This window comes from Aquirufa rosea (assembly GCF_004118285.1).
GTDB lineage: Bacteria > Bacteroidota > Bacteroidia > Cytophagales > Spirosomataceae > Aquirufa > Aquirufa rosea.
Window position 1 is genome coordinate 115,343 of record NZ_SDHY01000002.1, and the last position, 57,671, is coordinate 173,013.

At 39.9% G+C, this 57,671-nt stretch carries 63 protein-coding genes (2 of these 63 running past the window's edge); 29 read left to right on the plus strand and 34 right to left on the minus strand.

Annotation, left to right across the window (positions count from 1 at the left end; all coding sequences use genetic code 11):
- Positions 1-182 carry the 5' portion of an NAD-dependent epimerase/dehydratase family protein gene (locus tag ESB04_RS03465; RefSeq protein ID WP_129026315.1) on the minus strand. The gene continues 754 nt to the left of window position 1, outside the view, so the window shows 182 of its 936 coding nt (coding positions 1-182); its start codon is at positions 180-182; the stop codon falls past the left edge of the window.
- Between the two features lie 108 nt (positions 183-290).
- Here ESB04_RS03465 and ESB04_RS03470 point away from each other — a divergent pair, with 108 nt between their 5' ends.
- Genes ESB04_RS03470 through ESB04_RS03505 form a run of 8 tightly spaced genes read left to right on the plus strand, consistent with a single transcriptional unit; the run spans position 291 to position 10,135 of the window.
- Complete coding sequence (locus tag ESB04_RS03470) at positions 291-1,394, plus strand: glycosyltransferase (protein ID WP_129026317.1); 1,104 nt, start codon at positions 291-293, stop codon at positions 1,392-1,394.
- Between the two features lie 60 nt (positions 1,395-1,454).
- Positions 1,455-2,951, plus strand: coding sequence for a lipopolysaccharide biosynthesis protein (locus ESB04_RS03475; protein WP_129026319.1), 1,497 nt, complete (start codon positions 1,455-1,457; stop codon positions 2,949-2,951).
- A complete protein-coding gene (locus ESB04_RS03480; RefSeq protein ID WP_129026321.1) occupies positions 2,948-4,168 on the plus strand; it encodes a glycosyltransferase in 1,221 nt (406 codons plus the stop codon). Before ESB04_RS03475 ends, ESB04_RS03480 begins: the two co-directional genes overlap by 4 nt.
- 35 nt (positions 4,169-4,203) lie before the next feature.
- Entirely contained in the window at positions 4,204-5,307 is a 1,104-nt protein-coding gene (gene wecB, locus ESB04_RS03485) for a non-hydrolyzing UDP-N-acetylglucosamine 2-epimerase (protein ID WP_129026323.1), read from the plus strand.
- Positions 5,304-6,575 carry a glycosyltransferase gene (locus ESB04_RS03490; RefSeq protein WP_129026325.1) on the plus strand — a complete coding sequence of 424 codons (1,272 nt, stop codon included), beginning with the start codon at positions 5,304-5,306 and terminating at the stop codon, positions 6,573-6,575. The genes wecB and ESB04_RS03490 overlap by 4 nt, the downstream gene beginning before the upstream one ends.
- 1 nt (position 6,576) lies before the next feature.
- Positions 6,577-7,341 (plus strand): glycosyltransferase family 2 protein, encoded by a 765-nt coding sequence (locus ESB04_RS03495; RefSeq protein WP_129026327.1) that lies wholly within the window; start codon positions 6,577-6,579, stop codon positions 7,339-7,341.
- A 23-nt stretch (positions 7,342-7,364) separates the two neighbouring features.
- Positions 7,365-8,126, plus strand: a complete 762-nt coding sequence (locus ESB04_RS03500) for a hypothetical protein (RefSeq protein WP_129026329.1) — start codon at positions 7,365-7,367, stop codon at positions 8,124-8,126.
- Positions 8,126-10,135, plus strand: coding sequence for a TonB-dependent receptor (locus ESB04_RS03505; RefSeq protein ID WP_129026331.1), 2,010 nt, complete (start codon positions 8,126-8,128; stop codon positions 10,133-10,135). Before ESB04_RS03500 ends, ESB04_RS03505 begins: the two co-directional genes overlap by 1 nt.
- On the opposite strand, the gene ESB04_RS03510 is transcribed toward ESB04_RS03505, so the two are convergent.
- Both ESB04_RS03510 and ESB04_RS03515 read right to left on the minus strand, forming a co-directional pair.
- The gene (locus tag ESB04_RS03510) at positions 10,136-10,885 is read right to left on the minus strand and encodes a LytR/AlgR family response regulator transcription factor (protein WP_129026333.1); all 750 of its coding nucleotides are present in this window, start codon (positions 10,883-10,885) and stop codon (positions 10,136-10,138) included. It abuts the gene before it with no gap.
- Between the two features lie 4 nt (positions 10,886-10,889).
- Positions 10,890-11,951 (minus strand): sensor histidine kinase, encoded by a 1,062-nt coding sequence (locus ESB04_RS03515; protein ID WP_129026335.1) that lies wholly within the window; start codon positions 11,949-11,951, stop codon positions 10,890-10,892.
- 233 nt (positions 11,952-12,184) lie between these two features.
- Here ESB04_RS03515 and ESB04_RS03520 point away from each other — a divergent pair, with 233 nt between their 5' ends.
- Positions 12,185-12,874: a hypothetical protein gene (locus ESB04_RS03520; protein ID WP_129026337.1), complete on the plus strand. Its 690-nt coding sequence runs from the start codon at positions 12,185-12,187 to the stop codon at positions 12,872-12,874.
- Positions 12,875-12,936: 62 nt separating this feature from the next.
- Here ESB04_RS03520 and ESB04_RS03525 read toward each other — a convergent pair whose 3' ends face one another.
- From ESB04_RS03525 to ESB04_RS03590, 14 genes are all read right to left on the minus strand, one after another.
- Entirely contained in the window at positions 12,937-13,452 is a 516-nt protein-coding gene (locus ESB04_RS03525) for an NADH-quinone oxidoreductase subunit J family protein (protein ID WP_129026339.1), read from the minus strand.
- Between the two features lie 8 nt (positions 13,453-13,460).
- On the minus strand, positions 13,461-13,979 hold the full coding sequence (locus ESB04_RS03530) for a NuoI/complex I 23 kDa subunit family protein (protein ID WP_129026341.1): 519 nt from the start codon (positions 13,977-13,979) through the stop codon (positions 13,461-13,463).
- A 4-nt stretch (positions 13,980-13,983) separates the two neighbouring features.
- A complete protein-coding gene (gene nuoH, locus ESB04_RS03535) occupies positions 13,984-15,108 on the minus strand; it encodes an NADH-quinone oxidoreductase subunit NuoH (RefSeq protein WP_129026343.1) in 1,125 nt (374 codons plus the stop codon).
- A 2-nt stretch (positions 15,109-15,110) separates the two neighbouring features.
- Entirely contained in the window at positions 15,111-16,142 is a 1,032-nt protein-coding gene (locus ESB04_RS03540) for a 2Fe-2S iron-sulfur cluster-binding protein (RefSeq protein WP_129026344.1), read from the minus strand.
- A gap of 33 nt (positions 16,143-16,175) precedes the next feature.
- On the minus strand, positions 16,176-17,336 hold the full coding sequence (locus tag ESB04_RS03545; RefSeq protein ID WP_129026345.1) for a glycosyltransferase: 1,161 nt from the start codon (positions 17,334-17,336) through the stop codon (positions 16,176-16,178).
- A 1-nt stretch (position 17,337) separates the two neighbouring features.
- A complete protein-coding gene (gene nuoF, locus ESB04_RS03550; protein WP_129026346.1) occupies positions 17,338-18,678 on the minus strand; it encodes an NADH-quinone oxidoreductase subunit NuoF in 1,341 nt (446 codons plus the stop codon).
- Between the two features lie 6 nt (positions 18,679-18,684).
- A complete protein-coding gene (locus ESB04_RS03555) occupies positions 18,685-19,179 on the minus strand; it encodes an NADH-quinone oxidoreductase subunit NuoE family protein (RefSeq protein WP_129026347.1) in 495 nt (164 codons plus the stop codon).
- A 3-nt stretch (positions 19,180-19,182) separates the two neighbouring features.
- Positions 19,183-20,418 carry an NADH-quinone oxidoreductase subunit D gene (locus ESB04_RS03560; RefSeq protein WP_129026348.1) on the minus strand — a complete coding sequence of 412 codons (1,236 nt, stop codon included), beginning with the start codon at positions 20,416-20,418 and terminating at the stop codon, positions 19,183-19,185.
- A 21-nt stretch (positions 20,419-20,439) separates the two neighbouring features.
- Entirely contained in the window at positions 20,440-20,949 is a 510-nt protein-coding gene (locus tag ESB04_RS03565; RefSeq protein WP_129026349.1) for an NADH-quinone oxidoreductase subunit C, read from the minus strand.
- A 9-nt stretch (positions 20,950-20,958) separates the two neighbouring features.
- The gene (locus ESB04_RS03570) at positions 20,959-21,507 is read right to left on the minus strand and encodes an NADH-quinone oxidoreductase subunit B (protein WP_129026350.1); all 549 of its coding nucleotides are present in this window, start codon (positions 21,505-21,507) and stop codon (positions 20,959-20,961) included.
- A 48-nt stretch (positions 21,508-21,555) separates the two neighbouring features.
- Positions 21,556-21,924, minus strand: coding sequence for an NADH-quinone oxidoreductase subunit A (locus ESB04_RS03575; protein ID WP_129026351.1), 369 nt, complete (start codon positions 21,922-21,924; stop codon positions 21,556-21,558).
- A 65-nt stretch (positions 21,925-21,989) separates the two neighbouring features.
- On the minus strand, positions 21,990-23,339 hold the full coding sequence (locus ESB04_RS03580; protein WP_129026352.1) for a Gfo/Idh/MocA family protein: 1,350 nt from the start codon (positions 23,337-23,339) through the stop codon (positions 21,990-21,992).
- A gap of 26 nt (positions 23,340-23,365) precedes the next feature.
- A complete protein-coding gene (locus ESB04_RS03585) occupies positions 23,366-24,328 on the minus strand; it encodes a formylglycine-generating enzyme family protein (protein WP_129026353.1) in 963 nt (320 codons plus the stop codon).
- 13 nt (positions 24,329-24,341) lie between these two features.
- Positions 24,342-25,343 (minus strand): FAD:protein FMN transferase, encoded by a 1,002-nt coding sequence (locus ESB04_RS03590; RefSeq protein ID WP_129026354.1) that lies wholly within the window; start codon positions 25,341-25,343, stop codon positions 24,342-24,344.
- 99 nt (positions 25,344-25,442) lie between these two features.
- Here ESB04_RS03590 and guaB point away from each other — a divergent pair, with 99 nt between their 5' ends.
- Positions 25,443-26,912, plus strand: a complete 1,470-nt coding sequence (gene guaB, locus ESB04_RS03595; protein WP_129026355.1) for an IMP dehydrogenase — start codon at positions 25,443-25,445, stop codon at positions 26,910-26,912.
- A gap of 149 nt (positions 26,913-27,061) precedes the next feature.
- Here guaB and hemE read toward each other — a convergent pair whose 3' ends face one another.
- Entirely contained in the window at positions 27,062-28,093 is a 1,032-nt protein-coding gene (hemE, locus tag ESB04_RS03600) for a uroporphyrinogen decarboxylase (protein WP_129026356.1), read from the minus strand.
- A 250-nt stretch (positions 28,094-28,343) separates the two neighbouring features.
- Here hemE and yihA point away from each other — a divergent pair, with 250 nt between their 5' ends.
- Together yihA and ESB04_RS03610 are read left to right on the plus strand one after the other, a co-directional pair.
- On the plus strand, positions 28,344-28,961 hold the full coding sequence (yihA, locus tag ESB04_RS03605; protein WP_129026357.1) for a ribosome biogenesis GTP-binding protein YihA/YsxC: 618 nt from the start codon (positions 28,344-28,346) through the stop codon (positions 28,959-28,961).
- Between the two features lie 29 nt (positions 28,962-28,990).
- A complete protein-coding gene (locus tag ESB04_RS03610; protein ID WP_164969585.1) occupies positions 28,991-29,500 on the plus strand; it encodes a DUF5606 family protein in 510 nt (169 codons plus the stop codon).
- A gap of 55 nt (positions 29,501-29,555) precedes the next feature.
- On the opposite strand, the gene ESB04_RS03615 is transcribed toward ESB04_RS03610, so the two are convergent.
- From ESB04_RS03615 to ESB04_RS03660, 10 genes are all read right to left on the minus strand, one after another.
- Positions 29,556-29,882, minus strand: a complete 327-nt coding sequence (locus ESB04_RS03615; protein WP_129026358.1) for a c-type cytochrome — start codon at positions 29,880-29,882, stop codon at positions 29,556-29,558.
- Positions 29,883-29,963: 81 nt separating this feature from the next.
- Complete coding sequence (murQ, locus tag ESB04_RS03620) at positions 29,964-30,794, minus strand: N-acetylmuramic acid 6-phosphate etherase (RefSeq protein ID WP_129026359.1); 831 nt, start codon at positions 30,792-30,794, stop codon at positions 29,964-29,966.
- Positions 30,794-32,167, minus strand: a complete 1,374-nt coding sequence (locus ESB04_RS03625; RefSeq protein WP_129026360.1) for a dipeptidase — start codon at positions 32,165-32,167, stop codon at positions 30,794-30,796. The genes murQ and ESB04_RS03625 overlap by 1 nt, the downstream gene beginning before the upstream one ends.
- A gap of 52 nt (positions 32,168-32,219) precedes the next feature.
- The gene (gene plsY, locus ESB04_RS03630; protein ID WP_129026361.1) at positions 32,220-32,864 is read right to left on the minus strand and encodes a glycerol-3-phosphate 1-O-acyltransferase PlsY; all 645 of its coding nucleotides are present in this window, start codon (positions 32,862-32,864) and stop codon (positions 32,220-32,222) included.
- A gap of 134 nt (positions 32,865-32,998) precedes the next feature.
- Entirely contained in the window at positions 32,999-35,521 is a 2,523-nt protein-coding gene (locus ESB04_RS03635; protein ID WP_129026362.1) for a DUF5686 and carboxypeptidase-like regulatory domain-containing protein, read from the minus strand.
- 74 nt (positions 35,522-35,595) lie between these two features.
- Positions 35,596-36,198 (minus strand): RdgB/HAM1 family non-canonical purine NTP pyrophosphatase, encoded by a 603-nt coding sequence (gene rdgB / locus ESB04_RS03640; protein WP_129026363.1) that lies wholly within the window; start codon positions 36,196-36,198, stop codon positions 35,596-35,598.
- Between the two features lie 4 nt (positions 36,199-36,202).
- Entirely contained in the window at positions 36,203-37,099 is an 897-nt protein-coding gene (locus ESB04_RS03645; RefSeq protein ID WP_129026364.1) for an FKBP-type peptidyl-prolyl cis-trans isomerase, read from the minus strand.
- A gap of 5 nt (positions 37,100-37,104) precedes the next feature.
- Positions 37,105-37,974 carry an FKBP-type peptidyl-prolyl cis-trans isomerase gene (locus ESB04_RS03650; protein ID WP_129026365.1) on the minus strand — a complete coding sequence of 290 codons (870 nt, stop codon included), beginning with the start codon at positions 37,972-37,974 and terminating at the stop codon, positions 37,105-37,107.
- Between the two features lie 98 nt (positions 37,975-38,072).
- Positions 38,073-38,936: an FKBP-type peptidyl-prolyl cis-trans isomerase gene (locus tag ESB04_RS03655; protein ID WP_129026366.1), complete on the minus strand. Its 864-nt coding sequence runs from the start codon at positions 38,934-38,936 to the stop codon at positions 38,073-38,075.
- A gap of 51 nt (positions 38,937-38,987) precedes the next feature.
- Positions 38,988-40,016 (minus strand): DHH family phosphoesterase, encoded by a 1,029-nt coding sequence (locus tag ESB04_RS03660; protein ID WP_129026367.1) that lies wholly within the window; start codon positions 40,014-40,016, stop codon positions 38,988-38,990.
- A 72-nt stretch (positions 40,017-40,088) separates the two neighbouring features.
- Here ESB04_RS03660 and ESB04_RS03665 point away from each other — a divergent pair, with 72 nt between their 5' ends.
- Positions 40,089-40,508 carry a nucleoside-diphosphate kinase gene (locus ESB04_RS03665; protein WP_129026368.1) on the plus strand — a complete coding sequence of 140 codons (420 nt, stop codon included), beginning with the start codon at positions 40,089-40,091 and terminating at the stop codon, positions 40,506-40,508.
- A 1-nt stretch (position 40,509) separates the two neighbouring features.
- Here ESB04_RS03665 and ESB04_RS03670 read toward each other — a convergent pair whose 3' ends face one another.
- Entirely contained in the window at positions 40,510-42,168 is a 1,659-nt protein-coding gene (locus ESB04_RS03670; protein WP_129026369.1) for an ArnT family glycosyltransferase, read from the minus strand.
- Positions 42,146-42,781 carry a phosphatase PAP2 family protein gene (locus ESB04_RS03675; RefSeq protein WP_129026370.1) on the minus strand — a complete coding sequence of 212 codons (636 nt, stop codon included), beginning with the start codon at positions 42,779-42,781 and terminating at the stop codon, positions 42,146-42,148. The genes ESB04_RS03670 and ESB04_RS03675 overlap by 23 nt, the downstream gene beginning before the upstream one ends.
- 62 nt (positions 42,782-42,843) lie before the next feature.
- On the opposite strand from ESB04_RS03675, the gene ESB04_RS03680 reads away from it, so the two are divergent.
- The 11 genes from ESB04_RS03680 to tsf all read left to right on the plus strand — a co-directional run bounded on the left by ESB04_RS03680 (position 42,844) and on the right by tsf (position 51,080).
- Positions 42,844-43,422: a YceD family protein gene (locus tag ESB04_RS03680; RefSeq protein ID WP_129026371.1), complete on the plus strand. Its 579-nt coding sequence runs from the start codon at positions 42,844-42,846 to the stop codon at positions 43,420-43,422.
- Between the two features lie 22 nt (positions 43,423-43,444).
- Complete coding sequence (gene rpmF / locus ESB04_RS03685; RefSeq protein WP_129026372.1) at positions 43,445-43,633, plus strand: 50S ribosomal protein L32; 189 nt, start codon at positions 43,445-43,447, stop codon at positions 43,631-43,633.
- 127 nt (positions 43,634-43,760) lie between these two features.
- On the plus strand, positions 43,761-44,705 hold the full coding sequence (gene plsX, locus ESB04_RS03690) for a phosphate acyltransferase PlsX (protein WP_129026373.1): 945 nt from the start codon (positions 43,761-43,763) through the stop codon (positions 44,703-44,705).
- A gap of 23 nt (positions 44,706-44,728) precedes the next feature.
- Positions 44,729-45,730, plus strand: coding sequence for a beta-ketoacyl-ACP synthase III (locus ESB04_RS03695; RefSeq protein WP_129026374.1), 1,002 nt, complete (start codon positions 44,729-44,731; stop codon positions 45,728-45,730).
- A 15-nt stretch (positions 45,731-45,745) separates the two neighbouring features.
- The gene (gene efp / locus ESB04_RS03700) at positions 45,746-46,309 is read left to right on the plus strand and encodes an elongation factor P (protein WP_129026375.1); all 564 of its coding nucleotides are present in this window, start codon (positions 45,746-45,748) and stop codon (positions 46,307-46,309) included.
- A gap of 66 nt (positions 46,310-46,375) precedes the next feature.
- Entirely contained in the window at positions 46,376-46,849 is a 474-nt protein-coding gene (gene accB, locus ESB04_RS03705) for an acetyl-CoA carboxylase biotin carboxyl carrier protein (protein WP_129026376.1), read from the plus strand.
- Positions 46,850-46,897: 48 nt separating this feature from the next.
- On the plus strand, positions 46,898-48,241 hold the full coding sequence (gene accC, locus ESB04_RS03710) for an acetyl-CoA carboxylase biotin carboxylase subunit (protein WP_129026377.1): 1,344 nt from the start codon (positions 46,898-46,900) through the stop codon (positions 48,239-48,241).
- Between the two features lie 228 nt (positions 48,242-48,469).
- Positions 48,470-48,913, plus strand: coding sequence for a 50S ribosomal protein L13 (rplM, locus tag ESB04_RS03715; protein ID WP_129026378.1), 444 nt, complete (start codon positions 48,470-48,472; stop codon positions 48,911-48,913).
- A 39-nt stretch (positions 48,914-48,952) separates the two neighbouring features.
- Positions 48,953-49,342: a 30S ribosomal protein S9 gene (gene rpsI / locus ESB04_RS03720; protein ID WP_129026379.1), complete on the plus strand. Its 390-nt coding sequence runs from the start codon at positions 48,953-48,955 to the stop codon at positions 49,340-49,342.
- Between the two features lie 81 nt (positions 49,343-49,423).
- Entirely contained in the window at positions 49,424-50,233 is an 810-nt protein-coding gene (gene rpsB / locus ESB04_RS03725; RefSeq protein ID WP_129026380.1) for a 30S ribosomal protein S2, read from the plus strand.
- Between the two features lie 13 nt (positions 50,234-50,246).
- Complete coding sequence (gene tsf / locus ESB04_RS03730; RefSeq protein WP_129026381.1) at positions 50,247-51,080, plus strand: translation elongation factor Ts; 834 nt, start codon at positions 50,247-50,249, stop codon at positions 51,078-51,080.
- A 149-nt stretch (positions 51,081-51,229) separates the two neighbouring features.
- Here the strand turns inward: tsf and ESB04_RS03735 are convergent, their stop codons facing one another.
- The 4 genes from ESB04_RS03735 to ESB04_RS12585 form a co-directional block, all read right to left on the minus strand.
- Positions 51,230-51,433 carry a hypothetical protein gene (locus ESB04_RS03735; protein WP_129026382.1) on the minus strand — a complete coding sequence of 68 codons (204 nt, stop codon included), beginning with the start codon at positions 51,431-51,433 and terminating at the stop codon, positions 51,230-51,232.
- A gap of 5 nt (positions 51,434-51,438) precedes the next feature.
- Positions 51,439-51,696 carry a hypothetical protein gene (locus ESB04_RS12575; protein ID WP_205749467.1) on the minus strand — a complete coding sequence of 86 codons (258 nt, stop codon included), beginning with the start codon at positions 51,694-51,696 and terminating at the stop codon, positions 51,439-51,441.
- A 71-nt stretch (positions 51,697-51,767) separates the two neighbouring features.
- The gene (locus tag ESB04_RS12580) at positions 51,768-52,052 is read right to left on the minus strand and encodes an SDH family Clp fold serine proteinase (protein ID WP_205749473.1); all 285 of its coding nucleotides are present in this window, start codon (positions 52,050-52,052) and stop codon (positions 51,768-51,770) included.
- Positions 52,049-52,264 carry a hypothetical protein gene (locus tag ESB04_RS12585; protein ID WP_205749468.1) on the minus strand — a complete coding sequence of 72 codons (216 nt, stop codon included), beginning with the start codon at positions 52,262-52,264 and terminating at the stop codon, positions 52,049-52,051. Before ESB04_RS12585 ends, ESB04_RS12580 begins: the two co-directional genes overlap by 4 nt.
- A 289-nt stretch (positions 52,265-52,553) precedes the next feature.
- On the opposite strand from ESB04_RS12585, the gene murD reads away from it, so the two are divergent.
- The 5 genes in view from murD to ESB04_RS03765 are tightly spaced (at most 12 nt apart) and all read left to right on the plus strand, a layout consistent with a single transcriptional unit that may run on beyond the window.
- Positions 52,554-53,888, plus strand: a complete 1,335-nt coding sequence (gene murD / locus ESB04_RS03745) for a UDP-N-acetylmuramoyl-L-alanine--D-glutamate ligase (RefSeq protein ID WP_129026383.1) — start codon at positions 52,554-52,556, stop codon at positions 53,886-53,888.
- The gene (locus tag ESB04_RS03750) at positions 53,878-55,053 is read left to right on the plus strand and encodes an FtsW/RodA/SpoVE family cell cycle protein (RefSeq protein ID WP_129026384.1); all 1,176 of its coding nucleotides are present in this window, start codon (positions 53,878-53,880) and stop codon (positions 55,051-55,053) included. The genes murD and ESB04_RS03750 overlap by 11 nt, the downstream gene beginning before the upstream one ends.
- The gene (murG, locus tag ESB04_RS03755) at positions 55,053-56,165 is read left to right on the plus strand and encodes an undecaprenyldiphospho-muramoylpentapeptide beta-N-acetylglucosaminyltransferase (RefSeq protein WP_129026385.1); all 1,113 of its coding nucleotides are present in this window, start codon (positions 55,053-55,055) and stop codon (positions 56,163-56,165) included. Before ESB04_RS03750 ends, murG begins: the two co-directional genes overlap by 1 nt.
- Positions 56,155-57,531 (plus strand): UDP-N-acetylmuramate--L-alanine ligase, encoded by a 1,377-nt coding sequence (murC, locus tag ESB04_RS03760; protein WP_129026386.1) that lies wholly within the window; start codon positions 56,155-56,157, stop codon positions 57,529-57,531. The genes murG and murC overlap by 11 nt, the downstream gene beginning before the upstream one ends.
- A gap of 12 nt (positions 57,532-57,543) precedes the next feature.
- Positions 57,544-57,671: the 5' end (the start) of a cell division protein FtsQ/DivIB gene (locus ESB04_RS03765; RefSeq protein ID WP_129026387.1), read on the plus strand. 664 nt of this gene lie beyond the right edge of the window; the window shows 128 of its 792 coding nt (coding positions 1-128); it begins with the start codon at positions 57,544-57,546; the stop codon falls past the right edge of the window.

Genomic DNA, 57,671 nt, shown 5'->3' on the forward strand with positions numbered 1-57,671 from the left:
AAATCGAGGTCCCCATAATCCCCTAATACCCAATTTACCTGTGGAAAATTTTCTTTTTCCTCTGGAAAATGCCGGGATAAAACTGTTAATTCTACCGCTGAACGTACCGATTGCTTTTCCAGATATTGAATCCAATTCAATCCTAAAAAACCTGCTCCCCCAATGAGTAAAATTTTTTCCATACGTTTTAATGACCTGCAAAAATAGAGCTAAGATTTGATTAACCTAGTCGGGAAGCCTTGAAAATAATTTTGTATTTTCGTTCATTCATTCACTTTGAACCCCATTAAATGAAGCTAGTTATTGCTCGTTCGAATTACTTTTCTTATTCCGAAACTTTCATCGATGAGCAAATCAAGCAAATGCAACCTTTCGCGGTACTCTACGAGGGCTGGCAGCCCAGTAGATTATACCAAGGTGGCTCCATTTATCCCTTTCCGTTCAATCAATTGCTAGTTCGCGGGAGTCTTCGCCGACTTTTACCTAGCTTTTATCAAAAGATTTACACGCATTTTCTTCGCAAATACCTCAGAGAATATCAAATAAATGCCCTTTTAGCCAATTATGGCCCTTTGGGAACACATATTGCTGAGGCATGTCAGGCGGAAAATATACCCTTTGGCATCGTATTTCTAGGTTTTGATGCCAATGAAACCAAAACATTAGAGAATTACGGAAAGCGCTATGCGGAAGTTTTACCCAAGGCCAAGGCCATCATTGCCGTTGCCTCAGCCATGAAATCTACTTTAGAGAAAATCTGTGGGCCTTTACCAAACCTACACATCATTCCTTGTGGCGTAGATTTACAGCAATTTTATCCGGCCAAAGAAAAGAAAAAAGGTGGACCATTTCAGCTCATATCTGTGGCTAGGTTTGCGGCTAAAAAGGGCTCATTGTTGAGTATTCAATCCTTTGAAATCCTACTAAAAGAATTTCCAAATGCCCAATTTAACATGGTGGGGGATGGTCCACTTTGGCAAGAGGCCAAAGACTATGTTCAAGCCAAGGGCTTAGAAAAACATATACATTTTTTAGGAGCTAAATCTCCTACGGAGTATTTACCTCTATTGCAGGAGGCTGATGCCTTCATACAACATTCCATTGTCACGCCCTCAGGTGATTCAGAGGGAACGCCTGTAGCGATATTAGAGGCATCAGCCACAGGCTTGGCCATTGTTTCTACTCGCCATGCCGGCATTCCCGAAGCAGTAATCGAAGAAGAAACCGGAATTTTAGTGAATGAACATGATGTGGCTTCTATGGGTCAAGCTCTTATCCGTTTGGCAGCTAATCCCGCCTTATGTCAACAAATGGGGATGGCAGCCAGAAAACATATGGCAGAACATTATGAAGTGGGACGCTTAAGTCAAAAGATTAAACAGTTATTGAGCTAAGTTGAAGTGCCTACAATACAGGCAAATGTGTAAATTTGTTGATTATTCTAAAGAAAACGCATGGGGATCGTCATCCGACAAAGTTTAAAAGGCTCTATTGTTACCTATTTGGGTACGGCCATCGGGACGTTCAATGTGATTTTCTTGTACAATAAATTTCTCAGCCAAGCAGAAGTTGGTTTAATCGCGGGAGCCTTGGTGAGCATTCCATTAATATTTTCTTCTTTTACCCATTTTGGAATACCGCACATTGCTGTTCGATTTTTTCCCCATTTTGATAATCCAGAAAACAAGCACGGAGGGTTTTTCACCTTCTTGCTCTTATCCCCTCTAGTGGGACTGAGCTTATTCACCATTGGATATGTAGCCTTGAAAGGAGTCTTTAACCAGTTTTATGCAGAAAACTCTCCGCTCCTTCCCACTTATTTCTATTACATTATCCCCTTAACGGCCAGCTTTCTATACATGAGTGTATTGGAAGCTTATGCCAGGGTTCACCTGCGCATCGTGGTTCCAGCCATCATTCGGGAACTTTATTTGCGGATTTCTAATGCGCTACTGATTGTCGCCTATGGTTGGGGATACCTAAATTTTCATCAATTGGTACAAGGAATTACCATTTCTTACCTATTAGCTGTGGTGGCACTTTTACTATATATCAAACAGTTAAAGCGCTTTTATACCCGAATGGATTTCTCCTTTTTGAAAAAACCCATCTTCAAAGAAATGTTGGGTTATGGAGCATGGGTGATTCTAGCGGGAGCCAGTTTTACGCTCATTCAGCATGTAGAAAAAATCATGCTTCCAGCCTATGCAGGTGGCCTGAGCACTACGGCCATTTTTGATATTAATTCACGAATGGCGCTGATGATTGCCATTCCAAGAAATGTGATAGCGGCTATTTCCACCCCTTTATTAGCCCAAGCTTGGAAGAGAAATGACACGAGTCAGATTGAGGAAATTTACAAGAAATCCTCCCTCAACTTATTGCTCGTGGGCTGTTTCTTATTCCTGTTAGTTTGGATTAATTTGGACCAAATCTATCAAATCATTCCGCGAAGCGAGGTCTATGAAACAGGAAAATGGGTGGTTTTAATGGTAGGAATCAGTAAAATCATTGACATGGGTACCGGCTTGAATTCCGAGATTCTGATTAACTCCAAGTTTTACCGTTACGACCTACTTTTTTATATCATTTTGGCAAGTATTGTGGTGGTAGGGAATCTGATTTTTATACCATTGTATTCCTTCAATGGGGCGGCATTTGCTAGCTTATTGGCCTTGCTTATCTATAACGCCATTAAATTTATATTTATTTGGGCCAAAATGGGCCTTCAACCCTTTGAAAAAAGAACTGCAGGTATTTTAATTTTAAGTCTAGTGATTTTTTTGATTTGTCATCAACTGCCTGTAGTGGGTGGTGAAAAATGGCTCAGTTGGTTTTTAACGATTAGCCTAAAAACCATTAGTGTCAGTATCTTATTTTTTCTAGCTGCCTGGAAATTCAATTTGTCACCAGACCTAAATCAACTGATTAAAAATTATTTGAATAAATGAAATTAATGTCCCTGGCCGGAGGCCTACCTCATTATTACAATTTGGTGCTGAACAAAATGCAGCATGAATTTGGCGTAGAGGTGGTAGTAGTGGTACCCGCTGGGAATGGAGCTACTTTGGGGGCTGGGGTTTTTGAAAGTAAAAGTGGTATCGAATTTAAGGTGATATATACCGAAGAATACACGACCTATTATGGTAAAAAATTCTTTAAAGGACTCAAGGAGCTGATTCTCCAAGAAAAACCCGATATCCTGATGGTGAATTGGCCCTACCAATTAGCCTATGTATTTTATCCTTCTTGGTACCGCTTTTTGCGTGAACAAAATGTTGCCTTAATTTCCAAGGAAATTCCTTTTCAAGTACCAACCTACCAACAGGCCATGAACTATTACCTGCGAGGAGGAGGTATCACAGAAAATAATCAGAATCACCAAAAGAGTTCTTCCCCTTTGGCCTACATTAAATATTGGTTGGTTAGAGAAAGTAGAAAACGATTTGTCAATCTGGTGGATGCCCACATCAACTACCTGGATGAAGCCAAAGATATTCATGCTAGCTATGGAGTTCCGCCAGAGCGAGTTTTTGTCACGGCGAATTCTCCAGATACGGATTACATTGCCCAGCAATATGCTGAGATTAAAAAAGAAGAAATTCCAGAGTCAAATCCCTTCCGACTTTTACATGTAGGCAGATTGGTCAAGTGGAAACAGGTTGACTTATTGATTCAGGCCACGGTTCAGTTAAAATCACAATTTCCATTGACAGAATTACATGTGGTGGGTGATGGCCCAGAATTAGCCTCATTAAAAACACTGGTTGAGAGTCTAGGGGCCCATGATTACATTCACTTTTGGGGAGGAATATATGACATGAAAGAATTAGGAAAGATTACCTTGGCTTCTGGAATTTATGTCTTAGCGGGGATGGGTGGACTATCCATCAATGAAGCCATGTGTTTCGGCAAGCCTGTTATTTGTTCTGTAGCGGATGGAACGGAGAAAAAATTGGTAAAAGAAGGAATTAATGGCCATTATTTTGAATCGGGTTCCTTATCGAGCTTGGTGGAAGTCATCTCTCGTTTGTTTCAACAGCCTGACCAAATTAAGAAGATGGGGCAAGCCTCTAAAAAAATCATTGAACAAGAAATTAACATTCATTCGGTTTTGAATAATTATATGGAAGCCTTTCGCTTTGCAATCAAACATCAGGCCAAATAAATTATCATCCAAGCAATTATATCGATTAGCCTCTTATGAAAGTAATACAAATAGTGGGTGCTCGCCCCAATTTCATGAAAGTAGCTCCTCTCCACCGTGCCATTCAAGCCATGGAAGGATGGGAATCTAAAATAGTTCATACGGGGCAGCATTTTGATGCTAAAATGAGTGATATATTCTTCACTCAGCTAGAACTGCCGAAGCCCGACTATTTTTTAGGAATTGGTGGGGGTACTCAATCTGAGGTGACGGCTAAAATCATGTTAGCATTTGAGCCCATAGTCTTGGATGAAAAGCCGGATTTAATTGTGGTGGTGGGAGATGTTACTTCTACCTTAGCCTGCACTCTAGTGGCCATCAAATTAAACATTCCTTTAGCTCATGTGGAGGCAGGATTGCGCTCTGGAGACAGGAAAATGCCGGAGGAAATCAATCGAATCTTGACGGATTCTGTGGCTGATTACCTATTCGTGACGGAAGAAAGTGGGATGCAACATTTAAGTCGAGAGGGCGTAGCTCCAGAAAAAGTATTTTTTGTCGGCAATGTAATGATCGACTCCCTAGAGAGATACCGAGAAAAAGCCCAGCAAAGTAGTATCTTGACGGATTTAAAAGTAAATACCCACGAATTCATTTTGGTTACTATGCATCGCCCAGCCAATGTTGATACGGAAAAGGGGCTGATTTCCATCTTGGAATTATTGGAATTGAGTAGTTCCAAAACCCAGGTAATTTTCCCGATTCACCCAAGAACCCGGGCCAATATGGATAAATTCCATTTGACAGAAAGGCTAAATCAAATTCCTAACTTGATTATTACCGAACCATTGGGCTACATTGAATTCATTCAATTGATGTCAAATGCTTCCGCCATTTTAACCGATTCTGGAGGTATTCAGGAAGAAACAACTTATTTAGGGGTTCCATGTTTGACATTTCGGGATAGTACAGAAAGACCGATTACCGTAAGCCTGGGAACGAATCAGCTTTTATCTGATTTGGATCCTAAAAAGACCTTTACTACACTAAGCAAAGTCCTGCAAGGAGAAGTGAAAAAAGGAGAAATCCCACCCCTTTGGGATGGACATGCCGCAGAAAGAATAGCTGCCATCATACATCAACTATTTCCTCATTCATGAAACCTGAAAGGCCCTTGAAAATCGTATTACTCTCCTACCATGATCAAAATGGTGGTGCGGCGATTGCTTGTGGACGTTTGCATGAAGCCTTAACCCAGGCGGGGCATGATGTAAAAACATTAGTCCAAAAAAAAGGAGGAATTGGGCCTAGTCAATCCTTAGAAACAAGCATCTGGAAAAAATGGATGACTTGGGTTCGATTTGTATCAGAAAGGCTTTATTTTCTACTTTTTGAAAAGGACAAATCGATTCGCTTCCATTTCAATCCAGGTATTTTTGGACAAGACATCAGTCGGCACCCTGCCCTCTTAGAGGCAGATATCATTCATTTACATTGGATCAATTTCGGTTTTTTGTCCATCGATTCCATTGAAAAAATACTTCAACTCAATAAGCCCGTATTCTGGACCCTGCATGATATGTGGGCATTTACAGGGGGGTGTCACCATAGTGGAGATTGTCTACATTTCGAGTTGCATTGTGGTAAATGTAAATTTTTAGCCTGTCCGAAAAGTGAAGATATATCTCATCGATTATGGGCTGCCAAGCAACAAAAATTTCAATACCCCAATTTACATATCATCACCTGTTCCGAATGGCTTGGTCAACGGGCAGAATCTAGTAGCATCCTGAAAGGAAGGACCATACAAACGATAGCTAACCCTATCGATGTAGGACTGTTTAAAATGGGAGATAAAACGGAGGCAAAAAAATCTTTAGGTTTAGATCCTGCCAAGCAATATTTGTTATTTGTAGCCATGCGTGTCAACGCTCCAGCCAAAGGATTTCACTATCTAAAAAAGGCCTTGGACCTATGGGTTGAAAAATATCCGGAACAAGCCTCGTCTACAGAGTTGTTGGTCGTGGGTGAAATTTCTGACCTACCCACCATACAATCACTCCCTTTGGCATTGCGTTGTTTGGGCATTGTCCATGATCCAAACATCATGATGAAGGCTTATCAAGCCGCAGAAATGTTTATCACCCCTTCACTGGAGGAGAATTTACCCAATACCATCATGGAAGCCATGGCCTGCGGTACTCCTTGTTTAGGATTTCAAATAGGTGGAATACCCGAAATGATTGAGCACCAAATAAATGGATATGTGGCACAATTTCAAAATGCCAAAGACCTTAGTGAGGGCATAGCCTATATTTTTCCAAAATCAAAGGAATTAGGATTGGCAGCAAGAAAAAAGGTAGAATCTCATTACGAAGCCTCTATCATTGCCGAAAAGCATATTCAATATTACCAAACTTGCCTATAGTATGTCGAAAACCCTGAGCATTATCACTGTAACTTACCAGGCAGAAGCGTTTATTGACCAAACATTACGGAGTATTTTTTCTCAAGGAGAAGAGGACTTTGAGCTCATCATCATGGATGGAGGTTCCAAGGACCGCACCCTGGAATTAGTACAGTCCTATGCTTCCCACATTGCCCACATCGTATCGGAACCTGATCAGGGAATTTATGATGCGATGAATAAAGGAATGAAGCTAGCTCAAGGTAAATATATTTATTTTTTAAATGCAGGAGATACCTTAGCAGGGCCTGACACCTTGGGTCATATGCTAGCTGATCTAAGAAAAAACCCTGACGTATTGTATGGAGATGCTATATTCGTGAACTCAGCTGGAAAGGCCATTGGGCTTCGCTCAGAGGTAAGTCCGCATCCACTCCCAGCACATTTAAGTTGGAAAGATTTCAAAAGAGGAATGGTCGTATGTCACCAATCATTTATTGCCAAAAGAGAGATATCACCCGCTTTTTCTATGGATTACCGGATGAGTTCAGATATTGATTGGGAAATTAATTGCTTAAAAAATGCCCAAAATATCTTAAAAACTGATTATCCAATATGTAGGTATTTGATGGGAGGGGCTTCTGTCAAAAATCTTCAAACTACTTGGAAAGAACGTTTTTTGATCCTCAGTAAGCATTTTGGCTTTTTCACCACTTGTTTCAACCACCTCATCATCATCGCTAGAGGAGTTCTTTTTACTTGGAAGAAAAGAGGTAAATACTGGTAATCTTTTTTAAATTTACAGGTAATATGAAAAATCTGGGCTATTTAGTACTATTCTTATTTGCGTCCATTCCTCTAACTTGGGGACAAAAATTTAAGTTGGAAACAAGTGTAGGTAGTAGCCATATTTTATGGTATGAAAACCAACAAACGATTGACTTTGCTACCCAGATAACTTTTCAAAAACCCCAATCCAAAAAGCTTTTCTTCTTGCGTTTAAAAACGTATGGAAATATTCATCAGGCTCCCGTAGATTTAGCTACCTATTCCTTCATAGAGCCCCAAAATGCTCCTAGTAATTTAAATCATTTAGAATCTGCCTATCGTGGAGGTGAAGCTGAACTTGGAATTAAATGGCAATACAAAGCCCAAAAGGTTGATCCATTTTTTTATCCATTACTGAGTTTATACAGTAAATCCTTGGCAAGAAGAATTTCAACCCCATCTTATAAATATATTGAGGAAGAAAAATACAGCTTGCACGGAGTTACGGCGGGTTTTGGAATTAAAATACCTGGTAAAAATGATTTTGCTTTTACAGCCCAAGTATTCGAACCTGTTATCCGTGAAGTAACATTATTTGGAAGATACGTGGGTGTTCCCTTCCAAACCTTAAGTACGGCCAATGACTTCTCTTTTAAAGGTAAGATTGAGTACAAACGCCAACAAATCGGGGCAACATTCATGTATGAATTGCTTAATTTAGGTGCGTCCTCGAATCCTAATTCCAAATCAATTCCAGCTTCGAGTGTACATTTTCTTTCGGGCTATCTTACTTATTATTTTTAATGAAATTATTAAGAATTTCTATCATACGGATTTGTACCTTTCTACTTATCCCTGCACTTGTTTGGGGGCAAGCTAAAGATGAATTTAGCAACAAAACCTTAGCGGGTGTCGAAGTACAAGCATTTGAGAAAAAGAGAAATCCATTAAAATCTCCCGATGCCATCGTCGTCTTAGATTCCAGCAAATTACAAATTGGCAATGCACTCAGTTTCTTACCTGCCCTCAATACCCAAGCAGGTATTCGTATGGAGGAAAGATCCCCAGGTAGCTACCGTTTAGCCATAAGAGGTAGTTCACTTCGTGCACCATTTGGTGTCCGTAATGTGAAAATCTATTGGAATCAAATGGCTTTCACTGATGCGGGAAACAACTCCTATTTTGCTCTTCTAGATCCAGATCAATTCCAACAAATGGTGGTTTCCAAAGGTCCCAGTGGAGGACTTTACGGAGCAGGAACAGGTGGCGTTATTTTGCTTTCCAGCCAGGCATATCAAGCACCCTCCGTACACCATCAAGAACTTTTCCATTCCTTAGGTGGCTACAAACAATCTTGGGATATTCGCCTGGGAAATGTAAGTAATGCACACCGCTTTTATGCCTCATTTTGGCAACAGCAAGGATATCGGGAACAGTCAGCCATGAAAAAACAATGGTTCTCCTATGAGTGGAACAAGAGCTTTAGTACTTCTGGGGCCATCAATGTATTGGCTTACTATGGAGACTTAGCCTACCAAACACCGGGTGGACTAACCTTGAAGCAATACCAAGAAAATCCGACACAAGCCAGACCTGCGGCTGGGGCCATTCGAGGTGCTGTGGAACAAATGGCAACCTTTAAGTTAAAAAGCTATTTAGTAGGTGCCCATGTCTCCAATGCTTGGAATGCTCGCTGGGCTTGGGATGCCATGCATGCTTTACAAGTGAATCAAGTGGAAAACCCAACCATTCGAAATTATGAACTTAGAAATGAGCCTAATGTCAATAACCGTGGGGTAATTCATTATAAACAAGCAGCAGGCCAGGGCCAATTCACTTGGGATATCGGTTATGAATTTCAATCTGGACAATTTGATAGCCGAACTTATGGTAACCGCAAAGGGATAAAAGACACCCTACAATTTGAGCAAAATACTCGTGTACAGCAAGGGGGTATTTTCACACAGATGGAATACAATGGCCTAAAAAACTGGGCCTTTACCCTGGCTGGAAGCTACAATAAACTTTGGACCGAATTCCAATCAAGCGAGGGAATCTTCTCTCCTAGGTTAGCCATCGTACGCCAACTAAGTCCATATCAATATTTGGTGGGGAAAATAGCGCATGGTTTTTCTCCTCCCAGCATAGCGGAGATACGTCCATCGACCAATGTCATCAATCGTACTTTGAGAGCTGAAAAAGGTTGGAATTATGAATTGAGTTATCGAGGTTTACTACCCAAAGCTAATTTAACTTGGGATTTAAGTTTGTACCAGTTCAATTTAGATGAAACTATTGTACTGAGAAGAGCTGCTGACGGTGCTGACTTTTACGATAATGTGGGGAAAACTACCCAACAAGGTATGGAATTAAGTGTACAATGGACGGCCACGCCCTTCGTACAAATCCTGTCGGCCACCACCTGGCAGAATTTCCGATTTACCGATTATAATTCAGCTGGAAGGAATTATTCAGGAAACTTCCTGACAGGAACCAGCCCATTCCAACAATCCCTATTATTGGTGTGGAATTTATTACCTGGCTTAAAATGGAATCAGCAACTCCTCATGACAGATTATATTTACCTGAATGATGCCAATACGGACATTTTGCCTTCTAGCCGATTATGGAACTCTAAAATTTCTTATCAGAAACGACAGGCAAAATACAGCTGGGAGCTTTGGTTTGCTATGGACAATTTATTCAATGAAAAATACAGCGCTGGCCCTGACTTGAATGCCGTGGGCGCCAGGTATTATAATGCCTCACCAGGAAGGAATTTTTCGGGTGGACTGAAAATTGGCTTCTTTTGATTAGGAAGGTCTAGTAAAATTAAGCTTTTCCATTAATTCGCTTGCATGCGAATCACTCACAGGAATATCAAAATTCCCAATTTTGATTCTTTGTTGCTTGATAGACTCAATTTTCCTCATGTTGACAATGAAGGATTTATGCACACGCATGAATAAATGACTACTTACTTTTGCTTCTATGGACTTCATGGTCAGCTTCGTTAAAATTGGCCTTTTCTCTCCTTCCAAATAAATTTTCACATAATCCTTCAGGCCCTCAATATGTGTGATTTGAGGAATTGAAATTTTCACCAAGGAATATTCCACATTCACAAAGAAGAAATCTTCTTGGGGTGCAGCTTCTGGGGTGGTTGTTTTAGAATTAGTCCCCAACTTATTCTTTTTAAGTTGGAATAATTCCAAGGCTTTATGTGCAGCCAGACTAAAACGTTCAATGCTTACAGGCTTCATTAAATAATCCACAACATCTAGCTCATAGCTGCTTTCTACCGCATAATGGTCATAAGCAGTCACCAAAATGGTCAATGGCTTCTCTTTCAAGGTTTGTAAAAATTGTGTCCCTAACATACCGGGCATTTGAATATCCAAAAAAATCAAATCGACCGATTGTTTCTGTAGAACTTCCATGGCGTCGAAGGCATTCTTGCAAGATGCAACTAATTCTAAGAAGGGAATTTGTCTTACATTCTCTTCTAATAATTTCCGCCCCATATTTTCATCGTCCACCACGATACATTGTAGCTTTTCCATATGCTTAAATTTTATGCAATTTTAATCGCAATACTACTTTAAAATCTCTTTCTAAATCTTGGATTTCCAATACATGCCGGCCCGTATACAATAATTCCAGTCTTCGACGAACATTTTTCAAACCTATACCTGAGCTTTCATCCTTGACCATCGGATCCCTGTCCCCTTTTTTATTTTCCACCTGAAAATTCAAAATCCCCTCTTCCACGACAAATCTTATTTTAATAATGGGATCCACCACGAATCCAACACCATGTTTAAATGCATTTTCTACAAATGGAATCAAAAGCATAGGTTCAATCACACTATTAAGCAATGTTCCCACTTGTTCAAACTCAATTTTCACATCATCCTCAAAACGCATTTTCTGTAAATCAATATAATTTTTCAAATATTCCAATTCCTTACTCAATGGAATCATAGCTTGATCAGAATCATAGAGCATATAACGCATCAAATTAGAAAGCCGAATTGTCACATCCTCCGCTTGTTTATCTGCTTGGGTACGGATCAAATACACGATGCTGTTCAATACATTGAAAATAAAATGCGGTGAAATTTGGGAACGTAAAAAAGAGAGCTCTGATTTCATTTGCTCATTTTTTGATTCCTCATTTCTGGCTTCAATAGTAATAAACTCAAGTAATAAGCCATAAGTAGAGGCTATTCCCGTAATCATGATCAAGGGAAAAAACCCATTGAGTGTAGGCCATTCCATCGACTGCTCATCGAAGGGCAGCACATAGGCCATTAGGAAATATTGGATGAACCAAAAGGAAATAACCAATAAAATGACGGCTACGATGTATTGAAGTACGCCTCCTTTTCTAAAAACAATGGGAATTAATACCAATGTAATGGTGTAAAACAGAGGCACTACTGTGCAAATTTCCAACCAAATATGCTCAGTAAATTCTGGATTTTGGTGTGGATGCGGATGTTCATTGGAGTGCGATTGATGCACAGGACTTAATAGAGGTAATCCTATCCACAATCCCCATAAAATAAGATTGAATAGGATCTTAAACGTTCGTTGAGATTTAGGTTGTAATAAGGCTTTCCACATACACGCAATATTCTATAACAAAGCTAGCCAAACATCATCAAATTAGAAATCCAGTCTACAGGAGCGGTAATTGCATCGACCAATGAGAAAATTCAGCCAACCAATAATTTAAACCATTCTTATCGACAAAATAAGCTCATACATCCTCCTTTGAACTAGGCTAATCGAATATAAAAAAATTCTAGAGAAATGCTACCTACCTTAGTCGAACCAAAAAGAAAAACCAACCTTGTATGAAACTTTATTCAATCCGCCTTATCATTTTCTCCTATTTATCCGTTTTCCTATTTCATGCTGCTATAGCACAAAATTCCCAATCTGCCCAAGATAGGAAAGAAAGTCCAAATACAAGTGAGCCCAAGACCTTATTCAAGGTCAATTCGTCTAACAAATTAAAAAGTTATGGTTTATCATTTTCTCCCATATTTCAGTTTGGTCAACTTGGCCCTCAAGAAGGCGGCATATTAGCCTTACACCTGAATAATAAATGGGAGATTGGTGGTAGTTTTATAGGAAGCATGCGTCATAGAAATGAACTCTATTCCAATGATTTAAGACAAAGCTTCGCCGCATTATCTGTGGCCTACACACCCAAAGCTAATAACCTAGTTCACATTAGCTTTCCCCTGATGATTGGTGCAATTCGATACAACGACGGTCTAGAGCCAAGATTAGTTAATTCTACTGCCATGCCGGGTCCTGGACGTTCAGGGGATTATTACTGGAGATACAGTCGAAGTGCTTTTGGTTTACAGCCTGGAGTTAATGCAGAATTAAATGTGCACAAATACATTCGGTTTTTTGTAGGAGCCAACTACCGCCTAGCCATTGGGAATGATGAATTACCTGAATTATCAGGTCTTTCCGGACAGATAGGCTTAAAAGTCGGCTTCTTTAATCACCAATTACCTAGTAAAAAATAATCTACTTTCAGTGTATAAAAAAAGGCGAACTGTTTGGTTCGCCTTTTCTATGTTTTCTATACTTAGAAATTCCTTTCTCCTGCTTCTCTCTTACCTAAAAGAACTGCACCTACCATTGCAACAAAGAACAAGATAGAAACTAATTCAAATGGTAGTAAAAACTCTCCATAGAGAACTTGTCCTAGGTTTTCAACCATACCCGTCTGTGAATTAAACTTCTCCAAAGCTGGTCCAGGAATGGCATTTTTACGCACAATGGCAATCAAGACCACCAAGAGTGAGCCAGCCACAATGGATCCCGCTAATTTGGTCATGGAGCTCTTGGCTTCAGGTGTATTTTTCTTCAAATCAAACATCATGATGACGAACAAAAACAATACCATGATGGCTCCGGCATACACAATGATATTCACAGCCATCAAAAACTGTGCATTTAACAACACATAGTGTGCCGAAATGCAAAAAAAGGTAAACACCAAATACAAGACACTGTGGATGGGATTTTTAGACAAAATCACCATCAAGGCGCTCAATAAAGTTAATGCCGATAAAAAATACCAAATATTAGAGATTTCCATACATTCAATTATTTCCAACCATCGCGTAAATAGCGCTGATCCATTTTTTCAACTAATTTATCTTTCCCCCAAATAACCTCATCTCTTTCATGGAAGACAGGCACCATTTTATCATGCTGTAAATAGATGGCTTGTTTAGGACAAGCCTCCTCACACAATCCGCAGAAAATGCAACGAAGCATATTGATTTCGTAGACCTTAGCATATTTCTCTTCACGGTACAATGCTTCCTCTCCTGGTTTTCTTTCTTCAGCTACCATGGAAATAGCCTCTGCAGGACAAGCCACAGCGCATAAGCCACAGGCAGTACAACGCTCAGCACCTGCCTCATCACGCTTTAATATGTGCTGTCCACGATACACAGGACCCAAATAGCGTTTTTGCTCTGGGTAACGAATCGTTACAGGCTTTGAAAAGAAGTGTTTTAAGGTAGTGGCCATACCGCCTACAATGGCAGGCAAATATAAACGCTCCGCTAGGGTCATTTCCCCTTGTTCCAATACCTTGGTTTTATTGCTCAATTTCATATACCTAAGCTATTTTTTTCTTAACGGTTAATTGATCATACACAAACAATGCGGCAATTAAAAGAATAAGACCTGCCACAGATACCATAAAAGGTTTACCAAGTAATATACCTAGTCCAGTGATTACCACATTGTACATGGCCAAAGGAATTAATCCTGTCCATCCCAAGTTCATTAATTGATCATAACGAAATCTTGGAATCGTCCAGCGAACCCACATAAATACAAATACGAAAGCTAAAGATTTACCCAACAAAGCTCCTACACCTACAAAACTAGCTACATTGCTACCGAACTGTTGTGTCACAAAATCTATACCTGGATAGTCATAACCTCCAAAATAAAGAGTCGCCATAACTGCACCAGAAATAAACATGTTGATGTATTCTGCAAATAGGTAAAAACCTAATTTCATAGATGAGTACTCCGTATGGTATCCACCAATCAATTCCGTTTCACATTCCGGCAAGTCGAATGGAGTACGATTACACTCGGCAAAAGCACAAATAATAAAAATAATGAAGCCTAGTGGTTGGTAAAATATATTCCAATGACCGTTTTGTTGCACCTCTACAATTTCCTTCGTAGACAATGAACCAGTAATCATTAAAATGGTAATGATGGCCATACCCATGGCCAACTCATAAGAAATATTTTGAGAAGCAGCACGAATGGCTCCTAACAAAGCAAATTTATTATTGGAAGCCCATCCACCAATCATGATGCCATAAACGCCCAATGAAACGATACCAAACACCCATAAAATTCCGATGTTCACATCAATTCCTTGTAGGTCAAAACTTACACCATCAATAGTCACCGTATCCCCAAATGGAACTACGGCTGAAGTCATGAGCGCTGTTAGCATAGAAATACATGGACCTGCAATAAACAACCATTTATTAGAGTTAGCTGGAATAAAATCTTCTTTCATGAACATTTTAACCGCATCCGCCAAAGGCTGTAATATACCAAAGGGTCCCGCACGATCAGGACCTACTCGGTCTTGCATAAAAGCAGCAATCTTTCGTTCAAAATAAGTGGAGTAGGCTGCTACCCCTAAGGTAATCGCAAATACGACTCCTACAATGATGGCTTTAGCTATAAATACACTAGTAAGTAATTCCATAATTATTTCTTTTCTGAACTGGGAAGACTCTTTTTAGCAGGTAAAAAACTACGATCACGATTATCATCAATCGGCTTATAAGCCAGCGCCGCTTGCTTGATTGGGAAGGATGGCTTAATCAAATTAGCCCCGTACTTATTGGCTGAAATCACCGAATGACGAGCTATTTTGGTTGGACCTTCAATCACCCAATCCGAAGTCTTCTTGCGCTCAAAGCGACAAGTATTACAAATGAAATCTTTTACCTCTCCCCACTCATTCTTACGCGCTGTAACACGAATAACTTCTTCTCCACGATACCACAAAGTTACCTTACCCGAGCATTTTTCACACTCACAATGAGCATCTTCTGGCTTAGAAAACCATACACGACTCTTAAAACGATACGTTCTGTCAGTCAGTGCCCCCACAGGACAAACGTCAATCACGTTTCCTGAGAAATCATTATCTATAGCCTTTTCAATGTAGGTACTAATCTCCGCATGATCGCCTCGGTGCATTACCCCATGAACACGTCCTTCTGTCAACTGATCCGCTGCATACACACAACGGTAACATAAAATACAACGATTCATGTTGAGCTTGATGTATGGGCCTAAATCCACAGGCTCAAACGTATTTCTCTCCTCTACAGTACGAGTAGAAGAAACCCCATGCTCAAATGAAAAATCTTGAAGGTGACATTCTCCAGCTTGATCACAGACAGGACAATCTAATGGGTGATTTAACAATAAAAACTCAACAATACCTTTTCTAGTCTCTAATACTTGCTCATTGATGGTATTTTCAACAATCATACCATCTTGAACTGCTGTAATACAAGATGGCACTAGCTTAGGCATGGGTCTAGGATCTTTTTCTGAACCAGCTGTCACCTTAACCAAGCAGCCGCGGCATTTCCCGCCTGTTCCTTTCAAGGGCTCGTAATAACACATTGCAGGCGGAGCAATCTCCGGACCTATCATCCTAGCTGCCTGCATAATGGTAGTACCTGGTTCTACCTCTAGCGTGATGTTATCAATTGTTACTTTCATTTTCTATGTTTCCGGGTTGAAACCCTTGTTCTTTTAAAGCTCTTTTTCTAATTCTGCCCAACGCGCCATAAACGCTTCCACAGTGTACTGGGTTGACCTCAATTGTAATTCTTCTCCTATCTTTTCACGATTGGCGGCTGGGCTATCTAACCAATGAATGATTAATTCTGTCATTTGACCTTCATCCAGATAGTCGACCAACAAACCCTCTAAACCTCGGGTAAAATCAGCAATTCCACCACTTTCTTTAAAACCTAACACAGGCTTTGCTTGGTATCCCGCTTCCAACATAACCAATGGAAAGGGATCTTCACGAGAAGATAAGAAAAACAAATCCATCGCTTCAAAATAAGCTTTAGTATCTGCTTTAGCTGGGATTAAATGCACTTGCGCACTTACATCCCATTTTTCTTTTTCCTCCATTAACTCCGCTGAGTACAGATTATCCCCCATGCCTAACCAGATGAAATGCACATCAGGCCGCAAACGAATAACCTGCCTAGCTACCCGAATAAATACATCCGTACCTTTACGCCATTCAGCCAATCCACACCCCAAAACGATTGGACTGGAAGCTGGGATATTCAAGTGCTCTCTAACTTGTTCCGTGGTACTGGATTTAGCTTTGGCTAATTCCGCCACCGGAGGTAATAAAGCTAATTTATCCTCACTAATCTCATATTTATCCTTCAGCAATAAACTTACCTGCTCAGAAACCGCATATACCTTTTTAACCTTTTGAGCTAGAAACTGCATATCTTTTTCCGAAGCATAAGTCTCGCAGGAGAACTTCAATTCATGAACATAAGCTCCAAATGCAATTTTCAAAGGACTTAACTGTTGCATCAATGACAATGAAGCCACAGTGTTTCCTAAGATTAAATCAAACTTTTGCTGGCGAAACTCTCTCAACATCGTCTGAATTTCTGCCTTATTAGGTTCCCGATCTGGTGAACTTTCCTCTCTTTTGAGAAAAGGTATTTTTTTAAAAAAATTTCTCGACTTACTATGCTCCCTTCTCCAAACCCATACCTCTGCATATTTACGATAGGTAGCTAATAAATCACCACCTTTCTCCAATAACAAAAATCCTTTTTGTCCATTCGCCGCATTTTCCTTCAACCAATGCAACAAGACCAATTGCGCTCCTGCCCTATTGGCATCATGTCCTACAAAAAGAATCTTTGCCGCCATCTTAATTGGACCAGCTGGCCCCAGGACGCATGTACACAGCGCCAGGTTGAGTTGCTAATTCCGGATGTTCAATATGCCATTCAAACTCATCTCTAAAATGACGAATAGCCGCCGCCACTGGCCAAGCTGCTGCGTCACCAAGTGGGCAAATGGTATTCCCCTCGATCTTTTTAGCCACATCCACCAATAAATCAATGTCTTCCTTACGCCCTTGACCCATTTCAATGCGCTTGATCACTTTGTCCATCCAGCCTGTACCTTCCCGACAAGGAGAGCATTGACCACAGGATTCATGATGATAAAAACGAGCAAAAGTCAGGGTATTATGTACGATACAGGTCGTCTCATCCATCACAATAAAACCTCCTGAACCTAACATGGTTCCGGTAGCAAAACCACCATCTGACAAAGACTCATAGGTCATTAAACGCTTTTCTCCGGCTGCGGTGGTTAATATCAATTCAGCAGGTAGGATAGGCACGGATGAACCTCCAGCCACCACGGCTTTTAATTTATGACCATCGCGAATACCGCCACACCATTCATCCGAATAAATGAAATCTTCTACTGTTATACCTAATGGAATTTCATAAACCCCTGGCTTACGGATATGTCCAGAAGCCGAAATTAATTTCGTACCTGTACTTCTACCTACCCCTATTTGAGCATAAGCATCACCTCCATTATTCACAATCCATGAAGTAGCTGAAATAGACTCAACGTTATTAACCACTGTAGGGCATTGCCATAAACCTTTCACTGCTGGAAATGGAGGTTTGTTTCGAGGATTACCACGCTTTCCTTCCAATGACTCTAGCAAGGCAGTTTCTTCTCCACAGATATAGGCTCCACCTCCTGATTGCACATATAGATCTAAATCATATCCAGATCCTAAAATATTTTTACCTAATAAACCCTTATCGTAGGCCTCTTGAATAGCTTTTTCTAGGATATAAATCACATACATCAACTCTCCACGTACGTAGATATAAGAAGTATTTGCCCCTAAAGCATAACTGGAAACGATCATTCCCTCGATCAAAGTATGTGGGGATTTCCACATCAAATAATGATCCTTAAATGTTCCTGGCTCTGATTCATCGGCGTTACAAACCAAATAGCGGGGTACTCCCTCAGGTTTAGCCAAAAATGACCATTTCATGCCCACCGGGAAACCAGCTCCTCCTCGTCCACGTAAACCAGATTTTTTCACTTCTTCAGTGACCTCATCGGGTGTCATTTTTTTCAAAGCTTTTTCTACCGCTTGGTACCCACCATGCTTACGATAAACGTCAATCGTCTCAATTCCAGGTACCTCAATATGTTCGGTTAATATCTTCATCCTCGCTTATTTTCCTAATTCATCTATGATTTGATCTACCTTCTCTTTCGTCAAGTGCATATAAAACTTCTCACGAATCTGAAACACAGGTCCCCAGCCACAAGCCGCCAAACATTCTACTTCTTTCACGGTAAATTTCCCGTCAGCCGTAGTTCCACCCGTTTCAACGCCTAGACGCTTTTTCAAATGATCGTACACTTCAACCCCTCCCATCAAACAACAAGGGCCTGTTCTACAATACTCAATGACGTGCTCACCCACCGGCTCCAAATGGAACATGGTATAAAAGCTAGCCACTTCATATACTTCCACAGGCTTAATGGACAACAATGTGGCTACATAATCCATCACCTCAGGACTGCACCATTTCCACTCAGCTTGGGCCAAATGAAGGATAGGCAATAAGGCCGACTTCTGTTTCCCTTCTGGGTAACGAGCGATGATTTTCTTCACTAATTCCAGCGTTTCTGCTGGGAAAACTATGTTATTCTTACCTTCCATGTATTATGTATCTAACTCTCCTGCAATCACATTCATCGATGACATTGTCACAATGGCATCGGATAAGGTAGAACCTTTAATCATCTCTGGGAATGCTTGGTAATAAATATATCCTGGTCTGCGGAATTTCAAACGATAAGGCGTACGGCCACCATCTGAAACCAGATAGAATCCTAATTCTCCATTACCCCCTTCTACCGAATGATAAACTTCACCCACTGGCGCATCAATTTCTCCCATCACAATCTTGAAATGGTAAATTAAAGCTTCCATGTTTCGGTAAACTTCTTGCTTTGGAGGCAAGTAATAATGTGGAGCATCGGCGTGGTACGAACCTTCTGGTAAGTTATCCATCGCCTGCTGTATGATGCGTAAACTCTGCCACATTTCCTCTTCACGCACTAAAAAGCGATCATAGGTATCACCTTTAGTTCCCACCGGAATCTCAAAGTCAAAATCCTCATAAGAAGAATATGGATTCAAGGAACGAACATCGTAATCCACACCGGTTGCCCGCAAATTTGGACCAGTGAAACCATAGTTCAAAGCTCGTTCAGCTGAGATAGCTCCCACGTTTTGAGTTCTATCCATGAAGATACGGTTACGCACCACCATGCTTTCAAATTCTTTCAATGCCGCTGGTAATTCAGCTAATAATTTCTTAATTTTTTCAATTGCCACTGGGCTCAAATCCCGCTCCATTCCTCCAAAACGCCCCATATTCGTGGTTAATCGAGCGCCACACAACTCTTCGTAAATCTCATAGATAAACTCCCTCCATTGGTACACATACAAGAATCCAGTTAAAGCTCCTGTATCAACCGCAAGAATGGAATTACAGATGATGTGATCCGCAATACGAGCCATCTCCATCATGATTACACGAATGTATTGAGCACGCTTTGGCACTTCTATGCCTAATAATTTTTCTACCGTCATGTGCCAACCCATATTGTTGATAGGGGCTGAACAATAATTCATTCGGTCCGTCAAGGTAGTTATTTGATAAAAAGGACGGCGTTCAGCTATCTTTTCAAATGCCCGGTGAATGTATCCAACCGTTTGTTCGGCATCTACAATGGTCTCCCCATCCATCGTCAAGATGTTTTGAAAAATACCATGCGTGGCTGGGTGGGTAGGTCCTAAGTTGAGGGTAGTCAACTCGTTCACATAAGGCCCGCTTTTCGGAGTCTTATCTAAACCTACGTTGGGATTATTTACTAATGCTACTTCAGACATGTTTCGCTGGTTGAGGGTAGATTATCTACCAAATAATTCATCTATTTTATCGTGACGGGTGGCATCTTCCAATGGATATTCTTTTCTCATAGGATGATAATCCATGTCCTCCACATTCAAAATACGTATCAAATTAGGATGACCCTCAAAAATAATTCCATAGAAATCAAAGGCTTCCCGCTCCATCCAATTGGCAGTAGCATATAAACCCGTAACGGTTGGAACCACTGGATTCTCGATAGGAACATAGATCTTGATCCAAAGGCGAACATTATTTTCCAGGCTATGCAAATGGTATATCACGCCCAATTCCTGACCTTTAGCTTCTGGAAAATGAATCCCTGCCAAATCAGTTAAAAACTGGAACTTCAATACCGGATGTTGGTATAGAAAATGAAGCATCGGAACGATGTGCTCCACTTCTGTTGTCACCTGTAAAATACCATGGGACTCAGCGATACCATAAATGGATTCTTCGCCGAATTGCCCTTGTAAGGCATCTATAATTTGTTGATTACTCACGTTTTCCATACAATTTACTTATTCAATGCCATAAGATTCCAACAAGGCTTTGTATTCAGGTTGGTTCCTACGACGAATTGATTCATTTTTGGCTAGTTCTTGGATTTGCATAAAACCATCCAAAATTTGCTCTGGACGTGGTGGGCAACCTGGTACATACACATCAACCGGAATAACACGGTCTATACCTTGTAATACCGAATAAGTATCAAAAATACCCCCAGAACAAGCACATGCACCTACTGATAAAACCCAACGAGGTTCAGCCATTTGTAAGTAAACCTGTTTAACTACGGGCGCCATTTTCTTCGCAATGGTTCCCATCACCATTAAAACATCCGCCTGACGAGCTGAAAAGCTTAATCTCTCAGCACCAAAACGACCAATATCATAATGTGAGGCCATCGTCGACATGAATTCGATTCCACAGCAAGAGGTAGCAAAAGGCAATGGCCAGAGCGAATTAGCTCTAGCCATACCTACTAATGAATCTAAACTGGTAGCAAAAAATCCCTGTCCCTCCAATCCTGCCGGCGCTTCTACGATATTAATTTTTGCGTCACTCATATACATCTTCTTTTCTAATCAAAATAAACCAAGCAATCAGCCAAAAGTTTATTTTTCCCAGGTTAAAATACCTTTTTTAATTACGTAGATAAATCCAACTAATAATAAGCCCATGAATACGATCATTTCATAAAATCCATTCCATGCCAATTGCTTAAAATTAACCGCCCAAGGGTACATAAATACAATCTCCAAATCAAACAAAACAAACAAAATGGCCACTAAGAAATACTTCACCGAAATCGGTGTACGAGCATCTCCAATGGATTCAATACCACATTCAAATGAATCGTCTTTTTTAGCTGAATGACGCTTGGGACCTAAGGTGTGAGTAAGAATCATGACCAACACGATAAAAGCCAATGCCGCCGCTAATTGAACGAAAATCGGTAAAAAATCTTGAGGTTGATAGTTCATTTTATACGTCGCTAAATTTGAAGCGGCAATTTACTCACTAAAATCTAATTTCGAAGATTATTTTATTAAAAATACTTGGTTTTTCCTGGCACAGCTACTGGGTACAAACCATTCGCATCTGGCTTCAATGGCATATCGGCATCCCAAGCAAATCTGCTAGGTGCAATATTGATTCCAGAATTAAGCGCCTTATCCCATTCGATGATCTGTCCAGAGTAAGTAGCCATTCTTCCTAAAATAGAAGTCATGGTAGAATATGCCCCATTTTCCGCATCGGCAAATTTGTATTCCCCCGCGGCTACTGCCGCCCACAATTCATCGTGCTCTGTTTGATAGGGATTATTCTCCTTCGTCTTTTTATCAAAAGCATAATTGACATTTCCCTTCAAATCCAAGATTTTAGCCGAATCAAATAGAACTCTTCCTTTCGTTCCCACTAAATGCTCATCTACTTTGGTCCAGGTTCCCGGAATATGGCGACATTGACTATTTAAGATGGTCCCATCCGCATATTCAAATTCTACGATGTGGTGATCAAAGATTTCACCATAATCTTTACCCTTTCTCACTTCTCTACCTCCTGTTCCGCGAGCTCTCACTGGATAGCCATTTTTAGCCCAGTTGATTACATCTATATTGTGAATATGTTGCTCCGTAATATGATCCCCACAAATCCAATTGAAATAATACCAGTTTCTCATTTGGTACTCCATTTCTGTCTGTCCCTCTTTTCTCGGCTTTACCCAAACACCATCATTGTTCCACCAACAAGACGCTGAAACTACATCCCCAATCTGACCATCCTGAACTCGTTTCATGATATCTCGGTAGGAATTTTGGTAATGGCGCTGCAATCCTACCACTACGTTTAATTTTTTCTCCTTAGCAATTTTTGCGGCTGCCAAAACCCGCTGAATACCTGCTGGATCTGTCGCCACAGGTTTTTCCATAAAAATTTGCTTGCCTTGGCGCACTGCTTCTTCAAAGTGGTATGGACGGAATCCTGGAGGGGTAGTTAAAATCACTACATCTGCTAAAGCCATCGCTTGTTTATATCCATCAAACCCCACGAATTTGTGGTCCTCCGGTACATTAACTTTCTGATTTACCGGGATTGCTTTTGCTGATACATCTTTGGCACGAGAATTCATTACACTTTTGTAACAATCATCTAGACGATCTTTGAATGCATCTGCCATGGCTACCAACTGAATATTTTCTTTAGTACTGAGTGCTTGGATGATAGCCCCAGTTCCACGGCCTCCACAGCCGATCAATGCCACTTTTAGAGTATCGCCCACATTACTCTGACTAAAACTAACGCTGGACTTAGCTTCTGACAACAAAGGCGCGGCCATGAGGGCCCCTGCTCCTAAGCTAGATTGTACGATGAATTCTCTACGCGAATTTTTCATGTTATTTAGGTATGATTGAAAGGTTGTTAATAATCTTTTAAATACTTGTCAAAAAAGGCTCGAACCTCCTCTGGACTGGGTTGTTTGGCAGGACGCATGATTCGAAAACCTACAAAAGGGGCATCAGCATTCCACCACTTACTTTTAGGTTCCTGGGGATCTCTACGATTCCAAACCGGATCAGCTGCCAACCGACTAGCACTTCTAGCCATTTTGGCTTCATCCCGATAACTCCCTCCACGTACCACAGCATCTGCATATTTGTCTTTAAAAATAGCTGTATGGGATTGTTTTTGATTAGAATAAGCAGGCTCATAATGGTCCAATACCCACTCATGTACGTTTCCCAACATATCATACAGTCCCCAAGCATTAGGCTTTTTCTGTGCCACCAGATGGTATTTATCTCCTGAATTGGTGGCTATCCAAGCATATTCCTCTAATTTTTCATTTTCCTTCAAGGAAGAATATGCCCCTTTACCTCCTGCCCTACATGCATATTCCCACTCGGCCTCCGTAGGCAATCGATAGAATATTTTCGTTTTGGCATATAACCACTTGCAATACATAAGCGCAGCAAAATGCTGCATGGAATTCGCAGGATATCCTCCTACTTTCCCCATGCCCAAGGTAAAATCAATATAGGGAGGACTAGGCCTAGTAACTGCATCTGGACCTTCTTTGGCTGGTTTGGGAGCCGGATCACGGTCCTCTTCAAAAAACAATTGATATTCATCGTAAGTCACTTCTGTTTTTCCTATCCAAAAAGCTTCCATGCTTAGTTTTTGTTGCGGCCCCTCATCCGAATTTCTTCCTGGTTCAATGCTAGGACTACCTAATACAAAATTCCCTGCTGGAATCGCCTGCATGTCAAATGCGACGTTTGAGTTGGGAATAACTTGTCGGTAGGATTTTAATGCCTGCCCTATCCCCACTTGACTAAAACCCACGGACAAGACAAGCGTTAAAACACGTAATTTTCTATTCATTCTTAAATTAATTCTAATCGGTTATCAAGATACCATGATTCAGTAATATTTCCAATTGGTCATTTTGGTATTCCCAGACCAGTAACTTTACTTCAGGCAGTGATTGTAATAATAATTTTAGTTCACTAATCTCCATGATGGTGGCAGCAGTAGCCACCCAATCTGCCCTAGCTCCATGAGCCGCAATTGCAGTAGCCGAACGAGCATGTTCCAAGCCTAAACCGGTTTTGGGGTCAATAACATGCGAATATATCTTGCCTCCAATATTCACCTGTTGGTAGGTCTTTCCAGAACTGGCAATCGATTGATTTTTGATTTCTAAATAATCAGAAGATACATTCCGACTATTAGGTAACTCCAAACCAACCTTCCATGCCTCTCCTGCTGGATTTACTTGTGTAGCACAAATTTTTCCTCCAGCATCCACTAAGGCATAGGGGAATGATTTCTTCACTAAATAATCCAATACGCGCTGGGCTACAAAACCTTTACCTATGGATCCAAAATCCAATTGACAGGCAGTCTGCTTCAAACGAATACCCGAACTATCTTTGTTGAATTCAAGGCAAGGACTTTTCAATTCTTCAAGCCAATTCTGCATTTGCTTTTGGTCTGGTAACACCTGGGTTTTTCTGGCTTTTCGCCAAGCAGCCACCAGCTTTCCTAGAAATACATTAAGGTCTCCATGACTATATTGATATGCCAACAAAGATTCATTTAAAATGGCTTTAAATGGCTCCTTGATGGGATGAAATTGACCTGTTCCCGCTAGTTGATTTACTTTACTTACATCGGATTCCAAACGATAATCACTTAATTGATTTTCCAAATTCTCGGCTAAAAGCAGGGCTTCATGTACCACATGGGTTAATCCCGTGGAATCCTGTGTAGAAATGATGATTCTAAATGGAGACCCCATTCTTGCCGTTTCAAATCGGTATTTGTCCCATTGACCGGGAAGTAAAAAGCTAGGTAATAAGCAAGCAATGAATAGGTATAGGGTTTTTTTGTTCATCTTTCAAATATTACAAAAAAATGTTGTAAATTTGTCTGGCAAATAAGGGTATGGTTCGCCTTCATCCGATAAATCCAATTCCCGTTCAACATATTTGCCATGCTTGATTCATCCAAATTCCTTTTTGAAGCACTCACCTACGACGACGTACTGTTGCTTCCTGCCTATTCAGAAGTTCTACCCCGTGAGGTAAAAACTCAAACTAAACTGACCAAAAACATCAGTTTAAATATCCCCATTGTTTCTGCCGCGATGGATACCGTAACAGAAGCGGATTTAGCTATCGCCTTAGCACAAGAGGGAGGAATTGGAATCATCCATAAAAATATGAGTATCTCTGAGCAAGCCGCTCAGGTACGTAAAGTGAAACGTTCAGAATCAGGAATGATCATTGATCCTATCACTTTACACGATACACAAACCTTAGGTGATGCGCAACGCATCATGAAAGAATTCAAAATTGGAGGCATTCCGGTGGTTGACAATCAAGGCTTATTAGTAGGAATTCTAACTAACCGTGATTTGCGTTTCCAAAAAGAAACAAGTAAGCCAGTTCATGAGATTATGACCAAGGTCAATTTGATCACGGCTAATGAGGGAATTGGGATGGAAGCGGCTGAAAGCATTTTGCAAGAACATAAAATCGAGAAATTACCTATCATCGATAAGAAGGGAAAATTAATTGGTTTAATTACATATAAAGACATTTTAAAGCGTAAAAGCCATCCATTAGCATCCAAGGATTCTTTAGGACGCCTTCGCGTAGGTGCAGCCGTGGGAGTTACTCCTGATTTGTTGGATCGAGTGCAGGCATTAGTACAAGTTGGGGTGGATGTTATTAGTATTGATACGGCTCATGGCCACTCCAAAGGAGTAATTGATGCTTTAAAATCTGTCAAAGCTTCTTATCCAAGTTTAGATGTAATTGTAGGTAATATCGCTACAGGTGAGGCGGCAAAGGCATTGGCAGAAGCAGGGGCAGATGCCGTGAAGGTGGGGGTTGGACCTGGAAGTATTTGTACTACAAGAATCATTGCTGGGGTGGGAATGCCACAATTAACGGCAGTTTACGAAGCGGCCAAAGCTCTAGAGCCTTATCAGATTCCTCTAATCGCTGACGGAGGTATCCGTTTCTCGGGTGATATCGCGAAAGCCATTGCTGGTGGTGCTAGTACTGTGATGATTGGCTCTTTATTAGCGGGTACGGATGAAGCACCGGGTGAAATGATTATCTTGGAAGGTCGTAAATTTAAATCTTACCGTGGTATGGGCTCATTGGAAGCCATGGAAGATGGTTCCAAAGACCGTTATTTCCAAGATGCGGAGGATGATATAAAGAAATTGGTACCAGAAGGGATTGTAGGAAGAGTACCTTTTAAAGGTTCCGTGACAGAAATCTTATACCAAATGGTGGGAGGTCTTAAAGCTGGAATGGGTTACTGCGGCGCGAGCACCATAGAAGAGATGCAACAAGCGAAATTTGTAAAAATTACCTCTGCCGGTGTAAAAGAAAGCCATCCACACGATGTGAGCATTTCTAAAGAAGCACCAAATTACAGCGCTAAATAATTTGGCTTTTGTCTTAACGCTGTCAAGGTTTAAAACCTTAACAGCGTTGCAAAAACGATTTTAAATTTGGACATATTGTCCAGAATAGTGATATTAAAAAAGCTCTGAATTAATTCAGAGCTTTTTTATTTTGAAGAGTTTAAAAAATTTTAAACTGGATAATTGTGTACCGTATCCACAAAACATTTCACCTTGTCAGGGTGAATATCTGGATAAACCCCATGACCTAGATTAGCAATATACCGCTGCGTGCCAAATTGCTGAATCATCTTTTTGGTTTCCTCTTCTACTGTTTTAAAATCTCCATATAATGCACAAGGATCTAAATTTCCTTGAAGAGTCTTGTTTGGTCCCACCAATCTCCTCGATTCAGCAATATCCATATTCCAATCCAATCCTATACTTGCACAGTTTAACTGAGCCATTTCTTGCCGAGCAAAAAAGGCTCCTTTGGCAAATAAAGTCACAGGAACTTCAGTTAATGCGTCGCAAATTTGCTTTAAATAAGGAGTAGAAAATACGCTGTACTGGGCAGGAGACAAAATTCCCGCCCAAGAATCAAAAACTTGAACTAAATTAGCCCCCACAGCTACTTGCGCTTTTAAATAGGCAATGGTAGAATCGGTTATTTTTTGTAATAATGCATGAGCTAATGCTGGTTCAGCATAGAGCATTTTCTTGGCTTGAGAAAAGGTTTTAGAACCTTTGCCTTCTACCATGTAGCAAAATATGGTAAAGGGAGCTCCTGCAAATCCTATCAAAGGTATTTTTCCTGCTAAATCGCGTTTAACAAATTTAATGGCATCTAACACATAAGCCAAATCCTCCTCAGGTTCTGCCATTTTTAGGGCATCCACATCAGCCTGATTACGAACTACCTGTGGAAAAACGGGTCCTTTTTGTTCTTCCATCAAATAAGGTAAACCCATGGCTTCAGGAACAACCAAAATATCGGAAAAAATAATAGCTGCATCCACATCGAAACGTTTCACTGGCTGAATGGTCACTTCCGCTGCCCACTCAGGATGGGTGGCCAATCCGATAAAAGAACCAGCTTTGGCTCTCACCTCTCGGTACTCAGGCAAAATCCTACCTGCTTGTCGCATTACCCAAACTGGAATTCTATCTACCGGCAATCCTTGAGCTGCCCTAATTAAACGATCATTTTGTAATACTTCCATATGCTTTTTCAAGACTACAAAGGTAGTCAAGAAATGCCAAATGATTAGAGAATAGTTATTAGTGTTTAGTAATTAGGATTTAATTGCCAGTGATAAGTAGTAGGTGATAACTTAAAAGTTTTTAAAAATTTAATGGATTACGTATATTCAACGATAAACCAAATTTTAGAAATCTAAAGACTAACACTTAATCATTAAACACTAATAACCATTATCCTCGTATCTTTGCATTCTTTAATTGGTTTCCCTTATGCAAGTAATTAGTGCTCAATTCCTCACCAGTAATACCGATTACCTAAAATGTCCGCCCGACAAATATCCCGAATTTGCCTTCATTGGACGTTCAAATGTGGGTAAATCATCCTTGATCAACTCCATTACACTGCATAAAAAATTAGCCAAGACTTCACAAACTCCCGGTAAAACGCAGTTAATTAATCACTTTTTAATTAATAACAATTGGTATTTGGTGGATTTACCAGGTTACGGATATGCCCAAGTAAGTAAGGAAAAAAGGAAAGAATTTGAAAAAATGATCCTGGATTATTTAATCCATCGAAAAAGCTTAACCTGTCTTTTCCTTTTGGTAGATTTACGTCTAAAGCCTCAGCCCGTGGATATTGCCTTTATGGAGCGAATGGCAGAGGAACAAATCCCTTTTTACATCGTATTTACGAAAGCCGATAAGCTATCTCAAAAGCAGGTAGAGGAAAATTTCAAACACTACCAAGAGCATTTATTGCAAACCTGGGAAGCACTCCCACGGATGTTTATCACCTCTGCAGAAAAACATCTGGGCAGAGAGGAAATCTTGGAAAGTATTCAGGAATTAATTGACGCTTCTCCCTATAAATCAAGGAAATCTTAATATTTTTGCGACCGAATTAAACATCAATCATGGAATTATTAAATGAAATTGCCCATATCTCAGGCAAAAGCGGATTATTTAGAGTGTTAAAACCTACTCGAACAGGTGTGATTGTGGAAACTTTAGACGCTCTTAAGCAAAAATCTGTGGTAAGTGGCCAAACCCGCATCTCGGTATTGAAAGATATCTCCTTGTATTTAGATGACCATCAGGACAGCACTTTACCTTTGGGTGAATTATTCCAAAAAATCCATGCTGTATGCCAAGGAACCTTGAGCATTGAACCTAAAAAAGCCAGTGATCCAGAATTATTTGGCTTTTTGGTAAGTATAGTTCCCAATTATGATTCAGATCGTGTGTATGCATCTGATGTCAAAAAAATTCTTTCTTGGTATTTAATTCTTGTTAATCATACTCCTGAATTATTTCCTGCACCAGAAACTAAAGAAGAAAAACCAAGTAAAAAGGTAAAAGCCACGAAAGAAGCGGCAGAAGGACAGACAAATAAAGCACCTAAAAAAACAAAAGCGACTAAATAAGTCGCTTTGCTATTATATTCAATAAAAACCCGAACAAGTTCGGGTTTTTTTATGCTTATTTCAAGGAGTTAATCCAAGCAGCTATCTTCATGGCATCTGCCTTTGGCACGTTTTTCAAGGCCATCATCGGTGGATATCCTGGCCAATTCTCTGGTTTTGGATTTGCAATTAATTCTACAATTTTCGCGTTACTATACTTCTTCTTCGCAACTTCTGTGTAAGCAGGTCCCACTAATCGGGCATCTACCTTATGGCAAGCAAAGCAAGTATATTTTTGCATTAATGGCTTAATATCAGCAGGAAAGTCCTCGGCATTAGCTTGAAAGCCGAAAGCAAATGTTCCCAATGTAACAGCCAAAATAAATTTTGATATTTTTTTCATTTTGATTGAGTGTTTAAATATTTACAAAATAAGGGATTTAAACGTTATTCTCTATATGCTTTTACGCATATTTCTCCCTTTTTATTTCATTGAAGCATGAAAAGCATCCACAGCTGCCCTTACGCTTCCATGTAAATCCAATAATTCAGATGCTTTTTCCTCCGATACACCCGTAGCTTCTTTCACCATTCGAATGGCCCTGAGAACCAATTTGTGGTTACTTAACGCCATATCTACCATTTTATTTCCTCTTACTCTGCCCAGTTGAATCATCACGGTGGTTGAAATCATGTTCAACACCAATTTTTGCGCCGTACCTGATTTCATCCTAGTACTCCCCGTTACATATTCTGGCCCTACTACCACCTCAATGGGATATTGAGCTACTTTAGACACAGCACTTCCCTCATTACATACAATGCAAGCGGTCAAAACTCCATGCGCATTGGCATCCCTCAAACCTCCAATGACATAAGGTGTTCTTCCAGAAGCCGCAATCCCAATCAAGGCATCATTCTCGTCGATATCATAGGCTTTCAAATCAATCCAGGCTTGTTTCTCATCATCTTCAGCATTTTCAACTGCCTTTCGAATAGCACTATCTCCGCCAGCAATTAAACCTATCACCCAATCGTGAGGTACTCCGTATGTTGGTGGGCATTCTGAAGCATCTACGATTCCCAATCGACCGCTCGTTCCTGCTCCAATGTAAAATAAACGTCCTCCTTTTTTCATTCTTAGGACCACTTGCTCCACTACTTTTTCGATTTGTGGAATCACCTTTTCTACGGCAAAGGGCACCGTCTTATCTTCAGCATTGATTTGCCTAAGAAGCGTATCGATCGATTGCTTATCCAAATCCAGGTATTTGGAGTCAGATTCAGTTGCCAGTTTACTTAAATTCTCTGCCATTATTTTCCAGAAAGGGCGTAAAAATGCTTAAAAAAATGAGGTATGGTTTCAATTCCCTTGTAAAAATTGAACAAACCAAAATGTTCATTGGGCGAATGTATGGCATCTGAATCCAATCCAAATCCCATTAATACTGATTTGATGCCTAATTCCTTTTCAAATACGGTTGGCACAGGAATACTTCCTCCTCCACGTGTAGGTACTGGCTCTATTCCAAATGTCTCTGCCATAGCCTTAGCAGCCGCCTGATAGGCCACCGAATCGGTAGGCATCACGTAGGCCTCTCCACCATGATGTGGAGTCACCGTCACTTTTACGCCTTTCGGTGCTATGGATTTAAAATGATCTGTAAATAATTGAGTAATTTTTTCTGATTGCTGATTAGGCACCAAACGCATGGAGATTTTGGCATGTGCCAAAGATGGCAACACCGTTTTAGCACCTTCTCCAATATAACCTCCCCAAATTCCATTGACATCCAAAGTTGGTCGAATACTTGCTCTCTCCAGGGTGGAATAACCTTTCTCTCCATGAACCGAAGCGATACCCAAGTCTTTTTGATACATATCTAAATCAAAAGGTGTTTGGGCCATAGCTGCGCGATCTGAAGCGCTTAGCTCTTGCACAGCCTCATAAAAACCAGGTATGGTAATTCGATTAAATTCATCATGTAAAGAGGCTATCATCTCACAAAGGATGTTGATTGGATTGGCAACAGCCCCACCATATACTCCTGAATGCAAATCGCGGTTAGGACCTTGTACGGTCACTTCCAAATAACTTAACCCTCTCAATCCTACATCAATGGAAGGAATATCATTGGCAATGATAGCCGTATCGGAAATCAAGATTACATCTGCTTGCAATAATTCTTTGTTATTGGCCACGAAAATGGCCAAATGATTGGAGCCAATTTCTTCTTCTCCTTCAATCATAAACTTGATGTTACATGGCAAGGAATCAGTCGCCAACATGGCTTCAAAAGCTTTGATGTGCATAAATATCTGCCCCTTATCATCACATGAACCACGTGCATAGATAATTCCATCTTTGATAACAGGTTCAAATGGCGGGCTATCCCAAAGTTCCAAAGGATCTGCTGGCTGTACATCATAATGTCCATATACCAACACAGTCGGAGCAGTTGGATCTACTATTTTTTCTCCATATACAACTGGAAAACCTGCCGTTTCTTCCAAGCGGACATTGTCTGCACCTGACTGACGTAAATTTTGCGCTATGAACTCGGCAGCCCTTCGTACATCCCCTGCATATTTAGGGTCTGCAGATATGGAAGGTATCCGTAATAAGTCAAATAATTCTTCTAAAAATCTTGGCTGATTTGCTTGAATATAAGCTTGTGTTTTTTTCATATGAAGTGGTGAATGGGAAAATCATCCACACACAAAGATAGAAAAAAAGGCCTTAGGATTGTTTCTTTCGTGGGATTAGATACATGCGATTTTCCGTTCCTTGCAGAATTCGGATCAAGTTTTTACGGTGGGTAAAAATGACTAACCCCGCTACGATAAAGCCAAAATAAATCAAGATAGGAAACTCGTCACCAAATACCTTAAAGACCATCAAAAATGGAAAAACCAATGAGGCCACCATGGAACCCAAAGAAACATAATTGGAAATATAAAATACCAATAAAAATACTGCAATACTCACTAAAGCTGCCTCTGGATGTAATGCCAGCACCATACCCATTAAAGTGGCCACTCCTTTTCCACCTTTGAAATCACAAAAAATGGGTAATAAATGTCCTAAAACCGCCAACATTCCGAATAAGATTTTCAAGGAAACACAAGTCTGCCAATCTATAAGGTGTAGATAAAACAAAAATGTAGATAAAGAGGTAGCTAAAAAGCCCTTAAAGGCATCCACAAATAAAACGATGCTACCAGCCTTTTTACCCAAGACACGAAATGTATTGGTCGCTCCTGCATTCCCACTTCCCAAAGTACGAATATCCACCCCATGATAGGCTTCACCATACCAAATAGCGGTAGGTATTGAGCCAAGAATATAGCTCAAAAGACAAAGCCCAATGAGAATAATAATCATAATTATATTGAAAGTCACCATAGCAAAAGGAGAGCACAATGTCCAAATATAGGAGGGCAAAGGTCCAAAATCAAGAACATGAAAAACATTCTTGAAATGTTTAAATTTTTATCTTCGATATATACTAAAAATGCTTAAAATGAGAAATTAACTGAAGCCATCAATCTATAAGCCTTAGGGGAACCATGGTCCATATACGTCAAACGATGGAAGGCTTGAATCCTAAATAACTTAAATATATTATCTATTCCATATCCAACTTCTGCATAAGGGACATTGGGATTAAGCGAGTCAAATGAATACATGTCCAAGAACTTAGACTTTAATGGATTATTGACATCCTTCATGATATCCCGGTTTTCTTTACGCTGACTACCCCACAATAAATTTCCGCTGGCTATAAACCTCCATTTCAACTTTTTAATCAAAGGCAAACGATTAAATAACAAGCCTTCAAAGTTGTGATTGTATTGCAAGGAAACAAATTGATCACTCACGAACTCAAAGTAATTCATAGTTGAAAAGGCACTTCTAACAAAAAACAAGGTTTCATTTCCTAAATGAGGGAACAATAAAGGTGCTGGTAGATTAGAAGGTGTATAACCCATGGACAGCGTATAATCCGATCGACCAAAAGTTCCCAATCGGAAGGTTTGATAAGCTTTTAAAGTAAATCGCTCATAGTCAAAATCACCCCCTAAAAATCCTTTGAAACCGCGTTGATATCTAAATGTTACGACCGGGATACGCTTGGTGGAAAGCGTAATGCGCTCATTTCCATTCATAATAAAGGTTTCTCCTTTGGCAAATCTAGCCTCTAAGGTGACAAATGATTCCTGATAATAATCTTGTACAGGAGAGGCGTTCCCTAACTCTGGATTTAGACGGTATTGAAATCTAAACAATGGATCAAAGGACCGCGTATTTATTTGGCCGGTAAAACTTAGACCCTTCGTGACCTCTGTACTAAAAAAGGCCTCACTTTCTCTCCTGAAAAATGCCCCTGAAAAGGCTCCCCAACGAGTAAAGGCATAAAATAAACGGTTGTCACCAATTAATTCTGGAGTCAAACCTACACGTTCAATATCATAGGAATGTCGAATTCCTGCTACAGTCCATTTAGCTTTGGAAAAAAGATAATTGACCTCCATGGAATATTTAGGTACTAAATCCTTCGTTCCGAATCCCACATTACCACGTAATATCCAATGCTTATCAAAATTAGAATTTGTTCTAAAACCTAATCTAAAACGGGCTCCTTCCAACCTATTAACCGCAAAAGAACTCAAATAAGGCCCCACTTCAATATCATTAAACTTCTTGTAGCCACTTAGAGCAATTTCCGCGATTTCTACATAAGTACGAACAATCGGTAGATTTTTCACCGAATCAATTAGGGCAAAGGCCGTTAAATCTTGCCGACTCAGTGGTTCATAACGTGCATGTTTCCAAAACTCAGGATCTGGTTCTTTGGCATCCTCAGCCACTTCTGAGGTCAAATCATAAAATTCTAATGGCTTAGGCTGATTAATGACGAAATCCTTATTGGATATGTACATTTTTAACAACATTCCCGCAGAGCCTTTAGTCAACTCCTCAATGTCAATTAAAAATCTCGTTTTAGCAGGTAACCAAGCTCCATCTGCCACTTGCTCCAATTCTTGAGAAATTTTAATCTTATCAATAAAGTTCAGGTTGGCTTGCTTGTCGATGACTGCATCAATTTGAACCAAAGCAAAACTGGTCGTATCAATCCACATTTGACCTGTAAATACTAGGTCTTGAGGGTTTTTAGGATCAAAATCTAATTGATAACAAATATGCCCATCGACATTTACTGTATCTCCCAAGAAGTATTTGTAATTACCCTTCCAATTATCTCCAATAGGACTAGCAAAATCCTTGCCAAAGAATGGCACATAATTCTGATAGAAATTATAGTTGGCCACTAAATTTCCTCCTACCAATTGTGAGATAAAACCACCATCTTGCACCCCAACTCCCTTGATATTAGTTTTAAGTATTTTTTCTTTTTTCCTTTTGGGAGACTCCCGGTAATAAAACTTGCTGATGGATTCAGAAATGTAGGTAGGAATAACGGGTTTTCCATCCTCTCCCGCTTCCTTTTCAAATTTTTTAATGGAGGATTCTATCTCCTTCATGATTTTGGTATTCCTCAGCTTATCGGAAATATTATCTACATCCAGCTCCATTTTGGTATATGAATCATATTCATATGCTGTCAGTTTATTCCGATCATTGTTATCCCTTTGCTTGACCACCTGCCTCAATATTTTGAAAGCAGGATTTTCCCCTGAATACACTATTACTTCTTGTAATGATCTCTGAGCTGGTTCTAATTGAAAATCAACCTCCTGACTTGCCTTTTTTTTATCAATGAATTTGACACGCTTTTTGTATCCCACAAAAGAAACAAATAAAGAATCCGTCAAGACTTTGGAATGAAAAGTATACTCTCCTTGAAAATTGGTCGTAGTACCAAGGTTGACACCCACCAATCCTACCGAGGCAAATGGAACAGGATCTCCATTCGAAGCATCGGTTACTCTTCCCTTGATAACAAATTGAGCCTCAGCACAATTCACTCCCAACAAAAGAATCAGTAGTGCCCAAAAAACACGACTACTCCAATTCATTAATCTACAATTGAACAAGGTTAAAAGCTTTCCATAAATTCCAACAAAAATACTGATTGATTGGAACAATACTACTAATTGTCGCGAGATTTTGAATGTTGGTCGACAAAAACCTTAAATTTTTCTAGCGCTCTTGCCCGATGGGCTATCTGATTTTTTTCTTGCAAGGACATTTCGGCAAAGGTTCTATACTCTTCTCCTTCAGGCCGAAATATGGGATCATATCCAAATCCTGAGATACCTTTAGCGTTATAGGTAATTTCACCGAAAATTTCTCCCTCAAACTGAAAATACTCTCCTTGAGAATGGTAAGTTAACACCGTCACAAACCTGGCCTTGCGATGGGTAATACCCTCTAAATTTTGAAGTAATAAATTCAGATTATTCAAATCATTTTTGGGTTCTCCTGCATATCTTGCTGAATAAACCCCAGGGGCTCCCCCCAAAGCCTCCACCTCTAAACCTGAATCATCCGCTAAACAATTGACCTGATACTTTTCCGCAATGAACTGAGCCTTTTGTAAAGAATTCTGTGCTAATGTATTTCCCGTTTCTGGGATTTCCTCCTTCAATCCTAAATCGGCTACCGTTTTAACCTCGAACCTTCCTTTCAACATATGTGCAATTTCCTCCACCTTATGTGGATTTTGAGTCGCAAGGTACAAAACTGGTAACATGAGGCTATTGGATAGGTACTTCTATTTCAAAACATAAAGGAGAATTCGCAGGAATAGAACCTTGATTATTCGCACCATATCCAAGCTTGGAAGGAATAATAATGATGGCCTTCTCTCCCGTTTTCAATTTCATAATTCCCTCATCAAATCCTGGAATTAATTGACCAGCTCCCACTAATAAAGAGGCTCCCGTCCGGGAATCAAAGATGGGATCATATATTACTTTCCCTGCTGCATCTAACTTCAAGGAACTAAACCCTAATCTTCCTGTATAGTTGACTAAATAGGATTTTGCAGGAACTAAAGCTGTCCCGGTTGGATTAGAAATAGTTTTCTGAAATATCAAACCTGTACTGGTCACCTCGGGATTATTGACATTATAGGTTTTTTTCATCTCCTCAATTACCTGATTTTCAGATTGAATAGAAATCAATTCAATATCAATTTTAATCACTGCATAGGCAGGAATTAACCCATTACCATAGGAACTACCACCAAAAGCCAAACCTGAAGGTAAAATAAATACACCCTTATCCCCTTCCTTCATGTAACGAAGTGGCAATGTGAAAATACTTTCAAAACTACCTGTCACGTAACCGCGAGGCTGATTTAAGATTCGGGAAGTAGAATCTACCTTTGAACCGTTCAGCAAGGTCATGACATAATGAAACTTCACTAAGTCGGTATAATTGGCTTGCTTCCCCGACGTTCCTTGGGATAATATGGAATAGTACATTCCCTCTGGGGACTTTTGTACATTTAATTTATTATCTGCAATGTACTTTTGAATATCCTTCTCGTTGTTTTCTACTTGTTGATCAATCGCATTGAAATTACAGCTAGAAAATGTTAGGAGGGAGATAATAATGAAAAAACCAAGGCTAAGGGTACTTTTATACATATTCACTACTCGTTAATTTTGGCTAAATAGACTTCAAACACCAAGGGGGTATACCCAGGAATAGATCCAGAACCCGCCTGTCCGTAACCCAAGGAAGAAGGAAATACTAATACGGCCTTTTCACCCAAACGCATTTTCTCTATTCCTTTCTGAAAACCCTTGACGGTTTGTGAACCTCCGATGGTCACAGATAAGCTATCCGTTTTCAACATATTTCCGTCGAAAGCAAAACCATTTAAATAACGGCCTGTATATTTCACTTTAACCACCTTTCCTGTGGCAGGCAAATCACCAGTACCCTTAACCAATTGGATGAAACGAAGTCCATCTTCTGTAGTCTCAGTAACCTGGTATTTTTTAGCTGCAATAAATTCTTTGATATTATCCTCTTGAGAACGCACTTTGTAAGATTTAATACTCACTTTCATAGGCGTGTAAGCAGGTAAACCCGGAAATTCCTGAGCTGTACCGGGCAATGCCAGTACCGCCTGCTCTCCTTCTCTTAGGTAGGCCATTAATTGACTAAATACCGGATTGGTAAAACCATATCGGTAGGTAAAAGGACTATTCGCTTTACGATCCGTACTATCTAAAATTTGGCCTGTAATTAGATTTGCAAATTCATAATGCACAGAAAGCGTATCACCCTTGGTAGCCAATTCCCCGGAGGGATTGCTCTTGGTAACAAAAAAATAAGCTCCATTTTCCATAGCAGTAGGACTTTGTCCTTGCTTAGAAAAATAAGCAGCTATTTGCGCTTGATTCTCCTTGGCTCGAATTTCATCGACCAATTCTACATTGCTTAAACAAGCACCCAAACCCAATGCCAAAACAAAAAAAGCACTTATTCTAACCAACATTCGATTCACCTTCATGTATTTAAATTCACTACTTCATACCAACAAATCCCCTCCTAAACGAATAAAAGGGGAGTAAAGTATGAAAACAAGTAGGGGATTTGCATCCCCTTGTATTATTTTTTACTTAATAATTCTACTTCAAATACCAATACCGTATTAGCAGGTATTGGACCACGCTCTTGATCACCATAACCTAGAGCAGATGGAATTACAAATACACCTTTTCCTCCTTGCTTCAATAAGGTTAACGCCTCATTAAAACCTGGAATCATTTGACCTAATGGCATTTCTGCACTACTTCCCTTGTCGAACTCCTTACCATCCACAAATGTACCCCGGTAGTTTACTACCCAGGTTTCTCCCATTTTTGGAGCAGCACCAGAACCAGGTTTAACAATTGAATACAATAAGCCTGAGGCCGTTTTTTGGAAAGACTTACCTGATTTAGCAACATAATCCGCCAACACTTTAGGCTCTTGTGCCAATTTACCCGCCGCGGCTTGCTTGTTTGCTGCTGCTTCTTTTTCCATTTCTTTTTCAAACTCAGCACGAGACTGAACCTTCAACACTTTAACTGTATATTTCAAGTCAGTGCCTGGTTTCAAGAACGGAGGAAGTGGAGCCTGAATATTCTTGGTTAAGCTATCAATGGGCACCAAAATAGTAGCACTATCACCTAAAGCCAACAAACGTAAACCATTCTCAAAAGTACCTTTAAATGAACCAGGGGCATTATTAGGGGCCTGAATCATTCCTTTACCTGGTTTTCCTTCTTTATATGTATCCTGTAATACAGAATCAGTTGAATTTTTGATTACAAGTCCAAATGTAATGATGTCGCCATCTTTTAATTTTTTGGCTTTGTCATCATGACTGTGAAATTGAATTTTTACGCCATCGATTACCTCGACTTTGTTTTGATTACATGCAGACAAAAATACGACTGCAGATAAAAGACCAATGAGTTGTTTACGCATGATTGATTTGTTGAGACCGAAGTCTGTTAAGGGTTGTTTTAGGTTAATTCTTTATAAATTTTTTACTCGATTTATTTCGGAAAGGTACAAAGGTAACACTTCTTGCAATTTTTCCTTCGCTCCATCCAAAGAGCTTGGAGAAAATCGACCACCGGAGGCATTTTTATGTCCTCCTCCCTCAAAATATTGAGAAGCGAACTCGTTGACCGCGAAAGGTTCAATGGAACGAAATGACAACTTGATTCCATCCGGACGCTGTATTAACAATATTGACCAGATGGAACCTGCAATTTGCAAACCATAATTGACGATGCCTTCAGTGTCACCTGCTTGGGAGTTAAATTGTTTTTGATCCTCTTCAGTAATCCACATTAAGGTCAAATGGTATTCTGGAAGATATTCCATTCGATTTGCCAAAACGTGACCCAGAAAACGCAAACGATCAATATGTGCTGAATCAAATATACGGCGGTGAATGGCATTGGTATTGACTCCTTTCTGAATCAAACGAGCCACCACCTCATGAACATGAGCCGTGGTATTGGGATGTCTAAATGAACCTGTATCTGTCATGATGCCTGAATATAAACATGCACCCATCTCCAAATTAATTTTTTCATCATCCCCCCACTCCTGAATTAGATCGTATATTAATTCACAAGTAGATGCGGCAGTTGTTCGATGGTAATAATAGTCCGCAAAATCTTCTGGATTCAAATGATGGTCAATGACCACCTTTTTCCCGGGCGCAATTGTGACCCTATGACTTAATCCATGCAATCGCTGTAAACCGGAAAAGTCCAAGCAAAAGACAAATTCAGCGTCTTGTAACAGGCTTTCAATGGCTATTTTATGTACGGTATCTTCAAAATTGAGAATCTGATCCGCTCCGTCCATCCATTGCAAATTAGCAGCTACAGCTGAAGGAACAACTACCCGAACCTCTAAACCTAGCTGTAGTAAATAATTTTGCCAAGCTAAAGAAGAACCAATGGCATCGGAATCAGGATTGAAGTGAGTCGTAATGACTACCTTGGTACCGGGACGTAATTGCGCTCGAAGCGCCGAAATGGAGGACATAAAATAGATAATGCGCCATAATAAATTTGGGCGTTCGCAAAGTTAAAGATAAATTTGAATAAAAATTTTAGCATGCCTACAAATCGCACATTTACCATGATTAAGCCTGATGCTGTGGCAGATGGATTCTCTGGTCCCATCATTCAGCAAATTGAAGCCGCTGGTTTCAAGATCATTGCTATAAAAAAAGTTCACTTGAGTAAAGAAGAAGCTGGCAAGTTCTATGCCATCCATGCGGAGCGTCCTTTTTACCAAAGTTTGTGTGATTATATGAGCTCCGGAGCCATCATTCCTATGGTATTGGAGAAAGATAATGCAGTGGAAGATTTCCGTAAGCTGATTGGTTCTACCAACCCAGAACAAGCTGCAGAAGGAACCATTCGTAAGCAATTCGCTCGCTCGCTGGAATCCAATGCCATTCATGGCTCTGATTCAGATGAAAATGCCGCCATTGAAGCTGCTTTCTTCTTTTCAGAAAAGGAATTGGCCTAGTCTACTTGTGCTTAAAGAATAAAAAACCGTTTTCCTCTTTCATGAATGTGATGTGAGGATGGTACCTCATGGCATCATCTACATCATTTTTCATGATGAAAAAGGTGGGTCTATCCACGGTCTTCTTCTTCAATAAAGTCTCCCCATCTGGGGATTTACTTGGCTTTTGAAAATATAACAAATGGGCAAACGACTTAAAACCCACCGTCTCTATATACACTTTTTGCCCCACTTTAGATTCATAGAAATCAATCACCGTAGCCTGAGTATAACCTTCTATTTTAGGTACTACCACCGCCATGTATAACATGATGAAGACAATGCCTGTTCCCATCAATCCATAAATTCGCTTAGGGGTCAAAGCTCCTTTGGCTAGCATCCAATACACTATGGCTACGGCAAATCCTATTCCTATAAACACTTCATAACCAGACCAATACACAGGGACCTGTAAATTACCCTGAACAAATTTATCCTTAATTAAGGGGATAAACATGTCGGTATGGGAGCCAATATAAGGAACTAAGGAGAGAACAAACGATAAAATAAACCCGACTATCAATAGACCCACGCTATATACTCTTTTCCAAGTGCTTAGCCCCAAATCCCAATCGTACAAAACCCGGGCGGAAAAAAAGCTGATAGGAATCCAGCACAAAGAGGAATAATGGACAATCTTAGTTTTCACCAAGCTAAATAAAATGAGAACTACCCAGAATAAAATTCGGAACCAAACACTTAAATCTTTCTCTTCTAGCGTAGCCAAATTGAGCTCGGATTTGCGGGAAATCAGGGGACTAATGGCCCAAATGGAGACAGGAAAACAACCAAATAATAAGACCAAGGCATGGTAATAAAATGGTTGTCCATGCCCTGCATCACCAGTGGTCAACAAGCGAACTTGATAGGCAAAAAAATCAGCTATAATACCCGTACCAAACTTCCAGGCAATGATGCCATACCAGGAAACAAAAAACACGATAGCAATAATACTGACATAAGCTAAGGCCCTGAACCATGCCTGCCAACGAAGCCACTCTTGTCGGTTCAAAAGCACATACACTAGGGCAGTAAGGCCCCAAATCAATAAGGCCACAGGTCCTTTGGTTAACAATGCCAGGCCTATTAAAACAGCTGAAATTAGTAATTCTTTGCTGGCGAAGTTTTTCCAGAACGACTGAATTGAGTAATAGACCCCCAGGAAGATCAATAAATTAAATAATGGATCTATGATACCCGAACTAGCATACACATGAGGTGTAATCGCAGCCAAATAAGAAAAAGCCCAAAGGTGACCCATTTTAGGAGAAAAATGCTTGGCACCAATCTGGTAGAGGGTCAATAGTGTACTAATTCCTATCAAGGCATTGGGAAAGCGAGCAGCAAATTCCATACTCACCCAGGCATTTTCCGTAAAAATACCGAAGAATAGAAAACTCAGAGCCTGAAACCAAATGAATAAGGGAGGCTTTTCCCAAAAAGGCTTGAAGTTAATTTGCACGCTTAAATAATCTCCAGATTGAATCATTTCCCTGGCAGACTCAGCAAAATTTATTTCATCCCAATCAAACAAATGACTTGCGCCTAGGAAAGGAACATACACCAGGGCACCCAGAATAAACCAAAAAAGATAGGGCTTACGCAGAAGGAAGGACATCATCAGTTGTTTTTTTAACTACAAATAAACAATAGAATAACATAGAACTTAGTAGGCCAATGAAGGCCCCCACCGCAGTATCAATAGGGAAATGCTGAAACAAATATACCCGAGAAAGGGCAACGCCAGAGGCCAGAAGGCCCATTAAGACAGCTCCGATAGGTTTGTTGAGAAATAAAGCCATCCAAAAAAACATAAACCAAGCCGCAGCCGTATGCCCCGATGGCATGCTATTGAATTCATTGATAAATACCCCGGGTACAGTATACCAATCATAGGCCTCATTACGGAAATAAGCATACGGTCTCAAACATCCCGCAAATATGGAGTGCTTTAAGCCCTGTGTGATCAGCGTAGAAAGTAAATAAGAGGCTAAATAAGGTAAGACCCATTTCTTTCTTTTAAAAAAAAGGAATAGGGCAAAAACTAAGGCCAATATCACCTCTCCCAAACTGGTCAATGCTCGGAATACAACATCAAATATAGGTTGATGGGCCTCATTGATCCATCGGACTTGATCGAAACGAGAAAAAGCTAGGGAATATGTCCAAGCCAGTACTTCAAAGATCAACCACGTGTAGGCAAATGCTCGTAAGGAGGCGGGTATTCGATTCATAGCTTCAAAGGTCGGAAGATTTTATCAAATACTTCAAGCTTAGCCTTGCTGTTTCCAAAAAAATGACTAATTTTGCAATCCTTTTTACCCAAGAGACAATGAAAGTATTGGATGTCTACCAGATACCTATCATTTCCCTAGAAGACAAATCGTATCGATATAGCTTTGAGGGCGGAGATGAGTTTTTTGAGGCTTTTGAGCAGGAATGGGTACAAAAAGGCAAGTTTGAGGCAGAAGTTGAATTACAAAAATCTGCCACCATGATTCAGGTTTTGATGAAGATCAAAGGCCATTTAAATTTAATTTGCGATCGATCCAATGAGGAATTTGAATTTCCTTTGGATGTTCAAGAAAAGTTGATTTATAAATATGGGGATCATAATGAGGACTTGGGCGACAATCTGTTTATGATTGACAGAAAAGAGCCAAAACTGGATTTATCGCAGGATTTATTTGATTTCATAGCTCTACAAGTACCTATGAAAAAATTACATCCTAGGTTTGTAAAAGCAAACGACGATTCCACCGCAGATGAATTTTTATATACCACTGCCAAGGAGTCAGAAATCCAAGAAACTCAGGAGCAAGAAATAGATCCACGTTGGGCAGCATTAAAGAAATTAAGTGATAATAATATTTAGAAATTAATTCAATTTACATACAATGGCACATCCTAAAAGAAAGATTTCCACCACACGCCGTGACAAAAGACGTTCTCACGATTTTAGCACTCCAAGACAATTAGCTGTGGATAGCCAAACAGGAGAAACTCATTTATTCCACCGTGCACACGTGCATGAGGGTAACTTATACTACAAAGGAAAAATGATTGTTGAGGGTTATTCTTCATAGTCTAATCCCTTTGTGTGAGGAAAAGAACTTATTTTTGCTTTTAGCGAAAATATCCCGTTAAAATGCTATTTTTTGACTAAATTTAATACTATTTTTGCCCCAAGCTTTAGTAATTAAACATAATTAGATGAAGATAGCTGTCGACGTGATGGGCGGAGATTTTGCTCCGAAAGCAGTGGTAGAGGGTATACTTTTAGCGCTTCCCAGTCTTTCCAACAACGAAACTATTCTAGCGGTAGGTCCCAAAGATACCATCCAAGCCATCTTGGATGAGTATCAATACGTAGGAACACAAATTAAAATTGTTCACGCCGATCAAGTGATTGAAATGGGTGAGCATCCTACCAGAGCATTATCCCAAAAACCCAATTCTTCCATAGGAATTGGGTTTGGTCTTTTAAAGGAGGCTAAAGCGGATGTATTTGCTTCAGCAGGTAATACAGGAGCCATGATGGTGGGTTCCCTATTTTCTGTTAAAACCATTGAGGGTATTCAAAGACCCGCCATTGCAGGCTTTGTCCCTCAAACCAATGGAAAATATGCGGTGATGTTGGACATTGGGGCAAATGCCGATTGCAAACCGGAAATGTTAGAACAATTTGCCCTGTTAGGTTCTGTCTATTTCGAGGCAACAACGGGTCAATCATCTCCACGCGTTGGATTAATCAACATCGGAGAAGAAGAACAGAAAGGTTCTATCTTAGCTCAAGCCACCCACGCTTTATTGAAAGCCAATCCCAAAATCAATTTTATCGGAAATATTGAAGGAAAAGATTTCTTCAAAGGTAAAGCCGATGTGATTGTCACGGATGGTTTTACAGGTAATATCATGTTAAAAATGGGAGAATCCATCTATAACATTATGAAAGACCAAGGAATGAGCAATGAGTTTATTGAAAATACGAATTATGAAAAATACGGAGGTAGTCCAATCATTGGCATCAATGGTAATGTGATTATTGCCCACGGTGCATCAAGCCCGGTGGCCATTAAAAATATGATTGGATTATGTAAATCCGTGGTAGAATCGAAGGTCTGCGAAAAAATCAAGGGCATCATCGAGAATAAATAAAACAAGATTTAGGTTAAAGAAACATGACCCATAAAATAAACGCAGCCATTACGGGAGTAGCAGGATACGTTCCAGACTATGTGCTGACCAACGAAGAATTAGAAAAGTTAGTTGATACGAACGACGAATGGATAACCACTCGAACAGGCATCAAAGAGCGTAGAATTTTAAAAGGAGAGGGTTTAGGTACCTCATACATGGGTGCTAAAGCCGTTACAGAACTCCTTAAAAAAACGAATACCCAACCTGATGAGGTTGATTTGGTCATCTGTGCCACCGTTACCCCAGATTATTTCTTCCCTTCTTGCTCCAATTTAATTTGTAAAGCAGTCGGAATTCGCGAAACGGCTTCTTTTGATTTAGCCGCCGCTTGTTCCGGTTTTTTGAATGCCCTAGGAACAGGAACCGCCTTCATTGAATCAGGACGTTATAAAAAAGTAATTGTGGTAGGTGCTGATAAAATGTCGGCTATCGTAGATTATTCTGACAGAACCACTTGCATTTTGTTTGGTGACGGTGCAGGAGCGGTCATGCTAGAGCCAACGGAAGATGGCATGGGGGTTCAAGACTTTATCTTAAAGTCGGATGGAGAAGGATGCGAAAGCTTGATGCAAAAAGGTGGCGGAAGTGCCTATCCTCCTACCCATGAGACTATTGACCAAAAACTACATTATATTCGTCAAGAAGGTCAATCGGTATTCAAGTTTGCCGTTACTCGCATGGCAGATATCTCAGCAGAGATCATGGAGAGAAATCAACTAAGAGGTGATGATATTGCCTTTTTAGTACCACACCAAGCTAACAAACGCATCATAGATGCCACAGCCAATCGAATGAATATTGGAGAAGATAAAGTGATGTTGAATATTCATCGCTATGGGAATACCACAGCCGCCACAATTCCGCTTTGCTTGTGGGACTATGAAAATCAATTAAAAAAAGGAGATAATTTAATTTTAGCAGCATTCGGCGGAGGCTTTACCTGGGCATCTGCTTATGTGAAGTGGGCTTACCAACCGAAATAATTTTACATTACATACATGGCAACTACAGCAGACATTAAAAATGGAATGGTGATCAAGTACAATGATGACCTATATTCTATCGTCGAATTCTTACACGTAAAACCAGGCAAAGGTCCTGCGTTCGTACGTACTAAATTAAGATCATTGACATCTGGAAAAGTTATTGATAATACTTTCAACTCAGGGGTCACTATTTATCCAGTTCGTGTGGAGAGAAGAAAATTCCAATTCATTTATAAAGATGAATATGGATTCAATTTCATGGATAATGAATCATTTGAGCAAATCTTATTAAATGAAAATTTAGTGGTGATGGCTGATTTGATGAAGGAAGGACAGGAAGTTGAGATTTTAATCAATACAGAAAATGATGAGGCCATTTCTTGTGAATTACCTCCGTTTGTAGAATTAAAAGTTACTTACACAGAGCCGGGAGTTCGTGGAGATACGGCTAACTCGCCTAAAAAACCTGCAACTGTAGAGACAGGTGCAACGATTACAGTACCTATTTTTATTGAACAGGACGAAGTAATCAAAGTTGACACTCGTACTTATGCTTATGCTGAGCGTGTAAAATAAACAGCTTATCTCATTTTTATTACATTTGTACCACATTACAAGCAGGTAAACCTAATACTATCAAGAATGGACACCAAAGAAATACAGCGATTACTCGATTATATCGCAAAATCACCTTTAGCTGAGGTTAGTATCGAAACAGAAGGATTAAAAGTTTCGGTTAAAAAACATGGCGAAGCTACGCCACAAGTACAAGTTGTACATAGCCCAATGGCTGCTCCTGCACCCGCTGCTCCTGCTCCTGTAGCCGCTGCACCTGCCACTGCAGCACCAAGCGCCCCAGCTCCTGCAGCTGATAATTTATATACAGTTAAATCCCCGATGATTGGAACGATTTATTTAGCTCCAGGACCGGATAAAGATAATTATGTGGAGGTAGGATCGAGCATTGAACCAGGTAAAACGGTTTGTATGATTGAAGCCATGAAATTGTTCAACGAGATTGATGCAGAAGTTTCAGGCAAAATTGTCAAAGTGTTAGTAGAAAACGCTACTCCAGTAGAGTTTGACCAACCACTTTTCTTGGTAGAAAAAGCTTAAAGAAGGCTCCTTGATTTCAAGGAATTATAGCCACAAAAAAGAATTACTATGTTTAAAAAAATACTCATTGCGAATCGCGGGGAGATTGCCCTTCGTATCATTCGTACTTGCAAGGAAATGGGCATCAAAACGGTTGCCGTTTTTTCCACCGCTGATCGAGATAGCTTGCATGTACGCTTTGCTGATGAAGCGGTTTGTATTGGACCTCCGCCTAGCAAACAATCCTATTTAAGTATTCCTGCCATTATTTCTGCCGCTGAAGTTACAGGTGCAGATGCTATCCACCCTGGATATGGCTTCTTATCTGAAAATGCAGAATTTTCTCGCATTTGTGAAGAACATGGAATCAAGTTCATCGGAGCTTCTGCTGAAATGATCAATGCCATGGGAGATAAGGCTACAGCCAAAGATACCATGAAAAAAGCAGGAGTTCCTGTTATTCCTGGATCAGACGGCCTTTTAGATACAGTAGAGGAAGCTATTGAATTGGCGAAAGAAATTAAATACCCCGTGATCATTAAAGCCACCGCTGGTGGAGGTGGACGAGGAATGCGTATCATTCGTGAAGAATCAGAATTTGTGAAGCTTTGGAACGATGCCAAAATGGAAGCTGCTGCAGCTTTTGGAAATGATGGTATGTACATGGAGAAATTCGTGGAAGAACCTCGCCATATCGAAATCCAAGTAGTAGGAGATAAATTTGGGACAGTTTGTCACTTATCTGAGCGTGATTGCTCTATTCAGCGTCGTCACCAAAAATTATGTGAAGAAACCCCATCTCCTGCTTTATCAGAAGATTTACGTACGCGCATGGGTGCTGCGGCCATCGCAGGTGCGGCAGCCATCAAATACGAGGGCGCTGGTACAATTGAGTTTCTAGTAGATAAAAATGGCGACTTCTATTTCATGGAAATGAATACCCGTATTCAGGTGGAACACCCAATTACGGAAGAAGTAACAGATTTTGATTTAATAAAAGAGCAAATCAAAGTGGCTGCTGGTATAGCTATTTCTGGTCAAAATTACTTCCCTAAATTATACGCTTTAGAATGCCGTATTAATGCCGAAGATCCAGCCAATGGCTTCCGTCCATCTCCAGGTAAAATAACCAACTTGCATTTACCAGGTGGTCATGGGGTACGAATTGACTCACATGTGTATTCCGGATATACCATTCCTCCAAACTACGACTCCATGATTGCGAAAGTAATTGTGAGTGGACAAAGTAGAGAAGAGGTGTTATTACGTATGAAGCGTGCTTTACAGGAATTTGTTATTGAGGGAATCAAGACAACCATTCCATTCCATATAAAACTGATGGATGATCCTGGTTTTCAATCGGGTAAATTCACCACCGCCTTTATGGAAAGCTTCGATCTAAGCAATCTATAGGCAGTATTTTGCTAAAAACAAAAAAGGAGGCCTAGGCCTCCTTTTTTGTTTTTACAGCATCAAGATTATTTTTTAATATCTCGCTTGGATATTAGTCTATGAATTTCTAAATTTGCACTCCCATTTTTCGATTGAATGCCCGTTTAGTTGCAAAATAGGTCATAATCAAATCCTTAAGACAAATTCCGTGGTCTAAAAGGTGCGATTCAACAGTTAAACAATACTATAGTGGATACTTTAAGTTACAAAACCATCTCCGCCAATAAGGCTACAGTACAGAAAGACTGGGTGGTGGTAGATGCTGAAAATCAAGTTTTAGGACGTTTATGTTCTGAAATCGCAAAAATTATTCGTGGCAAACACAAGCCATCCTACACTCCACACGTAGATTGTGGTGATAATGTCATTGTGATCAACGCGGAGAAAGTTCGCTTAACAGGAAAGAAATTGACTGATAAGGTATACATCCGTCACACAGGATATCCAGGTGGACAGCGTTTTGCTACTCCACGTGAGGTGTTAGTTAAGAACCCACGCGGTGTGATAGAATCTGCGGTAAAAGGTATGTTACCTAAAAATCGTTTGGGTCGTGAATTATTCACCAACCTATTCGTGTATGCAGGTAGTGAACATCCACACGCAGCTCAACAACCAAAAGAAATAAAGTTTTAACGGACAATATGACCCGAAAATAGGTCAATCCTCAATCAAATGGCAGAATTAACAAGCAAAATCGGTAGAAGAAAAACGGCAATTGCCCGTATTTCAATGACCCCTGGTAAAGGCCAGATTAAAATCAATGGCCGTACGATGACTGATTACTTCCCATCTGAAATTCTTCAGATTGTCGTTAATCAGCCTTTCGCTTTAACCAACACATTAGGTTCTTATGATGTAACCGCTAACGTAGATGGTGGTGGAATCAAGGGACAAGCTGAAGCTTTGCGCTTAGCTATTTCACGTGCATTGCAAACGCAAGACTCGGAATTACGTTCTCCTTTGAAAAAAGAAGGTTTCTTAACGCGTGATCCACGCATGGTAGAACGTAAAAAACCAGGTAGAAGAAAGGCGCGCAAAAGATTCCAATTCTCTAAGCGTTAATCTAACCTTGCGTGGAAAGGGCTTGTCTGTTGCCGATGCCTTTTCCACATTTTTATTTTTCCTCATTCTTAAACTCAAAAAATGGCACAATTAACCTACAATGAATTATTAGATGCTGGTGTACACTTTGGACACCTTACCCGTAAGTGGGACCCGAAAATGGCTCCTTACATTTTCATGGAAAAAAACGGGATTCACATCATCGATTTAAATAAAACACTTTCTTGTTTAGATGAAGCAACTGCTGCTATGCGTGCTATCGTTCGTTCTGGTCGTAAGATCATGTTCGTAGCTACTAAGAAACAAGCGCAAGAAGTAGTAACTGCTGAAGCAGAGAAATTAAAGATGCCTTACGTTACTGACCGTTGGTTAGGGGGTATGTTGACCAACTTCGCCACCGTACGTAAGTCAATCAAAAAAATGTCCAGTATTGACAAAATGCTGAAGGATGAAGTTATTGTGAAAACCTTGGCTAAGCGTGAGCGTTTAATGATGACTCGTGAAGAAGAAAAGTTGAAGCGTGTGCTTGGTGGTATCACCGAATTAACTCGCCTTCCAGCCGCTCTTTTTGTGGTAGATGTTAAGCGTGAGCACATCGCCGTAGAAGAAGCTAAGAAATTAGGTATTCCGGTATTCGCCATGTGCGATACTAACTCAAATCCAGATTTAGTGGACTTCCCTATTCCTGCTAACGATGATGCTTACAAGTCGATTGCTGTGATTACAGCTGCGATTGGTAAAGCTATCGAAGAAGGTTTAGCTGAAAGAAAGCAAGATAAGGATGATGCTCGTTTAGCAGAAGAAGAGGAATCAAAGCGTATCGCTGATGAGGAATCACAAGAAGCTGCTAAAGTAGCCGCTAAGTACGAAAAAGAAGCAGAACAAGAATAAACATATTCATAAAATGTCAATTACAGCCGCAGACGTTAATAAATTACGCCAAATGACTGGCGCCGGAATGATGGATTGCAAGAAAGCTTTAACAGAAGCTGATGGTGATTTTGAAGCAGCCATTGATATCCTTCGTAAGGCAGGTCAAAAGGTAGCCGCCAAACGTGCTGAAAATGCAACCAACGAGGGAGTAGTACTCGTTGCTCTTTCAGCTGATCATTCTAATGGTAAATTAATCGCTTTAGCTTGCGAAACAGAGCCTGTTTCTAAAGTAGCTGATTTCAATAACCTAGCACAAAGCATCTTGGAAGCTGCCGTTAAATCACACGCTCCAAGTGTATCTGCTCTTTTAGCGGAGCCACTTTCAGATGGTCGTTCGGTAGAAGGTCACATCATTGAATTGACTGGTAAAATTGGAGAGAAAATCTCTTTAGCTGCTTATGAGAATATCGATGCAGAGAAAGTAGTATCTTACATCCACTCCAACAACAAAATCGGTGTATTAGTAGCATTTGAAGGTGTTGAAGGAACCGATGTATCTGAAGTAGGTAAAGATATCGCGATGCAAATCACTGCTATGAAGCCAGTTGCTTTGGATAAAGATGGTGTAGATGCTGAAACAATCCAACGCGAAATAGAGATCGGTAAAGATCAAGCTCGCCAAGAAGGTAAGCCTGAAGCTATGTTAGAGAAAATTGCGATAGGTAAATTGGAGAAATTCTACAAAGAATCTACTTTGTTGAACCAACAATTCGTAAAAGACTCATCCATCAACATTCGTCAGTTGTTAGAGCAAACTCAAAAAGGGTTGACTATCTCAACTTTCAAACGTGTGGCTTTGGCATAATTCCAAAACCACCGAAATATTAAAGAGGCTGCCTCAAAAGGGCAGCCTCTCATTGTTTTAAACAGTCTCAATATCTCAAAAAAAATAGACCATAAAGCCATGTGATGATTCTTCTGGCCGCTTATCTACTTTTGAAACTAACTCTCCTACTAAATCTTCCTCCTGTATAAATGTACATCCTCGATACCTCGAAGTGTATAACCTCGCTTTTTAATTACCCCTGTCTCAATTAAATGGTTATGGCGATTATTAGCTTCATTTAACTTTTGGAAAGACTGCCTTTTAATCAGAGTATCCCTTTCCTTCTCAATTAATAATTCAAATTGCGCAACTATACTAAGTTCTGTTTTCATATCATTTAAACGAATTTTCTAGTTTGAACAAAAATAGGAAGATTATTACTAATTATGTAATCTGATAGTAAATCACAATAATCTCTAATCAAATTTCTTAAAGTAAGATCGCTTGAAAAATCTTCAATTTTAAGTTTAAGTTCTTTTAATGCATCAATATTAATTGGTCGACTATGTGATTTCCATTTACTATTGTTACTTAATTCTTTTGCGATTTCCTCTGCTCTCAATTCCTTTTGCTCCAATGTAACAAGCTGACCCATATATTGTAGAGAGGTAGAATGAATATCCCAATTTTTGAATTTATATTTCACTAACCACTTTTTCAACAAATCTATGTCAAATCTTTTGCTTGTTCGTAACTCCTTAATTCTGCCAAGTCCAAATCTTTAATCATCAAATATTCGGCATCTGTTAATACCCCTCTAGATGATTTTTCAATTGCTTCATGCACCTTATCCAAATAACCTAAAGCAGCCACCCACTTACCTTCTTTATTTTGAACTTGTGGATCTATAGGCCCCAATACTGAGAAATAATCCATAAAAATATTATCGCCACTCATACAAAATATAGTTCCTGCGCTATAAGCATAATTTGGAATAATAAAATCAACTATTTCATCATATGTTGCCTTATGATATTTACATAACGTTTAACCGCAATTGCGCTACCCCCTGGAGTTGTCAATATCACAATTAGTCTATCCTTCTTTTTTTCATTATCCTTGGCTAAATCCTCAATCAAATCTAGAATGGAATTTTCTAAACCATCTACGATTTGACCACTGTATGAAAATACATCAGCATTTAAATGACTTTCCAATGCCAAAAGTTTTTCTCCTAATAATTATAATTGCTTAATCGTATTATGAACATTTGGTTTCATTAAATTATGTTATGTTTAGCCAATTTTAAATAATAAATACTTCTTTTAAAATCGATCAATTAAATCATTCGAAGAATTATCAACATGTTTATTTTTAACAATGATAATTTATTCCACGTGACACATAATTTCTAATTTTTAAGAAAGTCGTAATTTCGTATTTTCATTAATCACAGACATTTTCTAACTTGTAGATAGTTTATATCAACCATTTCCCTTTCTTTATTAACGAATGTCGAAAATCGTAATCCTAGGCGGAGGTGAAAGTGGCGTAGGCGCTGCCCTACTAGCCAAGCACCAAGGTTTCGAAGTTTTTTTGTCTGACCAAGGTCAATTAAAACCAGAGTACCAACAAAACTTAGTGGATGCGGGCATTTCATTTGAACAGGGAACACATACACTGAGCCAAATACTCGAAGCTCAGGAAATTATCATCAGTCCAGGTATACCTGAGAAAAGCCCCATCGTCAAGGAAATCAAGCAAAAAAACATCTCCTTGGTTTCTGAAATTGAATTTGCTTCTCGCTACACGAATGCTAAAATCATTGCGATAACCGGAAGTAATGGCAAAACCACCACTACCCTTTTAACCTATCACCTCCTGAAAGAAGCTGGGCTAAAAGTAGGCTTAGCAGGGAATATTGGTCAAAGTTTTGCCAAGCAAGTCATGGAAAACCAGCATGAATATTATGTGCTGGAAATATCCAGTTTTCAACTCGACCGCTGCTTTAAATTTTCTCCTGATGTGGCCGTATTATTGAATATCACCCCTGATCATTTAGATCGCTACGAGTATCAATTCGAGAATTATATTCAATCTAAATTTCGGATTTTTCAAAATGCCGGCGCTCCTCAAACTTGCATTTACTGGTCTGAGGATCCCGTTTTAATGTCACATGCCCAGGCTCTGCCTAAGCATGCTCAGCTAAAGACCATTAGTTTCAGCGATGCCAATGCCGAAATGCTGATCCAAAACAATCAGTTAATAGGGCGTTCCCAATTCCATTTGGCTTTAGAGGATGCCCCCTTAAAAGGACCTCATAATGCCATCAACATGTCGGCGGCTATCTTGGCAGCAGAATCAGTCGGCATTCAGCTGGCTGATATTTACCAAGCATTAAAGACTTTTCAGAATGCGCCTCACCGACTAGAACCTTGTGGAACTTGGAATGGAGTGCAATTTATCAATGATTCCAAAGCTACCAATGTGGATGCCGTCTATTATGCCTTAAATAGCTTCCAACAGCCCATCATCTTATTGATTGGGGGAGTCGATAAAGGTAATGAATATGAAGTCCTGGATGAACTAATCAAATCCAAGGTAAAAGGGATGATTTGTCTGGGCACCGACAATAAAAAATTAGAGTCCCACTTCGGAAATATTTGTCCACAAATATTTTCTACAGACAATCTACAACTAGCTGTACAAAAAAGTATAGATTGGGCTCAAGCTGGTGATGTAGTCTTATTATCGCCTGCCTGTGCAAGTTTTGATTTATTCAAAAACTATGAAGACCGAGGAAATCAATTTAAAGCCATGGTAAAATTGCTACAAGATGGAGAATAAAATCACGGAATTCATCAAGTCCAAATTAGCCGGTGATTACCAAATATGGTTTATCGTATTTGTATTAAATGCTTTTGGATTGCTCATTCAATTTTCTGCTAAAGGAAGAATGGTCATGATGAACCCAATGGATCCTATTTTCAGTTTTGTCAAGTCCTTGGCTATTTTGGGTATATCCTTTATTTTGATGTCTTGGTTTTCTCGACAGAACTATTTAAAATTTGCCCAATACAGCCACATTGCCTTATTATTTTCTTGGGTTCTCATTTTAATCGCCTTTATTTTTGGGGAAAGTAAGGGTGGTGCTAGTCGCTGGTTAGAAATAGGCCCAATCTCCTTCATGCCCTCTGATATGGCAAAATTATGCTTGATTGGTAGTTTGGCTAAGGATTTTTCCACTCGACAATCCAACCCCGATGCCTATAATTGGCAGTTTTTCCTTTGGTTATTAATCAAAATCGGAATTACTTGTTTCCTCATCATGCTTTCGAACTTCTCCACCAGTATTTTGATATTTTTGACGAGTATCATCCTAATGATTTTTGGAAGGGTACCATTTAAGCAGATTGGATATATTATAGCTTCTGTAGCCATATTAGCTAGCTTAGTCGTTACCTTGGAAATTGGACAAAGGGCTAAAACGGTTAAGGCTAGGATTGCTAACTTCAGTAATCGTGTAGGAAAAAAAGAGGGCAAATCTGTGGATAAAAAAGACGAAGACTATCAACTCTATCGAAGCTATTATGCTATAGCTACTGGGGCATTAAGTCCTAAAGGACCTGGTCGGAGTCAGCAACGTTATTTCTTATCCCAAGCTGAATCAGATTTTGTGTATGCCATCATCGTGGAGGAGTATGGAATTGTGGTAGCTATTTTCATTCCCATATTGTTTCTTTGGTTGATGTATCGAGGGGCTAATGCAGTCCGGCATAGCGGTAAACCCTTTGGAGGATTATTGTCGGCAGGCCTTACCTTTTCCATCGTATTTCAGGCATTTATCAATATGTTGGTAGCCGTGGGAGCAGGTCCTGTCACGGGTCAACCAATGCCTATGGTATCTGCCGGAGGTACATCATTAATTTTTACGGCAATCAGTATCGGTCTGGTACTTTCAGTAAGTAGGGATAAAGACCAAGAGACTAAAGATTTAAAAACGATTATTTAGTGAGAGCAAAAAGAATTATCATTTCAGGAGGTGGTACCGGTGGACATATCTACCCAGCTATTGCTATCGCCTCGGCTATCCTAGAAATTGAACCCAATTGTGAATTTCTTTTTGTGGGGGCCGAAGGTAAAATGGAAATGGAAAAGGTACCCAAAGCTGGTTTCCAGATTGTGGGTTTACCCATCGTAGGGATAAATCGTCAACATATGATGAAAAACCTGCTTTTCCCTTTCAAATTATTCAAAAGTCTCTCTCAGGCATTTTCTATTTTACGCGAATTCAAACCTGATATGGCTATTGGCGTGGGAGGATATGCTTCTGGCCCTATGTTAATCGCAGCTTGGATCAAAGGAATTCCTTTCGTAATTCAGGAGCAAAATTCCTTTGCAGGAATTACCAACAAATTTTTGAGCTCTAAAGCTCAGCGTATTTTTGTAGCCTATCCCCATATGGAAAAGTTTTTTCCTGCAAATAAAATACTGTATTTGGGGAATCCTGTGCGTAAAGATTTGATTGACCCGTCAGGTAAAAAAGAACTGGCCATCAAGCATTTTAAGCTACAAGCAGGCAAACCTATTATCCTCATCATTGGGGGTAGCCAAGGATCTAGGACCATTAATTTGGCCATTCAAGCTGGACTTGAATCCTTGGCCCATGCTGGTATACAAATCATTTGGCAAACAGGAATTCCATTTGAAAATGAAGCGCTAGATTCCGTGAGCAAATGTGAAGAGCTTTCTGCCTATGTTTCTGCCTTTATCTATGAAATGGATTTAGCTTATGCCGCAGCAGATTTGGTCATTTCCCGTGCAGGAGCTCTTTCTGTCTCTGAAATATGCTTGGTTGGGAAAGCCAGTATATTAGTTCCTCTTCCTAGTGCCGCAGAAGATCATCAAACCCAAAATGCTCAAAGTCTAGTGGCTCAACAGGCGGCTTTACTAGTTAAAGACTCCGAGGCAAAAAACTCTTTGGTCAAACAAGCAATTGATAGTATAAGTAATTATGAGCTCATTACTCAATTAGAAAATAATAGTAAGGCCTTGGCAAAACCTAAGGCAGCCCATGATATTGCCCAACATATATTAGACATCGTTCATATTCATGAAAAGTAATATCCAGCTAAAAGATTTAAAATATGTGTATTTCCTGGGAATCGGGGGAATAGGTATGTCGGCTATAGCCCGATGGTTTCTACACAATGGTTTCCCTGTCTTCGGTTACGATAAAACGGAAAGCCCACTGACAAAAACACTAAGTCAGGAGGGAATGCAAATCCACTATGAAGATGATATTGACTGTATTCCAAAAGTCATTCTAGCTGATACAGCACATAGTTTATTCATCTATACCCCAGCTATACCTGCCAATCACGCGGAGAAAAATTACTTGCTAAATCAGGGAATTCCTCTTTATAAAAGATCAGAAATTTTGGGATGGATTACTCAGCAAATCCCGACATTAGCGGTGGCAGGAACACATGGAAAAACAACTACCTCTTCTCTTTTGACGCATTTATTGATTCATGCTCAAAAGAATGTCACAGCATTTTTGGGAGGTATTACACAGAACTATGGCACCAATTATATCCCCAATAAGGATAAGGAAAATATCATTTGTGTGGTAGAAGCAGATGAATATGATCGCTCATTTTTAACGCTTCACCCATATGCAGCGGTGGTTACTTCTACGGATGCGGATCATTTAGATATCTATGGAGCCTCAGAACAAGTCGTGGAATCATTTCAATTATTTGTCAGTCAAATTCAATCCGACGGATTCTTTATTCAAAAGGATGGTTTAAACCTAGCTTCCAAACACCGTAAGGCTACATTTGGAATTGAATCAGGTGATTATCAAGCAGTTAATATCCGTATTGAAGAACATCGAATGGTCTTTGATATGCTATATCCGGAAGGAGAAATCAAAGATATTCCCATGCGAATCCCTGGCTTTCACAACATTGAAAACGCCTTGGCAGCGGCAGCATTGGCCCGACAGGTGGGATTGAGCGGTGAAGAAATTAAAGCTGGAATAGCCAGTTTCAAAGGAGTTAAAAGGAGATTTGAATATCATTTAGAGACCCCAGAGCATGTCATGATTGATGACTATGCCCATCATCCAACAGAAATTGCAGCCTGTTTAAAATCTGTCAAAGCTCTTTATCCAGATGAAAAAATTGTGGCGATATTTCAACCACACCTATTCTCACGTACCCGGGATTTTTTAAATGATTTTGCTCAAAGTCTGTCTTTGGCAGATGAATTATATTTGTTGGACATTTATCCAGCCAGAGAACTACCTATTCCAGGGGTTAGTTCTGAAAAATTACTAGATAAAATTAATTTAAAGCAGAAGCAGTGCATTAGTAAAGAAGGATTGGTAGAAGCCATTAAAAAGGAAAAACCTGCTTTGCTTGTCACCATGGGGGCAGGAGATATTGATCTTCTATTGACAGATTTAAAAGCTGCATTACAATAAATATTTCAAAAAATGGCGTTAATGAATGCAAGTAGGTGGGCCCTAGTCAAACGATTAATTAGCTTAATCATCTTGTTAGCATTGGCCATTGCCGCTGTCATTTATTCGGATTTAGCCTATAATGATATTAAGTGCACAGG

Bases quoted from the DNA above. Each gene is read 5' to 3' on its own strand.
- ESB04_RS03470 (WP_129026317.1), top strand. From the start codon at position 291: ATGAAGCTAGTTATTGCTCGTTCGAATTACTTTTCTTATTCCGAAACT.
- ESB04_RS03475 (WP_129026319.1), top strand. From the start codon at position 1,455: ATGGGGATCGTCATCCGACAAAGTTTAAAAGGCTCTATTGTTACCTAT.
- ESB04_RS03480 (WP_129026321.1), top strand. From the start codon at position 2,948: ATGAAATTAATGTCCCTGGCCGGAGGCCTACCTCATTATTACAATTTG.
- wecB (WP_129026323.1), top strand. From the start codon at position 4,204: ATGAAAGTAATACAAATAGTGGGTGCTCGCCCCAATTTCATGAAAGTA.
- ESB04_RS03490 (WP_129026325.1), top strand. From the start codon at position 5,304: ATGAAACCTGAAAGGCCCTTGAAAATCGTATTACTCTCCTACCATGAT.
- ESB04_RS03495 (WP_129026327.1), top strand. From the start codon at position 6,577: ATGTCGAAAACCCTGAGCATTATCACTGTAACTTACCAGGCAGAAGCG.
- ESB04_RS03500 (WP_129026329.1), top strand. From the start codon at position 7,365: ATGAAAAATCTGGGCTATTTAGTACTATTCTTATTTGCGTCCATTCCT.
- ESB04_RS03505 (WP_129026331.1), top strand. From the start codon at position 8,126: ATGAAATTATTAAGAATTTCTATCATACGGATTTGTACCTTTCTACTT.
- ESB04_RS03510 (WP_129026333.1), bottom strand. From the start codon at position 10,885: ATGGAAAAGCTACAATGTATCGTGGTGGACGATGAAAATATGGGGCGG.
- ESB04_RS03515 (WP_129026335.1), bottom strand. From the start codon at position 11,951: ATGTGGAAAGCCTTATTACAACCTAAATCTCAACGAACGTTTAAGATC.
- ESB04_RS03520 (WP_129026337.1), top strand. From the start codon at position 12,185: ATGAAACTTTATTCAATCCGCCTTATCATTTTCTCCTATTTATCCGTT.
- ESB04_RS03525 (WP_129026339.1), bottom strand. From the start codon at position 13,452: ATGGAAATCTCTAATATTTGGTATTTTTTATCGGCATTAACTTTATTG.
- ESB04_RS03530 (WP_129026341.1), bottom strand. From the start codon at position 13,979: ATGAAATTGAGCAATAAAACCAAGGTATTGGAACAAGGGGAAATGACC.
- nuoH (WP_129026343.1), bottom strand. From the start codon at position 15,108: ATGGAATTACTTACTAGTGTATTTATAGCTAAAGCCATCATTGTAGGA.
- ESB04_RS03540 (WP_129026344.1), bottom strand. From the start codon at position 16,142: ATGAAAGTAACAATTGATAACATCACGCTAGAGGTAGAACCAGGTACT.
- ESB04_RS03545 (WP_129026345.1), bottom strand. From the start codon at position 17,336: ATGGCGGCAAAGATTCTTTTTGTAGGACATGATGCCAATAGGGCAGGA.
- nuoF (WP_129026346.1), bottom strand. From the start codon at position 18,678: ATGAAGATATTAACCGAACATATTGAGGTACCTGGAATTGAGACGATT.
- ESB04_RS03555 (WP_129026347.1), bottom strand. From the start codon at position 19,179: ATGGAAGGTAAGAATAACATAGTTTTCCCAGCAGAAACGCTGGAATTA.
- ESB04_RS03560 (WP_129026348.1), bottom strand. From the start codon at position 20,418: ATGTCTGAAGTAGCATTAGTAAATAATCCCAACGTAGGTTTAGATAAG.
- ESB04_RS03565 (WP_129026349.1), bottom strand. From the start codon at position 20,949: ATGGAAAACGTGAGTAATCAACAAATTATAGATGCCTTACAAGGGCAA.
- ESB04_RS03570 (WP_129026350.1), bottom strand. From the start codon at position 21,507: ATGAGTGACGCAAAAATTAATATCGTAGAAGCGCCGGCAGGATTGGAG.
- ESB04_RS03575 (WP_129026351.1), bottom strand. From the start codon at position 21,924: ATGAACTATCAACCTCAAGATTTTTTACCGATTTTCGTTCAATTAGCG.
- ESB04_RS03580 (WP_129026352.1), bottom strand. From the start codon at position 23,339: ATGAAAAATTCGCGTAGAGAATTCATCGTACAATCTAGCTTAGGAGCA.
- ESB04_RS03585 (WP_129026353.1), bottom strand. From the start codon at position 24,328: ATGAATAGAAAATTACGTGTTTTAACGCTTGTCTTGTCCGTGGGTTTT.
- ESB04_RS03590 (WP_129026354.1), bottom strand. From the start codon at position 25,343: ATGAACAAAAAAACCCTATACCTATTCATTGCTTGCTTATTACCTAGC.
- guaB (WP_129026355.1), top strand. From the start codon at position 25,443: ATGCTTGATTCATCCAAATTCCTTTTTGAAGCACTCACCTACGACGAC.
- hemE (WP_129026356.1), bottom strand. From the start codon at position 28,093: ATGGAAGTATTACAAAATGATCGTTTAATTAGGGCAGCTCAAGGATTG.
- yihA (WP_129026357.1), top strand. From the start codon at position 28,344: ATGCAAGTAATTAGTGCTCAATTCCTCACCAGTAATACCGATTACCTA.
- ESB04_RS03610 (WP_164969585.1), top strand. From the start codon at position 28,991: ATGGAATTATTAAATGAAATTGCCCATATCTCAGGCAAAAGCGGATTA.
- ESB04_RS03615 (WP_129026358.1), bottom strand. From the start codon at position 29,882: ATGAAAAAAATATCAAAATTTATTTTGGCTGTTACATTGGGAACATTT.
- murQ (WP_129026359.1), bottom strand. From the start codon at position 30,794: ATGGCAGAGAATTTAAGTAAACTGGCAACTGAATCTGACTCCAAATAC.
- ESB04_RS03625 (WP_129026360.1), bottom strand. From the start codon at position 32,167: ATGAAAAAAACACAAGCTTATATTCAAGCAAATCAGCCAAGATTTTTA.
- plsY (WP_129026361.1), bottom strand. From the start codon at position 32,864: ATGATTATTATTCTCATTGGGCTTTGTCTTTTGAGCTATATTCTTGGC.
- ESB04_RS03635 (WP_129026362.1), bottom strand. From the start codon at position 35,521: ATGAATTGGAGTAGTCGTGTTTTTTGGGCACTACTGATTCTTTTGTTG.
- rdgB (WP_129026363.1), bottom strand. From the start codon at position 36,198: ATGTTACCAGTTTTGTACCTTGCGACTCAAAATCCACATAAGGTGGAG.
- ESB04_RS03645 (WP_129026364.1), bottom strand. From the start codon at position 37,099: ATGTATAAAAGTACCCTTAGCCTTGGTTTTTTCATTATTATCTCCCTC.
- ESB04_RS03650 (WP_129026365.1), bottom strand. From the start codon at position 37,974: ATGAAGGTGAATCGAATGTTGGTTAGAATAAGTGCTTTTTTTGTTTTG.
- ESB04_RS03655 (WP_129026366.1), bottom strand. From the start codon at position 38,936: ATGCGTAAACAACTCATTGGTCTTTTATCTGCAGTCGTATTTTTGTCT.
- ESB04_RS03660 (WP_129026367.1), bottom strand. From the start codon at position 40,016: ATGTCCTCCATTTCGGCGCTTCGAGCGCAATTACGTCCCGGTACCAAG.
- ESB04_RS03665 (WP_129026368.1), top strand. From the start codon at position 40,089: ATGCCTACAAATCGCACATTTACCATGATTAAGCCTGATGCTGTGGCA.
- ESB04_RS03670 (WP_129026369.1), bottom strand. From the start codon at position 42,168: ATGATGTCCTTCCTTCTGCGTAAGCCCTATCTTTTTTGGTTTATTCTG.
- ESB04_RS03675 (WP_129026370.1), bottom strand. From the start codon at position 42,781: ATGAATCGAATACCCGCCTCCTTACGAGCATTTGCCTACACGTGGTTG.
- ESB04_RS03680 (WP_129026371.1), top strand. From the start codon at position 42,844: ATGACTAATTTTGCAATCCTTTTTACCCAAGAGACAATGAAAGTATTG.
- rpmF (WP_129026372.1), top strand. From the start codon at position 43,445: ATGGCACATCCTAAAAGAAAGATTTCCACCACACGCCGTGACAAAAGA.
- plsX (WP_129026373.1), top strand. From the start codon at position 43,761: ATGAAGATAGCTGTCGACGTGATGGGCGGAGATTTTGCTCCGAAAGCA.
- ESB04_RS03695 (WP_129026374.1), top strand. From the start codon at position 44,729: ATGACCCATAAAATAAACGCAGCCATTACGGGAGTAGCAGGATACGTT.
- efp (WP_129026375.1), top strand. From the start codon at position 45,746: ATGGCAACTACAGCAGACATTAAAAATGGAATGGTGATCAAGTACAAT.
- accB (WP_129026376.1), top strand. From the start codon at position 46,376: ATGGACACCAAAGAAATACAGCGATTACTCGATTATATCGCAAAATCA.
- accC (WP_129026377.1), top strand. From the start codon at position 46,898: ATGTTTAAAAAAATACTCATTGCGAATCGCGGGGAGATTGCCCTTCGT.
- rpsI (WP_129026379.1), top strand. From the start codon at position 48,953: ATGGCAGAATTAACAAGCAAAATCGGTAGAAGAAAAACGGCAATTGCC.
- rpsB (WP_129026380.1), top strand. From the start codon at position 49,424: ATGGCACAATTAACCTACAATGAATTATTAGATGCTGGTGTACACTTT.
- tsf (WP_129026381.1), top strand. From the start codon at position 50,247: ATGTCAATTACAGCCGCAGACGTTAATAAATTACGCCAAATGACTGGC.
- ESB04_RS03735 (WP_129026382.1), bottom strand. From the start codon at position 51,433: ATGAAAACAGAACTTAGTATAGTTGCGCAATTTGAATTATTAATTGAG.
- ESB04_RS12575 (WP_205749467.1), bottom strand. From the start codon at position 51,696: ATGGGTCAGCTTGTTACATTGGAGCAAAAGGAATTGAGAGCAGAGGAA.
- murD (WP_129026383.1), top strand. From the start codon at position 52,554: ATGTCGAAAATCGTAATCCTAGGCGGAGGTGAAAGTGGCGTAGGCGCT.
- ESB04_RS03750 (WP_129026384.1), top strand. From the start codon at position 53,878: ATGGAGAATAAAATCACGGAATTCATCAAGTCCAAATTAGCCGGTGAT.
- murC (WP_129026386.1), top strand. From the start codon at position 56,155: ATGAAAAGTAATATCCAGCTAAAAGATTTAAAATATGTGTATTTCCTG.